Below are 56,058 nucleotides of genomic sequence, written 5' to 3'. Positions count from 1 at the left end.
GGTGCGCTGGTCGGCACTGACGGCGGCAAGCATGGTCTCCTGCACCGTGAGCGATTTGAAGATGCTGGCAACCTGGAAGGCGCGGCCGATACCGTGGCGCACGATCTCCGGTGGCGAGCGGCCGGCGAGATCGACGCCGTCGAGCAGCACCTGGCCGGAATCCGGCCTCAAGGCGCCGGTGATCAGGTTGAAGAAGGTGCTCTTGCCGGCGCCGTTCGGGCCGATTACCGCGGTCAGCGAGCCGTCCGGAAAGTCGAGCGAGACGTCGTTGGTCGCCTTCACGCCGCCGAACGATTTTGCGAGGTTGCAGATCTCGAGCATCGCTAGCGCCCCTCGCCTGCGTCGCGCCGCTGCGCAAACCATTCGGCGGCGAAATCCAGGAGACCTTTGCGCAGGCCCAGCGCGAAGAACAGGATGACGACGCCAAGCACGATGCCGTGATACTCGGTGAAACGTGTGACGGTATCGTTGAGCAGAAGCAGCAGCACGGTGCCGACCATCGGCCCGAGGAAGGTCGACACACCGCCGAGCATGTTGATGAAAATGCCCTCGCCCGAGATCGTCCAATAGGCGAATTCCGGATAGGCGCCGGACACGAACAGCGCCATCACCATGCCGCCCATCGACGCGAACAAAGCCGCCAGCACGAACACGGTGAGCTTGGCGCGCCAGACGTCGATGCCAAGGAAGCTCGCGCGCGCGGCGTTGTCGCGGATCATGCGCAACGTGTAGCCGAACGGTGATTGCGCGATCTGGCGCATCGCGAGCAGGCCAAGGATCAGCAGCGCGCAGCTCGCGACATAGAGATGGACGTGGTTGGCAAGGTCAATGCCGAGGAACGGCGGCCGCGGAATGCCGCCGCGCAGACCCTGGTCGCCGCCGGTGAAGGAGGCCCAGGACAATATGGTCGAGTGGATCAGCATCTGGAATGCGAGCGTCACGAAGGCGAAGTAAATCTCCTTCAGCCGCACGCAGATGGCGCCGATGATCGCGGAGACTATTGCGGTGATCGCCAGCGTCGCGACGAAGGCGACGGGAATCGGCACGCCGAGCTTCTGCATGATGAGGCCAAAACTGTAGGCGCCAAGCCCGAAGAACATGCCGTGGCCGAACGAAGTCAGGCCGGTATAGCCGACCAGCAGATTGAGCGACGTCGCAAACAGGCCGTAGGCCGAGCAGCGGATGACGAAATCGAGCAGCGCCTTGCTGCCGGTGAAGAGCGGCAGGCTCGCCAGCACGGCAAGGGCGATCAGCGCGATCAGGACGTCACGGTAGCGCCGCAGTACGGCACCGCTGCGCACCGGCGCCAGCGTTTCGGCGCGACCGGCCTCGAGCTCGGTCATGCCGCCTCCCTGCCGAACAGGCCGGTAGGTTTGGAGACCAGCACGATCACCATGAAAAGATACATCAGGCCTTCCGTAAACAGGGGAAAGCCGAGCGAGCCGAACGAGCGGATCAGCCCGAGCAGCAGCGCGCCGATCAGCGCGCCCAGGATCGAGCCCATGCCGCCGATCACGGTGACGATGAAGGACTCGATCAGCACGGAAAATCCCATGCCCGGCGTCAGCGACCGCACAGGAGCCGCCAGCGCGCCGGCAAGACCCGCCAGCATGCCGCCGAGCGCGAACACGCCGCCATAGATCAGGCCGGTGTTGATGCCGAGCGCCGAGACCATGCCGGGATTGTGCGCGGCCGCGCGGATCACCTTGCCGATGCGGCTGCGCGACAATCCGATGCCGAGCACGACGGCCGCAAGAAGCGCGACACCGATCAGCAACAGATAATAAGGCGGCACCACGCCACCGGCGATGAATAGCGGCATCACCTGGAACGCGGACGGCATGCCCATCGATTTGAACTCCGGTCCCCAGATGATGCGCACGACATCGTCGAAGATCAGCACGAAGGCATAGCAGACGAGCAGCTGCATCAGCACGTCGGCGCCGTAGACGCGGCTCATGAAGACGCGCTCGAAGATCAGGCCGAGGATCGCGGTGCCGGCCGCGCCCGCCAGCATGGCGAGCGCAAAACTGCCGGTGAGCTGATAGGCCGTCATCGCGAAGTAGGCGCCGAACATGTAGAAGGCGCCGTGGCTGAAATTGACGACCTTGAGCACACCGAAGATCAGGGTCAGCCCGACCGCGACGAGAAACAGAAGCATGCCGATGATGAGGCCGCTGGTGGTTTGCGTCACCAAGCAGGCGGAGCTGGCGAGGCAGCCGGCGAGCGCGTCGAGATCCACGAGAGCACTTTCATTGCGGCGCGCCTGACACGGCGCGGAAAACGAAAACGGCGGAGAGGGTCATCCCTCTCCGCCGCGGCGTCAGGTGTAGCCCTTGCTCTTCTTCCATTCGGCCTCCAACTCGAAGATGGTCTTCCAGTCGCCGGCCTTGACCTCCGGGACATAAGGCTCCTGCGGGATGGTGGTGCCCCAGCCGATGGCGTAGCCGACCAGGGTGTGGTCGTCGCCGCGCATTGTCACAGTGCCGTCGGCGCCGAACGGGCACCTGATGGTGAGGCCCTTCAGCACCTCCGCGATCTTCTTGCCGTCGGCGGAGTTCGCCTTTTTCGCGGCTTCACTGAGGAACATCACCGCGGTGGCGTTCTGCCACGACCAGTTGGTCGGATATTCGTTGTACTTGGCCTTGTAGGCATCCCCCCAGGCTGCGTTCTCCGGCGTGGCCGGGAACGTCTTGATGTAGCGATTACCGGAATGGATGCCCTTCGGCAGGTTCTTCACCACCGTGAGCGCTGTGTAGTCGGCCATGTTGACTGCGAACACCTCCATCTGGCTGAACATCGCGTAGATGTTGGCTTGGTCGATGTAGGAGGTGAGATCGCCGCCCCAGAGGCAGGAATACAGCGCCTGCGGCTTGGCCTGGAGGATCTTCGTCACCACTTCGGTGTAGTCGGGCTGGAACAGCTTTGGCCAGGACTCGCTGACGATTTCGACGTCGGGCGCAAAGCGCTTCAGATACAGCGTGAACTCTCCGGTGGTATCGCGGCCGTAGGCGTAGTCGGGCGAACACGTCGCCCACTTCTTCAGGCGCTTGGCTTTCGCGATCGAAGCGGCATAGCTGCCGCCGACGATGGAATCGTGGATGCCCTGGCGCACGCAGCGGAACGCATTCGGGATGTGCTGCTTGGGATCGGCCGTCAGCGAAGATGCTTCCGAGCAGGTGTGGACGCAGAGCACGCCGAGATCGCGCGCGACTTCATGCACCGCGAACGATCCGGAGGACGCCTCGCCGTCGAGCAGCAGTTCGCAGCCGTCGGTGTTGACGAGTTCGCGCGCGACGCGGGCGGCTTCCTGCGGCTGGCCCTTGGAGTCGCGGATCACCATCTCGATATGCCGGCCGGCGAGGCCGCCGGCGGCGTTGACCTTCTCGACCTCGAGCATCACCGCATTGCGCGAGGACGTGCCGAGCTGCGCGACACGGCCCGACAGGATCGTCGGCATGCCGATCTTGATGGTCTTGGCTTGCGCACGCGCCACCCAGGGCGCGGCAAACGTGATCGCGCCGGCGCCCATCAGCGCCAGCGTGGAACGGCGGCTGATGCCCGGCGTGCGGGTTCTCGTCATTTTCCCTCCCTCTTTCGGGTCGGCGTGTCCTGATCCCTGCCGGAGATCGTCTCGTCTCCGTGATCCCAAGGATTTCAGAGGGTGGGGGGTGACGTCAAGCCAAAGATGAATTACGAGTCAGAATTCATCAAGGGAGGAAGTGAGGTCGGTAACCGGCCCAAAACCCGGCAAATGATCAACCTTTCGAGCTTCATCGCCTTCCATGCCCGGCGCACGCCGGACCGGCCCGCGCTGAAATACCGCGGTGAGGAGATCGCTTACGCGATGTTCGACGCGCGCATCCGGCAGGTCGCCGGCTGGCTCGCCGCGCAGGGCATCGGTGCCGGCGATGTCGTCGCCGTGCTGATGAAGAACAGCGCGGCATTCCTGGAGCTCGTCTTCGCCACCAGCCATCTCGGCGCGGTGTTCCTGCCGATCAATTTTCGCTTGTCCCGCAACGAGGTCGACTACATCGCCAGCAATGCCGGCGCGCGCCTTCTGATCGCCGACGAGGAATTGGCTGCGAATGCAGCGGGCGCGAACATCGTCGTGCTGAACGAGACCGCGCAGCAGAGCGTCACCCATCTCGCAGGCAACACGACCGCTGCGCCGATGCATGTGCGCCAGCCCTCCGACCTGATGCGGCTGATGTACACATCTGGCACGACAGACCGCCCCAAGGGCGTGATGCTCACTTACGATAATTTCTACTGGAAGTCGGCCGACCAGACGATTGCGCTGGCCTTAAGCGCCGATACGCGTCTTCTCGTCATCGGTCCGCTCTATCACGTCGGCGCGCTCGACCTGCCAGGCATCGCAGTGCTCTGGCATGGCGGATTCATTCGCATCGAGCGCAATTTCGAACCGGAGGCGGCGCTTGCTTCTATCGCAGAAGACAAGCTCAACGCTGCCTGGTTCGCGCCCGTCATGACCACCGCGATGCTCACCTGCCCCACCCGCGACCGCTACGACGTCTCCAGCCTGCAATGGGCAATCGGCGGCGGCGAGAAGACGCCGGAGGCACGCATCCGCGCCTTCGCCGAATATTTCCGCAATGCGCGCTACATCGACGCCTATGGACTCACCGAGACCGTCGGCGGCGACACCTTCATGGAGAAAGGTCGCGAGATCGAGAAGATCGGCTCGACCGGTCGCGCCATTGCCCATGTCGAGATCGAAATCCGCGACGAGAACGGCAACAAGCTGCCGCCGAACGTCAATGGCGAGATCTGCCTGCGGGGTCCGAAGATCACGCGCGGCTATTGGAGGGATCCGGAGAAGACGGCGTCCGCCTTCTTCGGCGGCTGGTTCCGCAGCGGCGACGTCGGCTATCTCGACGACGAGGGCTTCCTCTACCTGACCGACCGCAAGAAGGACATGATCATCTCCGGTGGCGAGAACATCGCCTCCTCCGAGGTCGAGCGCATCATCTACGATTTGCCCGAAGTGCGCGAAGTCGCGGTGATCGGCCTGCGCGATGCGCGCTGGGGCGAGCGGCCGGTCGCGGTTGTCGTACTGACTGAGGGCGCGAGCCTCGACCTCGCTGCCCTCACCGAGCATTGCCGCGCGCGGCTGGCGAGTTTCAAGGTGCCGAAACAGCTGGTCATCCGCGGCAGCCTGCCGCGCAATCCGTCAGGCAAGATCCTCAAGCGCGTGCTGCGCGCCGAGTTGGAGACCTCCGAATGACGCAAGCGACTGCAAAGGTTACCAAGCTGAACCGAATCGAGCGCAACGCCTGGACCAAGCAGAAGATCTTTGAGGCTGCCACGAAAGTCGTCGGCAAGCATGGCTATGCCGAGGCCTCGGTCGCGCGCATCACCGAAGAAGCCGGTGTCGCGCAGGGTACCTTCTACAACCATTTCGATAACCGCCAGGAACTGCTCGACCAGCTCCTACCAAAAATCGGCCTCGACATGGTCGAGTTCATCCGCGTCCGCACCGGCAATGCGCACGCGGCGCGGCAGGAGATCGAGCGCTTTGCCGCCTTCTTCGACTTCATCCGCGAGGTGCCTGAATTCTTGCGCATCCTCAACGAGGCCGAGTTCTTCGCGCCCATCGGTTACCAGAAGCACCTCGACAACATCTCGACCGCTTATGTGCGCATTTTGCGCCGCGCACGGCTTGCCGGCGCGATCGAAGATTACAGCAACGAGGAGTTCGAGGCCATCGTTCACATGCTGATGGGCGCGCGCGGCTATCTCAGCCGCCGCTACTCCTATTTGGGAGGCGGCGTCACCGCTGTGCCCGATCACGTCTTCTCCGCCTATCGCAAGCTGATGACGCGCGGCCTCTTCAGGGCCTGCGGAGATCAGGACACGCCATGAACATCGAATCTCCGCACAAACCGCTCGACCTCGCCTCCGCAATCGCCGAGGGCGATATCCGCTGCCTTCTGATGGTGCTGGTGCACATGACCGGCGACGAAAAGTGGCTCGAACCGCCCTATCTGCCCAAACGCGACATCCGCCTCATTCCCGATCCCGAGGCCGGCGTGCGCCCGGAGATTCAGGACGAGATCCGCACCGCCGTGGTCAGGCTCTTCGCCAATGGCACGCCAAAACCCGTGATCACCGATCCGGGCGAGGAGCTGCTGCTGAGGATGATGCGCGCTTGCCTCGGCGAGAATGTCGCGCCGGAATATGCACCTTTGATGCGCGAGGAGATGGGTTTTGTCCCGCGCGAGGCGCGCTGGACGAAGCGCCCCTCCGACGAAAAGCTTGCCGACCAGCATGTGCTGATCGTCGGCGCCGGCGTCTGCGCCATCGCGCTCGGCGTGGCACTCGGCCATCTCGGCATCCCCTACACCATCGTCGAGAAGAATGCCGAGCTCGGCGGCACCTGGTGGATCAACCGCTATCCCGGCTGCGGCGTCGACACGCCGAACCACTCCTATTCCTACTCTTTCGGCTCGCGCAACGCATGGACGCGCTATTTCTGCCAGCGTGAGGAGCTACTCGGCTATCTGCAGAAGGTCGCGGACGAATACGGCATTCGCAAGCATCTGCGCGTCAACACCGAGCTGACCTCATCACGCTGGGATGAAGAAAGGCAACGCTGGATTTCGACGCTCAAGACCGAGAACGGCGCGGAGACTTTCGAATCCACCGCGCTGGTCTCGGCCATCGGCCAGCTCAACGATCCCTCGCGCGCCCGCTTCAAAGGCGAAGAAGAGTTCAAGGGCACGATCCTGCACTCGGCACTATGGTCCGACGAAATCAACATCGAGGGCAAGCATGTCGCCGTGATCGGCACCGGCGCGACCTCGATGCAGCTGGTGCCGTCGATCGCCACCCGTGTGGCCTCAGTCATCGTCTACCAGCGCAGCGCGCAATGGGCGCGGCCGGTGAAGGGCTATGCCGATCCGATCAGTGACGGCGCGCGCTGGCTGCTGGCGCACCTGCCGTTCTATGTGCAGTGGTACCGCTTCAACATGTTTTGGCGCTATGGCGATGGCCTCCTGCCCTTCCTGCGCAAGGACCCGGCCTGGCCGCATCCCGAACGCGCCGTCAACAAGGGCAATGACCGGCACCGCCAGGAGCTGACCGACTTCATCCTGTCCGAGCTGAAAGATCGACCCGACCTGATCGAAAAATGCGTGCCGACCTATCCGCCTTACGGCAAGCGCATTCTGCTCGACAACAACTGGTTCAAGACTTTGACGCGGGACAATGTCGAACTCGTCACCGACGCAATCGACCATTTCGACCGGGACGGCATCGTCACCGCCGACGGCACACACCGCCACGCCGACATCATCGTGGTCGCGACCGGCTTCAAGGTCACCGAGATGGCGGCGCGCCTCAACATCAGCGGCCGCGACGGCAAAGATTTGCGCGATGCCTGGGCCAACGACAATCCGACGGCATTTCTCGGCCTCACCGTGCCGGGCTTCCCGAATTTCTTCTGCATGCTCGGTCCCAATTCCGGTCCTGCCCACGGCGGCAGCGTCATCTTCCAGTCGGAGTGCCAGAGCCGCTACATCTCCGCCTGCCTCGCCGACATGATCGAGCGAGATATCGCGGCCATCGAGGTTCGCCAGGACGTGCTCGATGACTATCTCCGCAAGGTCGATGCCGAGCACGAGGCCATGATCTGGACCCATCCCGGCATGAGCACGTATTACCGGAATGCAAGCGGCCGCGTATTCTCCGCGATGCCGTGGCGGTTCGTAGACTACTGGCGCATGACCCACGATCCGGATCTGAGGCAATACAAGCTGACGAAAGCGTGACCCTCCTGCGGAGGCAGATTAGGCGTCAGCGCAACCACTTCCCACGTCGTCATTGCGAGCGTAGCGAAGCAATCCAGAATCGTTCCTCGGAGACACTCTGGCTTGCTTCGCTGCGCTCGCAATCAGAAAACCACTCAGGCCGCCAGCCCAGACTCCACCGGAGCGAATTCCAGCCCCAGACTCTCCGCCACCGCTTTGTTCGTAATCCGGCCGCGATGCACGTTGAGGCCGTTGCGCAAGTGCGGATTTTCCAACACCGCGGCAAAGCCCTTGTTCGCGAGCATCAGGCCGAACGGCAGCGTCGCATTGTTCAGCGCCTGGCTTGATGTCACCGGCACCGCGCCCGGCATGTTGGCGACGCAATAATGCACCACGCCGTCGACCTCATAGGTCGGCTCCACGTGCGTAGTCGGATGCGATGTCTCGAAACAGCCGCCCTGGTCGATCGCGACGTCGACCAGCACCGCGCCCGGCCGCATCGATGTCAGCATCGCGCGCGTGACGAGCTTCGGCGCGCTGGCACCCGGCACGAGCACCGCGCCGATCACGACGTCGGCAGCGAACACCTCCTCCTCGACCGACTCGATCGTCGAGAAGCGGGTGCGCACGCGTCCGGTAAAGAGATCGTCGAGTTGGCGCAGACGAGGAATCGAGCGATCGATCACCGTGACTTCCGCACCGAGCCCTGCGGCCATCCGTGCCGCCTGCGTTCCCACCACGCCGCCGCCGAGCACGACCACCCGCGCCGGCTGCACGCCGGGAACACCGCCGAGCAGCAGCCCGCGGCCGCCAGCCGAGCGCCTGAGCGCGGCGCCGGCGGCCTCGATGGCGAGGCGGCCGGCGACTTCGCTCATCGGCGCGAGCAGCGGGAGGTGACCGCTCGCGTCCGTGACGGTCTCATAGGCAATCGCGGTGCAGCCCGAGGCAAGCAGGCCCTTGGCCTGCTCCGGGTCGGGTGCAAGATGGAGATAGGTAAACAGGACCTGGCCTTCGCGGAGCTGGGCCCATTCGCTTTTCTGCGGCTCCTTCACCTTCACGATCATGTCGGACTTGGCGAAGACGTCACGGGCGCTTTCGGCGATCGTGGCGCCTGCCCGCCGATACACGTCGTCGGAGGCGCCGATGCCGCTGCCGGCGCCGGTCTCGACCGTCACCCGGTGGCCGGCCGCGACATATTCACGAACCGCGCCCGGAGTGAGCCCGACGCGATATTCCTGCACCTTGATCTCCTTGGGCACACCGACGCGCATCTTCAGCTCCTTCCCAACGCCTTGATTCCGTTCATCATCGTAGCGATGGCGGCGGTTTGGTTTCGTGCAAATATCCGCTAGGTTCATGCCTAGCGCGCCGGTTTCCGGCGCGAAAATGCCCTTTCACGCTGGAAACGAAACCTTGGCCCTCGACCGGAAAGACCTCGCCATCCTCGCCGAACTCACGACCAATGCGCGGGCCAGCCACACCGAGCTTGCCAACAAGGTCGGACTATCGAGCACTGCGCTGGCGCGGCGGCAGAAGGCCCTGGAGGACGAGGGTTACATCCAGGCCTACCAAGCGGCGCTCGATCTTGCGCAGTTCGGCCTCACGACAACGGTGCTGGTCCGGATCGCGCTGGAGAGCCAGAGCGACGATGCGCTCAAGGCATTCGAGGCGGAGGTGGTGAAGTGCCCCTCCGTCGTGCGCTGCTTCCTGATGTCGGGCACCGACGACTACATCCTGATCGTTCTCGCCCGCGACATCCAGGATTTCGAGCGCATCCACCGTACCGAGCTGTCGCGCCTGCCGCGCGTCGCCCGGGTGCAATCGAGCTTCGCGCTGCGCGAGATCGTCAATCGCGCCGTACCGACTGTGGTGTTCGGCGAGGCGAAGCGCTAATCTCGTCCGGGCGACGGGCTAACCGGCCGGGAACCAAGCACCTCGTCATCCGTTGGGCGCTATTGGCCAGCGGCGGCAACGCATCCTCGAGTCGGCATCCAAACTTGCTCAGCTCGGCCTCTCCGCAGGGAACAGAACATGGCCGATATCACGGATCAGATCCCCGAACGCATTCCGATCAACCTTATCGTCAATGGCGTCAGGCGCACACTCGAGGTCGTGCCGTGGACCACGCTTCTGGATGCCCTGCGTGACCGTCTGGAATTGACCGGCACCAAAAAAGGCTGCGATCACGGCCAATGCGGCGCCTGCACCGTGTTAATCGACGGAAGACGGGTCAATTCGTGCCTGACGCTCGCCGTCATGAAGGATGGCGCCGAAATCACGACGATCGAAGGCCTTGCCAAGGACGGCGCCCTGCATCCCCTGCAACAAGCCTTCATCGATCACGACGCATTCCAATGTGGCTATTGCACGCCGGGACAGATTTGCTCGGCGGCCGGCCTCCTGGCCGAAGGCCACGCCAGGGGCGCCGACGAGATCCGGGAAGTGATGAGCGGAAATCTCTGCCGCTGCGGCGCCTACCCTAACATCGTGGCTGCGATCGAGCAGGCAATGAGCCGATCATGAACAACTTCCAGTATTCCCGCGCAAGCGATGTCGCCGACGCCATTCGCCTGCTGGCCGCCGATCCGAACGCGAAGCTGATTGCCGGCGGCACCAATCTTATCGACCTGATGAAGGAGAATGTCGAACGGCCCTCCCGGTTGATCGACATTTCCCGCCTGCCGCTCCGCGACATCGAGGAGACCGCCGATGGCGGCCTGCGCATCGGCGCCTTGGTGCCAAATTCGGATCTCGCCTACCATCCGCTGATCGAGCAGCGCTATCCCCTGCTCGCCAGCGCCATCTTGGCCGGTGCCTCCGCGCAACTGCGCAACATGGCCTCGGTCGGCGGCAATCTGATGCAGCGAACGCGCTGCGCCTACTTCTATGACACGACGACGCCTTGCAACAAGCGCAGCCCGGGCACCGGCTGCTCGGCACTCGATGGCCTCAACCGCAACCACGCAATCCTCGGCACCAGCTCGTCCTGCATCGCGACCAATCCATCCGACATGAGCGTGGCGCTGGCCGCGCTCGGCGCGCTCGTGCACATCGCAGGCTCGGCCGGTGAGCGCACCCTCGCCCTGACCGATTTCCATCGGCTTCCGGACGACAAGCCTCATGCCGATACAAATCTCGGCAGCGGCGAGATCATCACCGCAATCGAGCTGCCGCCGCGCGGCTTTGCCAGGAACTACAGCTATCTGAAGATCCGCGACCGGCTGTCCTACGCCTTTGCCCTGGTCTCGGTCGCGGCCGCGCTCGAACTGGAGGGCAACGCAATCATCGAAGCGCGCCTGGCGCTCGGCGGCGTGGCCCACAAGCCTTGGCGAAGCCTCGAGGCCGAGGCGGCGTTGCGCGGCCAAGCGGCAACGCCGGATCATTTTGGGCGCGCCGCCGATCTGCTGCTGCAGGGAGCAACCGCTCGTTCGCATAATGGATTCAAGATCGAACTCGCGCGCCGAGCCGTCGTTCGCACGCTGATGCAGGCGACAAGCGCCACGCCGCAATCACAAGCTCACAAGAAGATCGCATGAGGGCCCGATGAACGCCTATGTCGGAACACCAACGTCGCGCGTCGACGGCCGGGCCAAGGTCACTGGCGCCGCCAAATATGCCGGCGAGTTCGCAGCAGACCGTCTCCTCCATGGCTTTGTCGTCGAGGCCACCATTCCGCGGGGACGCATCGTTCGCCTCGACAGCAGCGACGCACTGAAGGTGAAGGGCGTGGTCGACGTGCTCACCCACACGCATCGCCCGCCCCTCGCCGACAAGGACGAAGCCTGGAAGGACGAGGTGGCGCCGGAGAAGGGCTCGCCGTTCCGCCCACTCTATGACGACAGGATCAGGTTCAACGGCCAGCCGATCGCGCTGGTCGTGGCGGAGGACTGGGAAACCGCCAAATTCGCCGCAACTCGCATTCGCGTTGAATACGAGCAGGAGGCGTTTGCGACCGATCTCGAATCCGAACGCGGCACGGCTGCCAAAGTGGATCAGCCACACAAGCCGCGCGGCGACGCCGCAGCAGCGCTGACGCGGGCGGCCGTCCGTCACGAAGCGGACTATGTCATTCCGAGCGAGCATCACAACCCGATGGAGCTCTACGCGACAACGGCCGTCTGGGAGGGCAACGGCGGGCTTACAGTCTATGACAAGACCCAAGGCGTCCAGAACGTCCAGAAGTTTCTCTGCGGTGTCTTCAGAAAGAAGCCGGAAGACATCCGCGTGATCTCGCCCTATGTCGGCGGAGCGTTCGGCTCGGGCCTGCGGCCGCAGCACCAGGTGGTCCTGGCAACACTTGGTGCGCTCGCGCTGAAACGATCGGTCCGTGTCGTCCTGACACGACAGCAGATGTACAGCCTGGGCTATCGTCCCATGACCATCGAGCACGTTGCGCTCGGCGCAAAGCCCGACGGCACACTCGATGCCGTTACCCACGAAGCCATCGCCGTCACCTCGCGGTTTGAGGATTTCTCGCGCAACGATACCGGCTGGGGGGAGCAGCTCTACAAGAGTCCCAACAGCCGCCTCTCCCACAAGCTGGTCCACCTCGACCTCGCCACCCCCTGCGATATGCGCGCGCCGGGCGCGGCAACGGGCGTCTGCGCGCTCGAATGCGCCATGGACGAATTGGCCGTCGCGCTCAAGCTCGACCCGATCGAGCTGCGGCTGAAGTGCTACTCGGATCGCGACCAGAGCGGGGACCTCCCCTACACCAGCAAGCAGCTGCGCGAATGCTACGCCAGGGGCGCGGAAGCCTTCGGCTGGGCCCGGCGCAATCCCGCGCCGCGCTCCATGCGCGACGGCAAGGACCTGGTCGGCTGGGGCATGGCGACAGGCGTCTGGGAGGCGCTGCAGATGCCGGTCGCCGTTCGCATCGTTCTGACATCGAACGGCCACGCGGAGGTCTCATGCGCCGCGTCCGACATCGGCACCGGCACCTACACCATTGTGGCGCAGGTGGCGGCCGACGCTCTCGGGCTGCCGATCGAGAACATCAGCGTCAGGCTCGCCGATTCGACCTTGCCGCAAGCGCCCGTCGAGGGCGGCTCCTGGATGGCGGCGTCCAGTGCGCACGCCGTGTTGGGAGCGGCCGAAGACATTCGCCAGGAGCTCGCCCGGCTCGCCAAGGCGATGCCCGGCTCGCCGCTCGCTGACGTCGATGCCGCCACCGTCACTTTGGTCGACGGCATGATCGCCAGCAACGGCAGGAACGGCCCCGCCCTTTCGATTGCGGATGTGATGCGCCACAGCAAGCTCGAGCGGATCGAAAAGGAGAAGCTCAACCAGTTCGCGGAGGACAAGTCGCATGCCCGCAATACGCATTCCGCCGTCTTCGCCGAGGTAAAGGTCGACGAGGAGCTCGGCGTCATCCGCGTTACGCGGGTCGTGAGCGCGGTCGCGGCCGGGCGCATCCTGAACACCAAGACTGGCCGCAGCCAGATCATGGGCGGCGTGGTCTGGGGAATCGGGATGGCGCTGCATGAGGAGACGGTGATGGATCACCGCTTCGGTCGCATCATGAACGCGAACATCGCCGAGTACCACATTCCCGTGAATGCCGACATTCACGATATTGACGTCATTTTCGTCGACGAGCCCGACGACCGGATCAACAAGCTGGGTGTCAAGGGTCTCGGCGAAATCGGCATCGTCGGCGTGCCTGCGGCGATTGCGAACGCCGTCTATCATGCCACCGGCAAGCGCATTCGGCGCTTCCCGATCACGCTGGACAAGCTACTGGAGTGAGCGCCTCGCCGCACCTTTGTTCGACGCCAACGAGACCTGCTTCAACACGTTGTCGCTCGGCGCAGGAGCGACGGCGCCCCGCCTGTCACGGCTCCTCCCGGGCTTCACGACGGAAGATCGGCCGGTCTGACCTGGATGCGGTCGGCATGCAGTGACCAATGGTGCAAGGCTTGATCCTTGCAAAACCTCGCCTTGGCCCGCTCTCTGGCTTCGTCCTCGTCGGAGGCGTCGATCTCGAGCGTGCCCTGGCACACCTCGATCTGCCGGCCATACTGGCCAAGCACGTCCTTCATGAACTTGACGACATAAGTTGACATGAGACCTCCTGCCTGCCCCGGCGGCACTCTAATCCCATTTGCGCGGGATGCGGGAGAGAGATTTTGACGCGGATGAAGGCCGGGACGCGGTTTCTTCGCTCCGTCATTTCCGGGGCGGCTCGAAAGGCCGACCCCGGAAATGACGGGAAGAAAGGGTAGCTGTCCTATCCCGGCGTCACGCCGAACGCCTGCTTGAAACGCTCGGCATAATGCGGCCAGACCTCCGGATTGATGATGCGCGGCGGACGTTTCCCGTCGAGCGTCTCCAGCACCTGCTCGGCAGCGATGCGGCCCATGTTCTGGCGCGCCTCGATCGTCACGCCCGCCGTATGAGGGCTCGCCAGCACGTTGTCGAGCTGGAGCAGCGGATGCTCCGGCGGCGGCGGTTCCTTGGACCAGACGTCGAGGCCAGCGCCGGCGATGCGCTTGTCGCGCAACGCCTGGAGCAGCGCGTCCTCGTCGTGGATGAAGCCGCGCGCAGTGGTGATGAAATAGGCATGCGGCTGCATCAGCGCGAATTCGCGCACGCTGATCATGTTGCGGCTGCCCTTGTTGAGCGGACAGGAGATCGAGACGAAATCGGCGCGGCGCAGGAGCTCGTCGAGCTCGACCTTCTCCCCGCCCCGCTCAGCCATCACCTCGGCCGACAAATACGGGTCATAGGCCAGCACCTTCATGCCGAGCAGGCCCTTGCACAGCGCGGCAATCCGGCGGCCGACATTGCCGAGCCCGATGATGCCGACAGTCTTGCCCTCGACCTCGTTGCCGACGAGCTCGTTGCGGTTGACGTCGCGCTCGCGGCGCAGCCGGCGGTCCGACTGGATGATGCGCTTGGAGAGCGTCAACATCATCGCCAGCGCATGCTCGGCAACCGAATGGGCGTTGCCGCCGGACTGGTTGACGACCACGACGCCGGCGGCCGTGCAGGCCTCGACGTCGACTGGATCGAAGCCGGCGCCGTTGCTGGAGACGAGCAGCAAATTCGGCGCGCGCTTCAGGAAAGCCGCATCGACATGGAAATGCGGGGCGAGCTCGTCGCGGGCAGCGCCAACCTGGTAAACATGGGCAGCGCCGAGGAGCGGCGCATAGGCGTGTTCGGGGCTCCCGTTCTCGATGCGATCGAGCCGGACGTCAGGCCGTGCCTTGAGGATGTCGATATAGATCGGATTGGCCAAGTAATTGGAGTAGACGACACGCTTGCTGTTGACCGACATCAGGACCCTTCCGGCTCTCCAGGGATCAGCAAGGCCAGCGCAGCGCGCGCCCCTCCGTGCTTCCTCCCACTCTTTCGTTGCCCACATATGACATGGCGCTGCCAGCCACGGCAGGCCGTCTGGCGCAGATCACGGTGCCGGCTCGAACAGTTGACAATCCGGCCCGCTGCGTCAAGTTCAGCAGGGCGCCGCGACGGCCGAAGACCAATAAGCATACGACGCGGCTCAAGGGAGAACGCAATGGCGATTGCGGAGCAGCAGACCTCGCCGCAGGCGACGCAGGCGGCCGGTGAAAGAAGCTGGCACGGCATCATCCTGCACACCCTGAAGCGGAACGAGATCAGCCTCGTCCCTTACGTGCCGGATCGCGTGCTGACGCCGCTGATCAGGAACCTGCACGCCGATCCTTTCTTCACCACCTTTGCCACCGCCCGCGAGGAGGAAGCGGTCGGCATTGTCTCGGGCGCCTGGATGGGCGGCCGCCGCGGCGCGGTGTTGATGCAGACTTCGGGTTTTGCGACGCTCGCCAACGTGCTGGCCTCGCTCGCAGTGCCTTACCAGATCCCGCTGATCATGTTCGTGTCCGAGCGCGGCACGCTCGGCGAGTTCAATTACGGCCAGTCGCTGGTCTGCCGCACCATGCGCCCCGTGCTGGATTCGCTGGCGCTGGAGCATCACACCATCACCCGGCTCGATGAACTCGAATTCATCACGGACCGCTCGATCAAGCAGGCCGTCACCACGCAGGCGCCGGTGGCGCTGATCCTCAACCCGCTGCTCACCGGCGGCAAGGTGTTTGACAAGTGAGGCCGACCAAATGAGCTCAAATCTGAGTGCGCGCAACACCAAGGTGATGAACCGTTTCGACGTGACCTCGCGCCTGATCGCGAAGCTCAAGCACGAAGAAGCCGTGATCGGCGGCATCGGCAACACCAATTTCGATCTCTGGGCTGCCGGCCACCGCCCGCAGAACTTCTACATGCTGGGCAGCATGGGCCTTGCCTTCCCCATCGCGCTCGGGGTGGCGCTGGCGCAGCCCGACCGCCGCGTCTTCGCGCTTGAAGGCGACGGCTCGCTGCTGATGCAACTCGGCGCGCTCTCGACGATTGCGGCCCTGAAGCCGAAGAACCTTACGATGATCGTGATGGACAATGGCATCTACCAGATTACCGGCGCACAACCGACACCGGCCGCGCACGTCGCCGACATCGTCGCCATCGCCATCGGCTCCGGCCTCGCCAACAGCGCCTGGGCCGCGGACGAGGAGGATTTCCAGCGGCTGGTCGAGGACGCGATGACCGCTGCCGAGCCGAGCCTGATCGCCGTCCGGATCGACGACAAGCCCGGCGTCGGCACCACTCGCCGCGATCCCGTACAGATCCGGGAACGATTCATGCACGGCCTTGGCGTGCGCGAACCACTTTAACATTTCGTCATTAACTACACGTCGATCTGATAGCGGGACTATACGGCCGGTTGCAAATCTGTGCTAAGCGAGCCGCATGTCCATTTTGGTTCGTTCCTTTGCCTGGCTGCTGGCAGCCGCCGTCACATTCGCAACTCTCGGTCCACCGGGCCTGCGGCCCCATTCCGATTTCGGCCAGGACGGCGAACATGCGCTCGCCTTTGTCCTGGTGGGACTGGCCTTTGGTCTCGCCTATCGGCAGCGGCGCCTGCTGACCGCAACGGCCGCGATCGTGCTGATCGGCGTGCTCGAATTGATGCAATTTTGGGCACCCGGCCGCCATGCGCGGCTGGAGGATTTTCTGGTGGACGCGCTCACGGCCTGCCTCGGCTTTGCGCTCGCGGCCGCCGCCGATTGGGCCATGACCCGGCTTCGCACCAATTCGGTCCTGACGAGCGAAGGCCCCGCGGAGTGATGCTCCGCAGGGCCCGGTTTGTCAGCGGCTAGGTTGCGCAGATCAGTCGATGATCTTGACGACCCGGCGCGTGCGCGGCTCGACGATCACGCGGCGATCGTTCACGACCGCATAGCGATACTCCGTGTAGTTCGGCACCGGACGCAGCACCACGGTCGGCGGCAACGGCTCGCCAACCACGACGCGCTCCCGGATCACCACTGACTCATCGCGCGGAAGTCCGCCTAGAATCGCATTCGGAATTTCCAAACCGGCGCCAACGGCCGCACCGACGGTGCCGCCGACCATCGCGCCGACCGGGCCGCCGATGTCGCCGCCCGCGCGCGCGCCGTCCGCCGCGCCCTGGGCGGTCGTCGACTGAGCAAAGGCTGCACTCGACGCCAGCAGCGAGGCGGCAGCCAACGAAATCGCAAGACGGGTTTTCATGTCCTTATGTCTCCAGTGATTGTCATGCGCCTTCAACCGCGGGGCCGGAGCATTGTTCCGGTTCCGCGGCGGCGAAAGACGCTTCAAGGCTGGAAACTGTTACCTCGTAACACTTACGCTGGGGCGATTTCGTGCCCCGCCATCAGTTCCAGTGCACGTACGATCGCGGAATGATCCCAGCCCTTGCCGCCATGAGCGGTGCAAGATGAGAACAATTGCTGCGCCACAGCCGTGCTCGGCAGCGAGAGGCCGAGCGTACGCGCGCCTTCGAGCGCGAGGTTGAGATCCTTCTGGTGCAGCTCGATGCGGAAGCCCGGATCGAAATTGCGCTTCACCATGCGCTCGCCATGGACTTCGAGAATCCGCGAGGATGCAAAGCCGCCCATCAGCGCCTGCCGCACCAGCGCAGGGTCGGCGCCGGCCTTCGACGCAAACAACAGCGCCTCGCTCACCGCCTCAATCGTCAGCGCAACGATGATCTGGTTGGCGACTTTCGTCGTTTGCCCGTCGCCATTGGCCCCGACCCTGGTGACGTTCTTGCCCATCTTGTCGAACACCGGCTTCATGCTGTTGAAGGCGCGCTCGGGCCCGCCGACCATGATGGTGAGGCTCGCCGCCTTGGCGCCGACCTCGCCTCCGGACACTGGCGCGTCGAGATAATCGGCGCCGAGTGCCTCGATCTTCTTGGCAAACTCCTTCGTCGCGAGCGGCGAGATCGAGCTCATGTCGACCACGATCTTGCCCTTGGAGATGCCGCTCGCCACACCGTTCTTGCCGAACAACACGGCTTCCACATGCGGCGTATCCGGCACCATGATGATGACCGCGCCCGCCTCCTCCGCGACCTGCTTGCTGGACTTGCAGGCGACGCCGCCGGCGGCGATCAGATCGGGCGCGACCGGTGCGACGTCATGCAGGAGAACCCGATAGCCGGCCGCCAGGAGATGGCCGGCCATTGGCCGTCCCATGGTGCCAAGTCCGATGAACCCGATATTGGTCATGTCTCTAACTTTCTCTCAGTTGCATAAGCGGAATTCATCCGCGTGCTCGGCGCAACCTCTCCCGCTTGCGGGAGAGGTCGGCGCGGAGCGCCGGGTGAAGGGCTTTATCCCCTTGAGGATTTTCTCGGTGCACCTCAACAGTCCCAACGCGGAAACACCCTCTCCCCAACCCTCTCCCGCAAGCGGGAGAGGGAGCGCACTGTCATCGCTGCCGCATCTGGTCCCCGACGCTCACGTCTCAAACGTCTGCGCCGCGTGCCATGAGAGTCCTTCCAGCGTCGTGGTGCGCGGCTTGTATTCGCAGCCGATCCAGCCTCGATAGCCGATCGCGTCGAGGTGGCGGAACAGGAAGGGATAGTTGATCTCGCCGGTGCCGGGCTCATGGCGCCCGGGATTGTCGGCAAGCTGGATGTGCGCGATCTGGGGAAGGTATTCCTGCATGGTGCGGGCGAGATCGCCCTCCATGATCTGCATGTGATAGATGTCGTACTGGATGAACAGGTTGTTCGATCGTACCTCTGAGATCAGCTGCACCGCCTGCTCGGTCCCGTTGAGATGGAAGCCGGGAATGTCGAGCGTGTTGATCGGCTCGATCAGCAGCTTGATGTTCTCCCGCGCCAGCGTCGAGGCGGCAAAGCGCAGATTGCCCACCAGCGTCTCGTTGAGCTCGCGCCGGTCGGCATCGGCAGGCGCGATGCCGACGAGGCAGTTGAGCTGCTCGCAATCGAGCGCCTTGGCGTAGTCGATGGCCCGGAATACGCCGTCGCGAAATTCGGCGGTGCGATCGGGCAGGATCGCGATGCCGCGCTCACCCGCTGCCCAGTTGCCGGCCGGCAGGTTGTGCAGCACCTGCGTCAGGCCGTGGGCCTCGAGCTGCTCGCGCAGCTGCGCCTTATCGAAATCGTAGGGAAAGAGATATTCAACCCCGGAAAATCCCGCCGCCTTCGCAGCGGCGAAGCGGTCGAGGAACGGCATCTCGTTGAAGAGCATGGTGAGGTTGGCGGCGAATTTCGGCATGATGCTGTCCTCCCTATTCGGCCGGCTGAAGCACGCCGGGCCGCGCCGCGTCGACCTCGTCAAGTGGCAGGTCCAGCACCTCCTCGAACTCGACGATGTTGTCGATCTCCGTGCCCATGGCGATGTTCGTGACGCGTTCGAGGATGAACTCCACCACGACGGGCACGCGGTGCTTGGCCATCAATTCGCGCGCCGTCGCGAACGCCGCTTGCGTGTCCTTCGGGTCGGTGACGCGGATCGCCTTGCAGCCGAGACCTTCGGCGACGGCGACATGGTCGACGCCGTAGACGCCGATCTCGGGCGCGTTGATGTTCTCGAAGGAGAGCTGAACGTGATAGTCCATGTCGAAGCCGCGCTGGGCCTGCCGGATCAGGCCGAGATAGGAATTGTTCACGACGACGTGGATGTAGGGCAGATTGAACTGCGCCCCGACCGCAAGCTCCTCGATCAAGAACTGGAAGTCGTAGTCGCCTGACAGCGCGACGATCTCTCGCTCCGGACACGCTGCGCGCACGCCGAGTGCGGCGGGCAGCGTCCAGCCGAGCGGCCCGGCCTGCCCTGCATTGATCCAGTTGCGCGGCTTGTAGACGCCGAGGAATTGCGCGCCGGCGATCTGCGACAGGCCGATCACGGTGACATAAGTGGTATCGCGGCCGAACGCCTTGTTCATCTCTTCATAGACGCGTTGCGGCTTGATCGGCACGTTGTCGAAATGGCTCTTGCGCTGCATCGTTCTCTTGCGATCGCGGCAGGATGCGGGCCACGCCTGGCGCTCGCGGAGCCTGCCTGAACGGCGCCACTCCCTGGCGACGGTGACGAACAATTCGAGGGCGGCCTTCGCGTCCGAGACGATGCCGAGATCGGGATTGAACACGCGCCCGATCTGGGTCGGCTCGATGTCCACGTGAACGAATTTACGACCCTTGGTGTAGGTCTCGACCGAGCCGGTGTGACGATTGGCCCAGCGGTTGCCGATGCCGAGCACGAAATCCGACTCCAGCAGCGTCGCGTTGCCATAGCGGTGGCTGGTTTGAAGCCCGACCATCCCGGCCATCAGCACGTGATCGTCGGGAATCGCGCCCCACCCCATGAGCGTCGGCACGACAGGCACGTTCGCGATTTCGGCGAATTCGACCAGCAGATCCGAGGCATCGGCGTTGATGATGCCGCCGCCGGCGACGATCAACGGCCGCTCGGCGGCATTGAGCATCTCCAGCGCCTTCTCGACCTGCTTGCGCGACGCAGCCGGCTTGTAGACCGGCAGCGGCTCGTAGGTCTCGTCGTCGAACTCGATCTCGGCAAGCTGCACGTCGAGGGGCATGTCGATCAGCACCGGACCCGGCCTTCCCGAGCGCATCACGTGAAACGCCTGGCTGAACACGCGCGGCACCAGCGCCGGCTCGCGCACCGTCACCGCCCATTTGGTCACGGGCTTTGCGATCGACTCGATATCGACGGCCTGAAAGTCCTCCTTGTAGAGCCGCGCCCGGGGCGCCTGTCCGGTGATGCAGAGGATCGGAATGGAATCGGCGATCGCTGAATACAGCCCGGTGATCATGTCGGTGCCGGCCGGTCCCGAAGTGCCGATGCAGACGCCGATATTGCCCGCCTTGGCCCGCGTGTACCCTTCCGCCATGTGCGAAGCGCCCTCGACATGGCGCGCAAGGATGTGGCGGATCGAGCCGCGCTTCTTCAACGCCGAGTAAAGCGGATTGATCGCTGCCCCGGGAACCCCGAAGGCGGTGGAGATGCCTTCCTTCTCCAGAATTCGGACGGCTGCATCGACGGCTCGCATCTTCGCCATATCGGACCTCGCTTGGTTGCGTCAGCGAGCGAGATCATCCGGCGTGCAAGATGCGATCTCAACGAGATCGATTTTATTTTCCACGATGCGGCAGCCGCGGAAAAATAGCGGCAGGCTCAATCGGTTAGATCGAGATGCACGTGAAAGGAGATCACTCGAACAGCGGCGCCAGCTCCATCTGCGGCACGAGAACGATACCCTTGTCGGTGATACGAATTTCCGGAATGACCGATAGCGGAATCAAATTGAAGCCCATGTAGGGGATGGTGCAGCCGGCCTCCGCCCATTCTTTCTTGAGCTCCTTGACCTCTTCGGCCACCTCGGTGACGCGCTTGTCAGAGAGCAAGCCTGCGATCGGCAGCGGAACCAATGCCCTCACCTTGCCATCAGCCACCACACAGACGCCGCCCTGACGCTCCCTGATCGCCGATATCGCCACCTGCATGTCGCCCTCGTTGGTCCCGGCGACGATGATGTTGTGGCTGTCGTGGCCGACGCTGGAGGCCACCGCACCGCGCTTCAAGCCAAAATCCTTCAACAGGCCGTACGCGACGTTGCCCGCGGACTTGCCGTGGCGCTCGACCACCGTGACGAAGCACAGGCCGTAGCGAGCAAACAGCTCCGGCCAGTCATTGGCGGGCTCGACCCTGACCTTCTCGTGAATCAGCGTAATGCCCGGCAGCGCAGTCTTGATGGCATTGACGGTGCAAGCCTTTGCCGGCAGTTCCGGCGTCAGCTTGACCTTCTTGGGCAACTTCACGGTGGCATAAGCGGCCTTCGGATATTGATAGCGCTGTGACAGCGCCTGATCGAGCCTGGAGGTGATCTTGCCGTGCTCGACCACGAGCTCGCCGCCATACCAGGTGCATTGCGGCTTGAGATTGTCATCCATCAGCACGAGATCGGCGCGGCGGCCGCCGCCGAGCCCACCGATATCGCTCTCCATGCCGAAGCGGGTGGCACCATGCAGCGAGCCCATCGACCAAGCCTGCTCCGGCGACATCCCCGCCTTCACGGCTTCCCGTACCACCCAGTCGAGACCGAACAGCAGCAGATCGTCGGCATCCCGGTCGTCGGTGCACACGGCCGTGCGCTTGTGCGACGCCCCGAGCTCGGTGATGGTGCGGATCGCCTGCGGCAGCGAGTGCCAGGGCGTCGTCGGCGGACCACCGCGCAGGAACACCCACACGCCGGCGTCGAGCAGGTCGTCGGCGATGTCGCGGTCGATCGCCTCGTGCGTGTCGGTGACGCCGCTCGCCGCATAGGCCGCGACGAATTCGCGGCCATAGACATGGCCGGACACCGGGCGCCCGCGCTTCAACGCAGCGGCAAGGATCGCATGGCTGCGCTCGTCGCCCATCGTCACCGGGACAAAATCCATCTTCTCGCCGAGCGCCACCGCTTCGGGCCAGCGGTCGAACAGGGCCGCGATCTTGTCCGGTGTGAGGTCGCCGCCCGCGGTTTCCAGCTCCGCGGACGTTGCCGGCACGGTGCTCGGCACCGTCAGGAAGATCGAGAGCGGCGCCTCGCGCGCATCCTCGAGCATCGCCTCGATGCCGGCGACGTCCATGACGTTGCCGATCTCGTGGCTGTCGCAGAAGATCGTGGTGGTGCCGTTGAGCAGCGCGGCCTCCGCGTAGGCGCAGGCCGTCACCATCGAGGATTCGATATGGATGTGCGGATCGACGAGGCCTGGCGCGATGATGCCGCCGGCCGCGTCGTAGCTCGTGACGTCGCTCCACGCCTTCCTGGCTGTTCCGGCCGGCTTCACCGCCGCGATGCGGCCGCCGGTGATCCAGACCTCGCGGCTCGCGTGGACGCGCTCCGAATAGGTCGAGAGCACCCGCGCGCCGGTGATGACCAGATCCGGCGCGGCGCGTGCGGATGCGACGTCGGCGAGGCACCGCGTCATGCTGTGCAGCGGCGCGACGGCAAAACGAGTGAGCTTGGTCATGGGGGCTCTCGCGTGGGAATGGACAGCCCAGTGATGGTTGCCCCCGATGGCGGCAGGGGCAACTCAAATAATGCGGCATCCATGCTTACGCATTGGGCAGACGGGCCCCGCCTTCTAAGCTCCGCTAGTCCTCGTTCGCCTTGAAACGCCCGAGCCCCTTCAGCACGAAGGGCGCCAGCAGCGCGATCAGCGCGATGCCGAGCAGGGTCGCCGAGATCGGGCTCTGCAGCAGCGTCATGGGATCGCCGAGGCTGATCGCGAGCGCCCTGCGCAATTGGCTTTCGGCGATCGGGCCGAGGATCAGGCCGACGACCACGGGCGCGATCGGAAAATCGAACCGGCGCATCAGGAAGCCCAGCACGCCGAAGCCGGCCAGCATCGACAACTCGACCACCGACGGCTTTGCGGCGATGGTGCCCATGGTTGCGAACACGAGGATGCCGGCATAGAGCCAGGGCTGCGGGATCGCGAGCAGCCGCACCCACAGGCCGACCAGCGGCAGATTGAGCACCAGCAGCATCGCATTGGCGATGAAAAGACTGGCGATAAGGCCCCACACCAGGTCGGGCCGTTCGGCGAACAGCAGCGGTCCCGGGTTGAGGCCGTATTGCTGGAAACCTGCGAGCATCATCGCGGCCGTCGCCGAGGTCGGCAGCCCGAGCGTGAGCAGCGGCACCAGCGTGCCGGCGGCGGAGGCATTGTTGGCGGCTTCCGGTCCCGCGACGCCTTCGATCGCGCCCTTGCCGAACTCTTCCGGATGTTTCGTCAGCCGCTTCTCGGTCGAATAGGACAGGAAGGTCGGAATCTCCGCACCGCCCGCAGGCAACGCGCCGATCGGGAAGCCGAACATGGTGCCGCGGAGCCACGGCTTCCACGACCGCTTCCAGTCCTCTGTCGTCATCCACAACGAGCCATGCACCGGCTCGAGCTTCTCCTCGGTGTGGTGGCGGCGCGATGCGACGTAGAGCGCCTCGCCCACCGCGAACAGACCGACCGCAAGCGTCGTCACCTCGACGCCGTCGAGCAGCTCGGGGATGCCGAACGCAAGCCGCGCCTGGCCGGTCAGCTTGTCGATGCCGATAAGACCGAGCGTCAGGCCGATGAACAGGCTGGTCAGGCCGCGGATCGGGGAATCGCCGAAGGTCGCCGACACCGTGACAAAGGCGACGCACATCAGCGCGAAATAATCCTCCGGGCCAAAGCGCACGGCGAAATCGACCAGCCACGGCGCGAGGAATGCCAGACCGATCGTGGCGATGGTGCCGGCGACGAAGGAGCCGATTGCGGAGGTCGCAAGCGCCGGCCCGCCGCGGCCGGCCTTGGCCATCTTGTTGCCTTCGAGCGCGGTCGCCATCGAGGCGCTCTCGCCGGGCGTGTTGATGAGGATCGCGGTGGTCGAGCCGCCATACATGCCGCCGTAGTAAATGCCGGCGAACATGATCAGCGAGCCGCCGGGATCGAGCTTGTAGGTGACCGGCAAGAGCAGTGCGACCGTGAGCGCCGGGCCGATACCGGGCAGCACGCCAACGGCGGTGCCGAGGAACACGCCAATCAGCGCATAGAGCAGATTCATCGGCTGGATGGCGACTGCCATGCCATGCGCCAGCGCGGCAAAAGTGTCGATCACAGCAGTCGCTCCAGAGGGCCAGCCGGAAGGCTCAGCGTCAGCAGCCGATCAAATGCGAGATAGATGAGCGTCGACATCACGAGGGCGATAATGGAATCGGCAAGGATGGCACGGCGTCCGAACGCGGCTGACGTCGTGACGAACAGTGCCGACGTCGCCAGGATGAATCCGCCACCGAAGCCAATGATGGCGATCAGCAGCGCAAGGCCGACGAGGATCAGAACCACGGGGACAGGATCGGCACTTTCGCGCGCCGGCAGATTGCCACGTAGCGCGTCGATGAAATTGCCGATCGCCAGCAGCGCAAGCCCGGAGGCGACCACGACGGGCATCGCTTCGGGCCCCATCCCGTACATCCCGGTGGACGGCAGGCCGCGTGCGTCCCAGACCAGCACCGCGGCGAGACCTGCGAGCAGTGCGGCGATGACCAGACCGGCACGATCGACGCGCCGCCGCGAGTGGGCCGGATCGACTGAGGTCATGACTTGACCAGGCCGACCGATTTCAGCACGTCGGTGACGCGCGCCGTCTCCTTTTTCAGGAAGTCGGCGAACGCGTCGCCGCCGAGATAGGCATCCTCCCAGCCCTTCTGCTTGAGGATCTCCTTCCAGGCGTCCGATTTCACCATCTTCTCGACCGCATCGCTCAAAGTCTTGCGCTGCTCCGGCGTGATGCCGGGAGGTGCGACCACCGAACGCCAGTTGGCGATCACGAGGTCGATGCCCTGCTCCTTGAAGGTCGGGATGTCGCTGCCCGCGATGCGCTTCTCCGAGGTTACGCCGATCGCACGCAGCTTGCCGGACTTGATCTGCCCTTCATATTCACTCAGCCCCGAAATGCCCGCAGTGACCTTGCCGCCGAGAATCGCCGCCAGCGACTCGCCGCCCCCGGAGAATGGGATGTAATTGATCTTCTTCGCGTCGGCCCCGACGGCGCCGGCGAACAGCGCCGCCATCACGTGGTCGACGCCGCCGGCCGAGCCGCCGGCGAAGGTCACCTTGGCGATATCGGCCTTCACCGCGGCGGCGAGATCCTGCGCATTCTTGATCGGCGAATTGGCGGGCACCACGATCACCTGGATTTCCTCGGTGAGGCGCGCGATCGGCGTCACCTGCTCGAGCGTGACGGGCGACTTGTTCATGGCGAGGGCGCCCACCATGACGAAGCCGTTGACCATCATCTGGTTGCCGTCGCCCTTGGCCCCGTTGACGAACTGGGCGATGCCGACGCTACCGCCGGCGCCGGGAACGTTGGTGACCTGCACGCTGCGCGCGACGCCCGAGGCCACCAGCGCCTGCTGCATCGAGCGCGCAGTCTGGTCCCAGCCGCCGCCCGGCGCCGCCGGCGCCATCAGCTTGAGCTCGAGCTGCTGGGCAAAAGCCGGATTGGCTGCCGCGAGGATCAACGCGACGGCTGCGCCGATAACGCGCGCGGGAAATTGAAACATGGGGGCATCTCCAGGCTCATGCGGACGTTTGCCGCATTGTGTCGTTTGGTCGCATATCAGCCAAAACGGCCGATGCTGTCCAGTGACATCACCCCGGGGTCCTGGTTAGCGAGGCATCGGGATGACCCCGCCGAGCGCTGCCGTCAGTTCGGCGGCGACATCTCGCACGATTTGTCCGATTTCCGGCAACCTCTGGTCGGTCAGCCGGCTGGTCATGCCGGAGACCGAAATCGCCGCGAGCGGCTCGGCGCAGTCATTGTAGACGACCGCGGCGACACAGCGCAGACCCATGCAGGCCTCTTCATCGTCGAGCGCGTAGCCCTGCTTGCGGATCTTTTCGAGCTCTTTGAACAGGTCGCTCGGCCGCACGATTGACTTTTCGGTCAGGCGGGGCATGCCGTGGTGGCGGATGACGGCGCCGACGTCCTCGTCGGAATAGGTCGCGAGCACCGCCTTGCCGACACCGGAAGTCACCATGGGGACACGGCCTCCGACCTGGGTCAGCGATCGCATGATCTCGCGGCTCTCCATGCGGGTTAGGACGATGATGAACTCGTCGTCGACGACGGCGAGATTGGCGGTCTCGCGGGTGAGATCGCGCAGCTTGCGCAAGTAAGGGATCGCCTGCGTGGAGAAATTGCGCCGCCGCGCGAAGCTCGCGCCGACTGTGAAGCTGCGCACGCCGACATGCCATTTGGATTCGGCGCGGTCGAACTGCACGAAGCGTCGGCTTTCCAGCGTCGCCAGCAGGCGGTGCACGGTGGAGGCCGACAGGCCGGTGCGGACGGCGAGATCGCTGAGGCGATAGCCTTCATCGTCCTCGGCGAGGGTCTCAAGGATCGATAGTGCGCGGTCGACGGACTGCACGCCGCCGTCGCGCACCTCGTGGTCGGCCTCTGCGGTCGACCTGGGCTCGAGCGATTTGCGCCGGATCACGTTCTTGCTCATCGCGACCTGCCGCTCATGCGTCCCACATTCCGGGATGGTGCGCCGGGACTGCGCGCAGCGCGGGCCTGGCGTACCAGACCCGGAACCTCGAGATCCCGGGTCTGACCCTCCGGGCCGCGCTTGCGCGGTCCCGTCGCGTCGCCCCGGGATGACAGATAACGCTTAGAGCAGCCCTGCCCCGCGCGCCCATTTGTACTTGGCGCCCAGCACCTCGACCGGCAGCTCGGTCGAATAGGCGTAGGCCGGGATGCCGTTCTGGTAGAGATATTCGGCGGCTTCCTCGACCTCGACGTCGCCGGCGAGCGAGGCGACCATCGGCTTCACGAAACCCTTGGCCTCCATCTCCTTCTTCACCTCGACCATGTTGCGGGCGAACACCATCGGCGGGGTGACGATGGTGTGCCAGTAGCCGAGGATCAGCGCATGGATGCGCTCATCCGACAGGCCGAGCTTGACCGTGTTGACGTAGGTGATCGGCGGCTCGCCGCCGGTGATATCCACAGGGTTTCCGGCCGCGCCGAACGGCGGGATGAACTTGCGGAACGCCGCATCGAGGTCCGGCGGCATCGACATCAGCGACAGTCCGTTGTCGACGCAGGAGTCCGACAGCAGCACGCCCGAGCCGCCGGCACCGGTGATGATCAGTACGTTCTCGCCCTTCGGCGTCGGCAGCACGGGTACGCCGCGGGCGAATTCGAGCAACTGGCGCAGGGACCGCGCGCGGATCACGCCGGATTGCTTGAACACGTCCTCGTAGATCCGGTCGTTACCGGCGAGCGCGCCGGTGTGCGAGGACGCCGCCTTCGCGCCTGCCGAGGTGCGGCCGGCCTTGAGCACGACGACCGGCTTCTTCTTGGAGACGCGTTTTGCCGCTTCCGCGAAGGCGCGGCCGTCCTTGAGGTCTTCGCAGTGCTGCGCGATCAAATTGGTGTTCGGATCCTGCTCGAAGAAGGCGAGCAGATCGTCCTCGTCGATGTCCGACTTGTTGCCGAGGCCGACGATCGCCGACACGCCCATCTTGGCCGAGCGAGAGAAGCCGATGATGGCCATGCCGATGCCGCCCGACTGCGACGACAGCGCCGCGTGACCCTTGACGTCATAAGCCGTGCAGAAGGTCGCGCAGAGATTGGCCGGGGTATAGTAGAAGCCGTAGATGTTCGGCCCCATCAGGCGAATGTCGTACTTCTTGCCGACCTCGACGATCTCGGCCTGGAGCTCGGGCGCGCCGGCCTCCGCAAAGCCCGACGGGATCAGCACCGCGCCCGGGATTTTCTTCTCTCCGCATTCGGTCAGCGCCGCCGCCACGAACTTCGCGGGGATCGCGAACACCGCGACGTCGATCACGCCGGGCACGTCCTTGACGCTCTTATAGGCTTTGTAGCCCAGGATCTCGGCAGCCTTGGGATGGATCGGATAGATCTCACCCTTGTAGCCGCCGTTGATGAGATTCTTCATCACGGAGTTGCCGATCTTGCCGTCTTCGGCGGAGGCGCCGACCACCGCGACCGCCTTCGGCTGCATGATGCGGTTCATCGCCGCGACGATCTCTTCGGTCGGGCGCGGCTTCGGCTTGGGAACGTAGGCGAAGTCGACGACGATACGGACGTCGGCGGCGGTTGCGCCCTTCGCCGTCGCGAACACCGGGTTGAGGTCGAGCTCGACGATCTCAGGGAAGTCGGTGACGAGCTGCGAGACCTTGACGATGACGTCGGCGAGCGCCGTGCGGTTCACCGGCTCGCCGCCGCGCACGCCCTTTAGGATCTCATGCGCCTGGATGCCGTCGAGCATCGAGAGCGCGTCTTCCTTGGTCGCAGGTGCGAGGCGGAAGGTGATGTCCTTCAAGACTTCGACCAGCACGCCGCCGAGGCCGAAGGCGACCAGCTTGCCGAACGAACCGTCGGTGATCGAGCCGACGATGACTTCGGTGCCGCCGGCCAGCATCTGCTGCACCTGGATGCCCTCGATCTTGGCATCGGACTTGTATTTCTTGGCGTTGGAAAGAATGGTCTCGTAGGCCTTTTCGGCTTCCTCGGCCGTCTTGAGGCCGACGATGACGCCGCCGGCTTCGGTCTTGTGGAGAATGTCCGGCGAGACGATCTTCATCACGACGGGGAAGCCCATTGCGGACGCCATCTTGCCGGCTTCGCCCGCCGACTTGGCCACGTCCTCCTTCGGCACCGGAATGCCGTAGGCGTCACAGACCAGCTTGCCTTCCGGCGCCGTCAGGCTGGTGCGGTTGTCCGCCTTGACCTGGTCAAGCACCTTGCGGACGGCATCTTTGGAATTGGACATGTGGCTTCTCCCTTGACCTTAGTTCGTTCTTTGCAAAGCGCGCGCGTGGTTAGCGGCTGCCGGTGATGCGTGCCATTCGCCGCGCTCTGTTCCAGGGCGGAACGGAGTGGCATAAGCCCAAGACTACTCCGCCGGCTTGGATCAAAAATGGCTGGCGATGGCATTTGGTATGCCAGAAGCCAACTTGTCAAGCCAGTGCACCCCTTAGAACGCCGCAAAAAATCGCCGGCTTGACATTCTGGCATGTGGTATGCCAAAAACTTTCCCGTTAATATTCCTGTAAAAGACGACTCCCACCTGGAGGAGATTCGTCGTGTCACTACGGAAACCAACCAAGGCGTTGCCGAATATGGCCGAGGCAGACATCGCAATCGTTCGCATTGCCCCGGAGAGCAGCTTCAAGAACAAGGCGTATGACGCCTTGAAGGAAGCCATCCTCAAGATGGACATCTACTCGACGCCCGAGCCGGTGATGCTCGACGAGCGCGCGCTGTCCGAACGGCTGGGCGTCAGCCGCACGCCGATCCGCGAAGCGATCGCGATGCTCGAGCAGGACGGATTCGTGAAGACGGTGCCGCGCCGCGGCATCATGGTGGTGCGCAGGACCAAGACCGAGATCGTCGACATGATCCGCGCCTGGGCAGCGCTGGAAAGCATGGCCGCCCGCCTCATCACCACCACCGCGCGCAAGAAGGACATCACGGCGCTGCGCGACTTCTTCAAGGACTTTGGCAAGGACCGCCTGCCCGAGGATCATGTCGAGGAATATTCGCGCGCCAACATCGCCTTCCACCAGGCGCTGATCTCGCTGTCGGAATCACCCGTGCTGGTCGATCTCACCAACGACCTGCTGCTGCACGTGCGCGGCTATCGCCAGTTGACCATCGGACGCAAGGACCGCACCGCGACGTCGCTGCCCGAGCATCTCGGCATCATCGAAGCGCTGGAAGCGCGCGACACCGAGCTCGCCGAGAAGCGCGCCCGCGACCACACCCTTGGCCTTGCCGCTTACGTCGAAGCGCACGGCCAGGAACTATTCACGTAGCTCTTTACCTAGCAAACGTTCACCAGAAGGGCGAAGCACTCGCCCCACTACGAGAGATCAGGGAGACAAGGCCCATGCTGAACACCGCGACCAAGTCCGAAGCACCGGGCACCGAGCAGGAACTGACGGATGGCTTCCATCTCGTCATCGACGCGCTCAAGCTGAACGGCATCAACACCATCTATAATGTGCCGGGTATCCCGATCACGGATTTGGGCCGCATGGCGCAGGCCGCCGGTATTCGCGTGATCTCCTTCCGTCACGAGCAGAACGCCGGCTACGCCGCAGGCATCGCCGGCTATCTTACCAAGAAGCCCGGCGTGTGCCTCACGGTCTCCGCGCCCGGCTTCCTCAACGGTCTCACTGCGCTCGCGCATGCCACCACCAATTGCTATCCGATGATCCTGATCTCGGGCTCCTCCGAGCGCGAGATCGTCGACCTCCAGCAGGGCGACTACGAGGAAATGGACCAGCTCGCGATCGCAAAGCCGCTGTGCAAGGCGGCCTACCGCGTGCTGCACGCCCAGGACATCGGCATCGGCTTTGCCCGCGCCATCCGCGCCGCAGTCTCCGGCCGTCCCGGCGGTGTCTATCTCGATCTGCCGGCAAAGCTGTTCGGCCAGGTGATGAACGCCGATGCCGGCCAGAAGTCGCTGGTCAAGGTGATTGACGCTGCACCCGCACAGATCCCCTCGCCCGCTTCGGTGAAGCGCGCGCTCGATGTGCTCAAGAGCGCCAAGCGCCCGCTCATCATCCTCGGCAAGGGCGCGGCCTACGCGCAGGCCGATGAGGAGATCAAGAGCTTCGTCGAGAAGAGCGGCGTGCCGTTCCTGCCGATGAGCATGGCCAAGGGCCTCCTCCCCGACACGCATCCGCAATGCGCCGGCGCCGCCCGTTCGACGGTGCTGAAAGAGTCCGACGTCGTCATGCTGATCGGCGCGCGGCTGAACTGGCTGCTGTCGCACGGCAAGGGCAAGAGCTGGGGCGAAGCGCCGAAGAAGTTCATCCAGGTCGACATCGAGCCGAAGGAGATGGATTCCAACGTCGAGATCGTCGCGCCCGTGGTCGGCGACATCGGCTCGGTCGTCTCCGCCTTCAACCAGGCGATGGGCTCAAGCTGGACCGCCCCGCCCGCCGAATGGACCAAGGCGATTACGTCCAAGCGCGAGGAGAACGTCGCCAAGATGGCGCCGAAGCTCATGAACAACAAGTCGCCGATGGATTATCACGGCGCACTCGGCGTGCTGAAGAACGTGATCAAGGAGCACCCCGAGGCGATCCTCGTCAATGAAGGCGCCAACACGCTCGACCTCGCGCGCGGCGTCATCGACATGTATCGCCCGCGCAAGCGTCTCGACGTCGGCACCTGGGGCGTGATGGGCATCGGCATGGGCCAGGCGATCGCGGCCGCACTCGAGACCGGTCACCCCGTACTCGCAGTGGAAGGCGACAGCGCGTTCGGCTTCTCCGGCATGGAGGTCGAGACCATCTGCCGCTACAATCTTCCGATCTGCGTCGTCATCTTCAACAATGACGGCATCTATCGCGGCACCGACGTCAACGGCGCCAACTCCGATCCCGCGACGACGGTGTTCGTCAAGGGCGCTCGCTACGACAAGATGATGGAAGCTTTCGGCGGCGTCGGCGTGAATGCCACCTCGCCCGACGAGCTCAAGCGCGCAGTCAATGAGGCGATGGAGTCCGGCAAGCCGACGCTCATCAACGCGGTGATCGATCCGGCCGCGGGGTCGGAGAGCGGCCGCATCGGCAACCTCAATCCGCAGAGTGTTCTGCAGAAGAAGAAGTAACTCCGGGTCATTCCCCGCGCAGGCGGGGAATCCAGTATTCGCCGGACCATCCATTGTGGCGAGCACTGAGCCCAACCGAAACGATCGCGAATACTGGATGCCCGCCTTCGCGGGCATGACGGAAACAGAGTGGTAACAGGAGCAACACGATGACCAAAGCGCTCGAGGGCGTTCGCATTCTCGACTTCACCCACGTCCAGTCCGGACCGACCTGCACGCAGCTGCTCGCCTGGTTCGGCGCCGACGTGATCAAGGTGGAGCGTCCGGGCGTGGGTGATATCACCCGCGGCCAGCTACAGGACATCCCGAACGTGGACAGCCTGTATTTCACCATGCTCAATCACAACAAGCGCTCGATCACGCTCGACACCAAGAACCCCAAGGGCAAGGAAGTCCTGACCGAGCTGATCAAGAAGTGCGACGTGCTGGTGGAAAACTTCGGCCCCGGCGTGCTCGATCGCATGGGCTTCCCCTGGGAGAAGATCCAGCAGATCAACCCCAAGATGATCGTCGCCTCGATCAAGGGCTTTGGCCCTGGCCCGTACGAAGACTGCAAGGTCTATGAGAACGTCGCGCAGTGCACCGGGGGCGCCGCCTCCACCACCGGCTTCCGCGACGGCCTGCCGCTCGTCACCGGCGCACAGATCGGCGATTCCGGCACCGGCCTGCATCTGGCGCTCGGCATCGTCACCGCGCTCTATCAGCGCACCCACACCGGCAAGGGCCAGCGCGTCACCGCAGCGATGCAGGACGGCGTGCTCAACCTCTGCCGCGTCAAGCTGCGCGATCAGCAGCGCCTCGCCCACGGCCCGCTCAAGGAATACAGCCAGTTCGGCGAAGGCATTCCGTTCGGCGACGCCGTGCCGCGCGCCGGCAACGATTCCGGCGGCGGCCAGCCCGGCCGCATCCTGAAGTGCAAGGGCTGGGAGACCGATCCCAACGCCTACATCTACTTCATCACGCAAGCCCCGGTCTGGGAGAAGATCTGCGACGTGATCGGCGAGCCGACCTGGAAGACCGATCCGAACTACGCCAAGCCGGCTGCCCGCCTACCGCGCCTCAACGAGATCTTCGCCCGCATCGAGCAGTGGACGATGACCAAGACCAAGTTCGAGGCGATGGAAATCCTCAACAAGGACGACATTCCCTGCGGCCCGATCCTGTCGATGAAGGAAATCGCCGAGGATCAGTCGCTGCGCGCGACCGGCACCGTGGTCGAGGTCGATCACCCCACCCGCGGCAAATACATCTCGGTCGGCAACCCGATCAAGCTGTCGGATAGCCCGGCGGAAGTGACCCGCTCGCCCTTGCTCGGCGAGCACACCGACGAGATCCTGCGCTCGGTGCTCGGCTTCAGCGACCACCAGGTCGCCGATATCCACAAGTCCGGCGCACTCGATCCGCCGCAGAAGCAGGCCGCGGAGTAAGCGGAAAGCAGTTCGCCGCGAGACAAAGGGCCGCCCGTCGAGGCGGCCCTTTTTGCATGAGAATGCCTGCCGTCACGGGGCATCAACGTAAAAAGTCGAAAAACAACCCCATGCACAGTAGCTAACTCCTTGGTCGAAAAGGGATTGCTGATTTTGCGAAACTTTCTTTGACCCGTCGGGCAAAACAGGAGTATTATGCCATGGTCCAAAGCTACGGAGGCAAGCTCGGCTAAGAGCTTGCACCCTTCACCCGCCCTTCGCCCTCGTCTGAAACCAAACTGCGAGTGTCCAGGACGACTTCGCCGAGCAGTTGCAGCGTCTTGGCTTTGAATCCGCGGAATGTTCGGCCAAACCAACGTTGAATTCAGATTGGTCATCGAGGAACCGATACGGTGACCCACGGTTATTATCCTGACCGGTGCGCTCTCAGAAGTGCGGGCGCGCCTCCTTCACGGCGAGTGACTGAGCGCCTCGCAAGAGATCTGTTCAACGCTGAAGACTTGGCCGCCTTTCTCGTCCGGAGGGTGTCTATCCTTGTCAGCGTGGGCGCCGGAGGCGTGGCATTCAGCTATCGTCCGGACCACGCTCGTTGATCAAATCGAGGTCGAAATGTTGAAAGATCAATCCTCTGATCGCGCCAAGCGCGAAGCCAACAAGGCGTTCAAGCCTGTCAAAGCCCAAAAGCCGATGAATGACTATGCGAAGGACCAGCAATCCTTCAACGAGAATCGCGAGCGATTGAAAGCGGAGCGATTGGCCCGCGAGGCCAAGCCCAAGAGCCACTCCGAATAGCAGCGTTGTGGACCAGTTCCGGATCGCACTGGGCGAGCTGCATCGAAATGGACGCCCGACGCCGGCCTAGAGCAAGATCCGGACCCGAAGCGCCGCGTTAGCGCGAGTGTGAAGCGGCTTTCCGAAAAGATCACGGTCAAACAATGACCTAGGCACGATGGCGTTTCATCCCGATCTCATCGCACTTTAGAGCATCGAGAGCACGACGACCCCGTCCTCGAGCTCCCCCGAAGCGAGCCGCGTTCGCGCGATGCGCTCGAATTCCGTCCGGTATTTCTGAAGATAGCTGAAGGCCTGCTTCTGCGTCTGAAATGTGGTGGCCAGTCGGCACATCTGCCGGCCCGCGCCGAGCGCGAGAAAGAAAGTGATGGTGCCACCGCCGTCCGATTTAATTCTAGGCACGACCCGCATCCTTTGCATGTGACCGGCCCTCCGGATGCCGTCGGCAGTATGGAGCCGACTATCGCCGCAGCTTCTTGTTGCGCTTGGCCGTTACAGGCGCCGGCAACGATGCTTGAAGGGTTGCGTCGGCGACTTCCTTGGCTTCGCGCAGCTCTCGAAGCCGCGCCATGTTCTTGCGAACGTCCACGGCCTGCTTTTCGGCGTCCGCCATGGCGCGCGCGCCTTCTTCAGCGGCCAAACGCTGGCGATTGGAGCGTGCGACGGCTTCAGGCGACGGTTCAGCCGATCTCTTGGCGCTCATTGTTCACCTGCTCGACAACGGACAAAACCCGCTCAATCGGGGGATCGAGCGGGTAGCGTGGCCGTTTCAGTACATCCGTGAAACGGCGCCAGGGCCTTTATGCCAGCGAGAGATTTTCTGCGCTGACCTTGCCCCGCATCTTGTCGGTCTTGAGCTCGAAGTTGACCTTTTGGCCCTCAGCGAGACCCGCAAGACCAGCCCGCTCGACCGCGCTGATGTGAACGAACACATCATTGCCGCCGTCGTTAGGCTGAATGAATCCAAAGCCCTTTTGGCCGTTGAACCACTTCACAGTACCTGTCGTCATGTTCTTCTCCAAAGCGCACACGCGCACATTCCGCGTGAACGTCACGCAGAAAGAATTCATTTCGTCGATGTCTCTGGAAAAGGAGCCCGCAGGCGCATTCAACAAGGCACAGCGGCTGAACGAACAGCCTCAACATATACCTCATCATCATCAATTGCAAGGCTTGGCGGAATTTAATGCGCGCATGAGATCGGCGGACGTTTTCGGCTTTGAAGATTGACGCCGTACGGTGTCCGCGGCGAAGTGAGCTACGCCATTCGCAAGCGTCGATCTGACGCTAGCAGGCTCAATTGGCCGAGAGTGTCAACGGATGGCCGCTATCGAACGCCCACCGCGCGCTGCCGGCAAGCTGTTCACCGAAGAACTTCACCACGTCTGCCTCTCCCGCGGCCTGCGCTGGCGAACCGAGACAAACGAGAACGACGGTGACAGCCCAAAGCGTGCGCAAAGGAAGCCCTAGGGTGCGTACTCATAAAATCTGCTGCTAAGAGTAGGCGCGCGTGATGTCCGCTGTCCTCCAACAGCGGCACGAAAGCGGACGTTGTCGGACTTCCGAGAATGGCAACTCCGGACTCATGCGCTGCAGAAGAGTACCGACATTTGATCGCCTTGTGGACATTGGAAGTTATTCGGGCAACCCCGCTTTGCGAAAGCCCTCAATCATCAGCTTCGCGGTTTTTGATAGCTGGCTCCTGTCGATCCACGCCGAAATCGTGAAACCAGGATCGATCTCAAGCATGCGAGCCACCGCCTCACGGGCCTCGGCGTCGCGTCCGAGATAGGCGAAAGCGGATATGAGGCAGCGATATGGTCCTGGATAGTAGGGGTTGAGACGTAAGGCTTTCTTCGCTGCAATGATGACCTCGTCAAAGCGACGAAGCTCGATAAGGGCAAACCCTATCCCGGTCAGCGCTATGAATGCTTGCGGGTCTACCGGGCTCATTCGCATGGAGTGTTCAAAGCTCCGGATCGCTTCCTCTGGCTGCCCCGCAATCTTATAGACCCAGCCTCTGCGGTGCCATGCGTAGTATGAATTCGGGTTGAGCTTGACCGCCCGGTCGGACATCTCGATCTCGCTCTCGCAATCGCCGACAAGGAGCGCCGAAATCAAGGCAACACCCGCTAACGTGTCGGGATCACCATCGTCGAGGCTCAATGCCAGGCGCATGAGCCGAACGGCTTCCATGCGTTCGAATTGAGGATCGATGGCATAATTCCTGACCACGTTCTCCGAATGACAGGCACCTGCCAGAGCGGCGGCACCAGCAAATCCGGGATCAAGTTCCAAGGCGCGCTTGACCAGTCGGAGCCCCTCGGCCAACCCTTCGCGGGTCGATGGGACCGTTTGCTGTATGGCCCGGAGATAGAGATCATACGCGGTGAGGTCTTCCGGTCGTCGCCGCGATGCCAGTGCAAGTTCGGCTTGAAACAACTTTGGCCGAATGGCTGAGACGACGGCGAGCGTGATGTCGTCCTGCAGCGCGAAAATGTCCGTCATGTCGCGCTCGAACCTGTCCGCCCAGATGTGGGTACCTGTAGCTGCTTCAATCAACCGGCCCGTTATGCGAACTTTCCCCGAGGCCTTGCGAACCTCACCCTCCAGGACATAACGCACGCCAAGCCGGCGCCCGACGTCCTTAATGTCGACCGCCTTACCCTTGAAGGTGAAACTTGAATTGCGCGCGATCACGAACAACCCTTTGAACCGCGAAAGCGCGGTCGTGATCTCACCAACCATCCCGTCAGCGAAGTACTCTTGCTCGGGATCGCCAGACATGTTCGCGAACGGCAGCACGGCAATGGAGGGCCTGTCGGGTACTGCAGGAGCACTCACGGGCGAATCGACCGGATCTGGGCTCGCAACATCTTGCACCTCCCGCACCTGTCCCACGAAACGGAATCCCTTGCGCGGAAGCGTCCTGATGAGGCGCTGCTCCTCGCCAGTATCGCCGATGGCAGCGCGGGCAGCATTGAGGCGGGTCGTCAGCGCGGCATCGGACACAACGCGGCCGTGCCAGATGGCGCCGATGAGATCGTCCTTGCTGACGACGCGCTCCCGGTTCCGGATCAGGTATTCGAGCAAATCGAACACCTGTGGTGTAATGGAAACGACAGTTGCTCCGCGATGCAACTCGCGCCAGTCAGTGTCGAATACGTACTCTGCAAAGAGATAGCGCAAAATGCGAATCCCGTTGGATGAAGGCTCCCATGACGGGGTAGCGTTCTGGCCTCACCGGAAATCGCGAGAATAAGCCGCCGGTACGGAAAATGTAAGCTGCCGGTTAAGCGTCCGCGCCAATCCCGCGGCACTCTCCGGTCGGTGCAAAAACACCGTCCTGGAGACGCCGCAATGACCCGACGCATGGCACTACATGGCTGGAATGGACATCCGAATCGACCCGGCATGTCACCGGCTTCATCTGGAAATATTGGGCTGCCGTTCAGGAGCGCCGCAAGGGCCAAAAACTGCGCGCCACCTTGTCCAACTTGAGCGACACGGAGCTGATGGATATCGGCACCACGCGCGGCGAGATCGACTACGTCGCCTCGCACCAAGGTATTGACCCTCGAGGCATCCGATCCGGTGAATGGCTGCGATATCTGCCAACCGGGACGGCCAGATTGGGCCTACCGACTTCCGATAGGAGTCACGTGCGCCGTATTGCTGCGCCTGAAGTCCTTTCTGATCTTCCTCAGACACCACATTGGAACTGGTCGCGGTAAGGTCCAGAAGGGGCCATTTCCGGATGTAAGCACCGCAACAACAAAGAGACGAAGCCTCTTGCTTTAACGAAACTGCGCAACGGATCCCACTGGTGGACCAGACCATCGATCTTGGATCATGCGCGGGGTTCACTAGACGGTGAACGAGGTATCACGTCATGCTGCCCGGAATGAAACAGCGGACACGAGGATGTCCATCGATGTAGTGCTTCCAGACCATGGTCCGTCCGGCAAGATTTGGTTGCTTGATGACAGCGCCGTCTGGCACGAGCACCCATTCGTCGTCGATGCGAACGCGATATTGTCCGTGATCGGACTTCCAGTTCGGTTCGGAGACCACGTAGGCGTCGGAGTCCTCACAGCACTTCCCGAATTCGCTTTGCAGACTCTCGAACCAGGGCTTCAACGGGGAATTCGCATAGCGGCCGTCATCTCGCGCAAATGTCGCGGTCGACACCAGCAGCATGAGGCAAATTTGAGCTGCCAAGCGCTTCATCGCTCTGATCGCCAGCATTTCGTCACCTCGGCCATCTCGGAAAATCAGTTTCGATTCAGCGCAGCTGGCGTAATGGGCAAGGAGCGCAGGAATACGAAGCGGGAGGTCACTGGTATTTCCGCGTCGGCGCGACCATCCTGGCCGATGAGAATGAGACCAGCTCCCCCATTTGCGACGGTCAGGATGACCTCTTCACCAGTCCACGTCCGGATCGGGTTCATCCCGATGACGAGAAACTCACCTACGGGCTGGTCCAGATATTGAAGCCTGAGCTGCGGAGCGATTTCGGCCGGTGCAAGCTCGAAGCCCAGTTGCTGCGCGAGTTCGTAGATTTGCCGCAATGGCACCGTCTCACCTCTGAAGCCCAGATCGGCCGCGGTCACTGTCAGAAGTGTTACCGCCCTTCTGGTACCGCTGAGCGTAAACGCAGGTCGGGCAAGAGCCTCCGCAGCCGAGTTACCGACGCCGCAACCAATCGCACTCAGCGCGGTCAGGAGAGAAAACGTATCCGGGAACGTCCCGATACTGATTGTTTTCCATTCGGCAACATCCGAAACGGACGTTACTGGACCCATGCGTGTCGGGGCAACGGGCGCCGCCTTGAGCACTAACTGCCTCTGCAACACATCGCGCGCCGAGCACTGAGCGTGAGCGCGGTTCGCAGAGGCGAGAGCGCATACGACGCAGATCAAGAGCCTCGCTGCAGTGGCAGCCCAAGTCAGTGCAGCCGTCCGCTTCATGGCATCCTCCCTCGTGACGCGAAATTCGCAAGCAGTTCATACTGTTGCCGCGCACGAGGATGCGCCAAGGTCATGAGAAGCGCTTTACAGGCGCCTTCCATTCTTCTTACCGTCTGCTTACATATCAGCTCCGCTGGGGTGCGATCGTACCGCAGGAGGATGCAATTGCTTTACTCCTTTTCGGATTTCACGCTGGATACGGAGCGACGCGAGCTGCGGCAAGGAGCCGAGATAATCTCTGTCGCGCCACAGGTATTCGATCTTCTGAACTATTTGATCCGGAACAGGGAACGCGTTGTCAGTAAGGACGAGCTCATCGCCGGCGTTTGGAATGGTCGCATCGTCTCGGATGCCGCTCTGACGACGCGCATCAATGGTGCGAGGTGTGCAATCGGCGACACTGGCGAGAAACAGGACCTCATCAAGACGCTCCCGCGCAAAGGTTTCCGTTTCGTGGGTGCAGTGCAGGAAGCCGGGAGCTCCGCAATAGAGACGGTTGGCTCAGTCGAGCGAACCGGCGACACGCCGCCGCGCCTATCCATCGTCGTGCTACCCTTCACGAACCTTAGCGCTGATCGTGAGCAGGACTATTTCGTGGATGGTGTAACCGAGAGTTTGACCACAGACTTGTCGCGCATCGCCGCTTCATTTGTAATCGCACGGAACAGCGCCGTCTCATACAAGGGTAGAGCAGTCGATGTACGGCAAGTCGGCCGCGAATTGAACGTTCGTTACGTGCTCGAAGGTTCAGTGCAACGCAGCGGCAAGCGGCTTCGCATGAACGTGCAGTTGATTGATGCTATCAGCGGCCAGCATCTTTGGGCCGAGCGCTTCGAGAAGGCTGTCGTTGACCTGTTCGACATGCAGGACGAAATCGTATCCAGGCTTGCCAATACGTTGGGTAGCCGGCTCATCGAGGCTGAGGCGCAACGAGCCGAACGTACGCTGAGTCCCGATGCAATGGACTTATACTTCCAGGGCCGGGCCTGGCTGATGACGGGGTTTAGCCTTGAATGCTTAACGCGAGCGCGGAGCTTCTTCGAACGCTCTCTAGCGTGCGACCCCGGCAACGTCGAAGCAATGATTGGCCTGGCAAATGTTGATACGGCAGTTGGAGCCAGCTTTACGACGGATGATGGGCCTGCGCGGTTTGAAGTGGCCGAGGCGATGGTGAATAAGGCATTGTCGATCAGGCCGAACCACACTTCAGCCCACTTGGCTCAGGGTCGGGTCCAGATCTTTACGAACCGGGCCGCCCAAGCCATCCGTGAATTCGAGCATGCGTTGGCGCTGGATTCGAACAGGGCCAACGCTCATGCTGCCCTTGGTTTTGCCAAATTCTATATGGGGCGCGCTGCCGAGACCGAAGGCCACATATTCGAGGCTTTACGTCTCTCCCCTCGCGACGTTGAGGCCTACCAATGGGCGTGTTTTGTAGGCGTGGCCAAGCTACAGCTGGGTTCGGACGTCGAAGCGGTCAGTTGGCTACGACGAAGCACTGAGGCGAACCGCAACTTTCCTCTCGCTCATTTGGCGCTCGCCGCTGCGTTAGGCCTGACCGGCGCCCTCGATGAGGCGCGAACTGCTGCAAGAACGGGACTTGCGCTCAACTCAGGTTTCACCATCCGTCGCTTCCGCACTGCTCAACCAAGCGACAATCCGACTTTTCTTGCTGGGCTGGAGCGCGCGTGTGAAGGCTTCCGCCTCGCTGGCGTGCCGGAAGGGTGATGGACGTTTCCGGTCAAAAACCGACTTTAGCGCGTTCCTGCGCTACGTCGGCTTCGGGTCATGAACGACAAAAAGTGAGCATAATAGGTCCGCTTTCGGGTGCATAGCGACCAGTTGAGCCTGCCAGCCGAGCCATGATTCAAGCCATCCATCGGAAGGGGTCGAATCATGCGCTACGAACTCACGGACTATGAGTGGTTTGCCATTAAGCCGATGCTGCCGAATAAGTCGCGCGGCGTGCCACGAGTGAATGACCGTCGTGTCCTCAATGGCATCTTCTGGGTCTTGCGATCCGGGGCACCGTGGCGCGACCTGCCGGAAAGCTTCGGTCCGTACACGACCTGCTACAATCGGTTCGTTCGCTGGCGACGGGCGCGCGCGTGGTCCAAGCTCATTGAGCGTACTGGCTGGTGCCCATGATGCTGCCGTGCAGCGATCTGGGGCTTTGCCGCGCTTGCTTCGGACCTTGCCGGCAGCCTTCCAAGCCTAATCGGCATCGGCGCAATGGCTGCATTCATGTTTTGGGCGGGCCGCCGGTCCTTCGCAACGGCACGCGCAGCTTGAATTCTACGACGGGCGAAGTGAGTGGCGGTCGGCCCGTTGGCCTCGTGGACGCCGCACGCAGCCCATCGGGCTCCTCCCAGCGAGTCCTTCGAATTGCGGTTCGCGCTCCCTCGTAGACTATAGGGAGACCGCTGAAACCAAGAAGCCCTCGCTAGTTTGGAGGGCTTTCAACTCTATCACTTCCGCGCGCCGCTCTTCTTTGTGGACTGGCCACCTGGAGTGCTGGTGCCTGAACTGTCGGTCGTGCTGGAAGACGTGCCCGTCGTCATCCCACCCTTCGATTTAGCCGTTTTCTTGGTGGTATCGCTTGTTCCGGCCACTCCGGCCTGCGCGCCCTGCTGGCTCTGACTCGGTTGCGCCAGTGCTGCGGTTCCCATCATCGAGGCGATCATCGTACTCACTAAGAGCTTCTTTATCATTGATCTATCTCCCGTCCTGATCGCGAACAACAAGCCGGCGCGCTCCGCGTTCCTCCGGCGCGGCGGTTCTAGGCCCGAACCGATTCCTCATCGCGGATGGGGCCCATTTTGAGAGTTCATCTAACTCGCATCGCATCAATTTAAGTCAACTGGCTGCGTTGGTCGCAAAGAAGCGTTTTCTGTTCCTGAAGACCGTCTTGACCGGATTTAGCTGCCCTTAATGTCTGGCGCTTCAACCTGCCACAAACGGGAGCACGAGCATGCGTCTGTTGGTATTCGGTTTGATCGCCGTCGGCATCGCCGGTTTTGCTGCCTACGACCAGTACGACAAGAAGGCGAATTTTCAACGCGTCGATGCGCGCGTCAGCGCCGTGACCGATCAGTGCTACCTGGAGAAGGTCGAGCGCGGCATTCTCTCCAAGACGACGTCGACCTCCGATCTGCTTCGCTGTGACCAGGCCGAAATCCTGACGCGCGAACACCCGAAATGGCAGGGCTACGAAATCAAGCACAAGATCGAGGTCAAGTTCGCCTATGTGTCTCCGGTCGACGGGACCACGCATTTTTCGAGCCTGAGGATGTCCGGCTTCCCCAACGGTCAGCCTTTGAGCATGGGGGACGTCCTTCCGGTTCTGGCATCGAAGACCAAGGCGGACAAGACACGCCAAGCCTGATTGGCCGGGCCGGCGCGCGGACCATCGCAGGCACCGACGCCTAACAAAAATCTGCAAAGCCGTGTCGGATCGGCAGCCTCCCCGTCGTCCTCGTGACATGAATGGGCCATAGACGCCAAACTCGGGCCCATTAATTCACTGAGGATAACAATCATGCCCAGCACTGTCCGTCTGCACCGCGTCTTGGCCACCAGCCCGGAGAAAGTCTATCGCGCCTTCCTGGAGGCCGACGCGATGGCGAAATGGCTTCCGCCGAACGGCTTCACCTGTACCGTGCATCATTTCGAGCCCAAGGTCGGGGGCACGTTCAAGATGTCGTTCCGGAATTTCACGACGGGCAACAGCCATTCGTTTGGCGGCGAATATATCGAGCTCGTCCCGGGCGAACGCCTCCGCTACACCGACAGGTTCGACGATCCTAACCTGCCGGGTGAGATCCAGGTCACCGTGATCCTGAAGAAGGTCTCGGTCGGCACCGAAGTCGACATCACGCAGGCCGGCATCCCCGACGTCATCCCGCCGGAGGCCTGTTATCTCGGCTGGCAGGAATCGCTGCGCAACCTGGCACGGCTCGTCGAGCCCGAGATCAACCAATAGCCGGTCCGCGTTTGACGCAGCGGGGCGATCTGTTCGACCAAATCCGCAGATTTCCCCGCATCGTCATTGCGAGCCAACGGGTCCGCGCGAAAGCGCGGCCCGACGACAGGCTCCGCGAAGCAATCCAGAATCGTTCTGCCGAGGGACTCTGGATTGCTTCGCTGCGCTCGCAATGACGTAGAATGAACTCTCCGAGAGAACAACTCAGATCGAGTCTGCAGATATCTACGGAGCCCAATTGAGCTGCGGCTGCCTGCGAGGCAGATCCGATCGATTGCGAATTACGCGCCCGCCCTCGATTCAAGGCCGCCGCCGGCGGTCCATCTGTCGGGGTTGGGGCTGTGTCCGATCAGCGCGAGACCATACGCGATCGACTCGAACTGGTCGCCCGACATCAGCCGTTCGTTACCGAAACGCTCGGCGAACAGCTTTCGGACAGCCGGCACGAAGGACGTGCCGCCGGTCAAAAATACCTTCTCCACCTCGCGCCCGGTAATGCCTGCCTCGCCCAGCACCTTGTCGACGGTGGCCCCTAACCGGGCGATATCGTCGGCAATCCAAGATTCGAAATTTTTCCGTGTGATGGCCGCGCCGATGTCGACCCCGCCGCCTCCAAAACGGAAGTCCACCTCGTCCTGCGCCGACAGCGCCACCTTGGCGTCGGACACCGCGCGGTACAGCGAAAAGCCGAGGTCGAGATCGACGATGATGATGAAATCCTCGAGCAGAGCCGGCTTCAGCGCGGTGCGCGCAAGCTCGCGCAGCTCGCGCAAATCGCCGTTGCTCTTCATCATCGCGAGCTGGTGCCAGCGAGCGAGGTTGGTGTAGTGGCCGCTGGGGACCGGCAGCACCTTGTCGAACGAGCGGAAGCTGGAACCTTTGCCGAGCCGCGGCGAGACGACATGGTCGACAATGCGATAGTCGAACGTGTCGCCCGCAATGCCGATGCCGGCGTGTCCCAGCGGCTCGGCGCGAAGGCTGCCGCCTTTGCGCGAGAAACGCATCACGGAAAAGTCGCTGGTGCCGCCGCCGAAATCCGCAACCAGCACGGTGGCATCCCGCTCCAGCCGGCGGGCGAAGGAGAACGCCGCGCCCACGGGCTCATAGACGTAGCGCGCGTGGCCGGCACCTAAGCGCTCGAACGCGGCGCGATAGCGCTGCATCGCCAGCGCCTCGTCGGGATTGCCGCCGGCAAAGCGGACGGGGCGGCCGACCGTGATGTTTGCGGCCTCGAAGCCGAACCGGTCCCCGCCGTGGCGCGCCAGCGTCCGCAGGAACGCCGCCAAAATATCCTCGAACTTGTAACGCTGGCGGAACACCTGGGTGGTGTTGAAGCTGGAGCTCGCCGCAAACGTCTTGAACGACTGGAGGAAGCGATAGACGTGGCGCCCTTCGAGAAACTGCTCGATCGCCCATGGACCGCCCTCGGCCTGGGCGCCGGCTCCCGGCCGATCCTCCCAGAAGCACAGCGCCGATACGTAGACGCTGTGGCGCTGTCCGCCATGGTCGAAGCGGATGGCCTCGACCCGGCGGTCGTCCGCCGCGAGCGCGACGACCGTATTGCTGGTTCCAAAATCGATGCCGATCGAGACGGCGGGCGAGGCGCTCGACATGAACCACTCTGACGGATGATTGGATAAGGGGGCGGACCTCTAACGGCTTTGCATGGCCGTGCCAAGACCCACCGTTGCAGTGCGGCCGGAACTTGGCGTCCCATCGCTGCAAGATCACGCGCGATCCGGGATGATTTAGCCAGCTTTTCGCACCTTCGGCACTGGAACGACCCATCTGCTCCGCCGCACCAGCAATTTTATTTCCGAAACGGCTCCGTTAATTCAGCATTTATGTTGCAATGCGAAAGGTTGCGTACTGCTATGCAACCAAGACCATAGACAGTGGTATTTGGTATACATAGATTGCCCTCAAATGAGACAGCAAGGCTGACTGTTCTCAAGAAAGGGATTTCCGATGTCCAAGACTGCTTCCGTTGCTCTGGCTCCCTCCTCCTCGCTGTTCGCCCGCCTGATGGCCGCAATCGACAGCCTCCTGATGGCGAGCGCCAAGATTTCGAATCACAACGGCGACCTGCCCCGTTTCGGCCTGTAAGAAGGCCCTGCCCGCCTGCCGAACGGCGGGATGGCAGACTTCGCAGACCCTACGTTTGATCAAATGGCCTCGCATGTCGGGGCCATTTTTTCGTTTTGCGCGCGCCCTGGCTCGCGACCACAACTGCGACGATTGGTCCGCCGGTGGGACCCGCCGATCAGATTGTTTGTCTACTGGCATCTCGCATACCATCGCCCGAACGATTGAGTAATCAAAGGCCTAAGAGGGGAAACAGTCACCGCAGGGCGGGGCGGCCGAGGGGCACACCTGCCGCGAGCGTTGGCGGAGCCTTAGCCGAAAGGAGCGGATGCCGCGCGTTGTCCCTACTCATAGAGTTTCTACCGGACTGCCATGGGAGATCGACCGCAAGGGTGACCCCAGGCATCTGAATCGAGATGGGCTGACGCAAGCCGACAAAGATCGGCTGCGTTGAGGATTCGACAGGGAGAGAAACAAGATGAGGCCATTCGTTCTGAATGTCGCTTTGGCGGCAATCGCGATGTCGTGCGCCAACAGCACCGCAAGCCGTGCTGCCTGGGAGCCAGTCCGTCCGGTCGAATTCATCGTGCCCGCGGGCACCGGCGGCGGCGCCGATCAGATGGCACGCACCATCCAGGGCATCGTCACCAAGCACAGTCTGATGAAGCAGCCGCTCGTCGTCATCAACAAGGCCGGCGGCGCGGGTGGCGAGGGCTTCCTCGATGTGAAGACGTCGTCGGGCAATCCGCACAAGATCATCATCACGCTGTCGAACCTGTTCACGACGCCGCTGGCAACGGGGATTCCGTTCAACTGGAAGGATTTGACCCCGGTGGCGATGTTGGCGCTCGACGAATTCGTGCTGTGGGTGAATGCCGAGAAACCGTACAACACCGTCAAGGACTACGTCGACGCCGTGAAGAAAGCCCCGAGCGGCTCATTCAAGATGGGCGGCACCGGCTCCAAGCAGGAAGACCAGATCATCACCGTCGGCATCGAGAAGGCAATCGACGCAAAATTCACCTACATCCCCTACAAGGGCGGCGGCGAAGTCGCCGTTCAGCTCGTCGGCAATCACGTCGATTCGACGGTCAACAATCCGATCGAGGCGGTCGCGCAATGGCGCGGCGGCAAGCTCCGTCCGCTCTGCGTCTTCGACGCTCAGCCGATGGCCTATGACGAGCCGATCGCCGACGGCAAGGCCTGGAAGGATATTCCGACCTGCAAGTCGCAGGGCCTGGCGATGGAATATCTCATGCTGCGCGGCATCTTCATGTCGCCCAAGGCCACGAAGGATCAGATCGAATACTACGTCGAGCTGTTCAAGAAGGTCCGCGCCACGCCGGAATGGCAGGATTTCATGAAGAGCGGCGCCTTCAACACGACGTTCCTGACCGGAGCCGAATACGCGAAGTGGGTCGAGGCCGAGGAGAAGCGCCACGAAGGCTTGATGAAGGAAGCCGGCTTCCTCGCATCGGGGAACTGACCCGCGACATCGACGGCTGAGGACGCTGGGTCGTCCTCCATCTGCCGCGACCGCGCAAGACTGCGTCCGCCTGGAGGTCCCATGACTGAACGATCCGGATCCGAATCCGGCCCCGCACACAAGACGCTGGAAATCGGCATGGCGCTGTTGATCGGCGTCTTCGGGCTGGTCGTGATCTTCGGCAGCCTGAAGGCCGGCATCAACTGGGGCGCGGAGGGCCCGCGTGCCGGCTTCTTCCCCTTCTATGTCGGCGCCGCCATCGTCGGCGCAAGCGCCATCAATCTCTGGAGCGCGCAGCGCCACGACGACGGCCGGCTGTTTGCAGAATGGGGACAGCTTCGCCAGGTCATGAGCGTCGTCGTGCCCACGGCGATCTATGTCGGCTCGATGCCGTTCATCGGCCTCTACGTCGCCTCGATGATCTTCATCGCCTGGTTCATGCGCTGGCTCGGCGGTTATCGCTGGCTCACGACCATCGCGGTGGCGATCGGCATGCCGGTCGTGACCTATCTCGTTTTCGAGCGCTGGTTCCTGGTCCCGCTTCCCAAGGGCCCGCTCGAGGAATGGCTTGGTTTGTAAGAGCTGCGCCGTCACGCAATCATTGCTGCAGGACGTATCGATATGGAAGAGTTGGCCAACCTGTTTCACGGCTTCGCGGTCGCCCTGCAGCCCTACAATATGATGCTGATGATCATCGGCATCACGCTCGGAGTCATCATCGGCGTGCTGCCGGGGCTCGGCGGCGCCAATGGCGTTGCGATCCTCCTTCCCCTGACCTTCAGCATGCCGCCGACGTCGGCGATCATCATGCTGTCCTGTATCTATTGGGGCGCATTGTTCGGCGGCGCCATCACCTCGATCCTGTTCAACATACCCGGCGAGCCCTGGTCGGTGGCGACCACCTTCGACGGTTATCCGATGGCGCAACAGGGCAAACCCGGTGAGGCCCTGACCGCCGCCTTCACCTCCTCCTTCGTGGGCGCGCTGTTTGCGGTCATCATGATCACGCTGGTCGCGCCCCTCGTCGCGGGCTTCGCGCTGCGATTCGGTCCGGCGGAGAAGTTCGCGGTGTACTTCCTCGCCTTCTGCAGCTTCGTTGGCCTCAGCAAGGAGCCGCCGTTCAAGACCATCGCGGCGATGATGATGGGCTTTGCGCTCGCGGCGGTCGGCCTCGATTCGATCACGGGCCAGTTGCGGCTGACCTTCGGCGTCACCGAACTGCTCAACGGATTCGACTTCCTGATCGCCGTGATCGGCCTGTTCGGTATCGGCGAGATCCTGCTGACCATGGAGGAAGGACTGGCTTTCCGAGGCGGCAACGCCACCATCAATCTTCGGGTCGTGCTTCAGACCTGGCGGGAATTACCCGCCTATTGGATGACCTCGCTGCGCTCCTGCCTGATCGGGTGCTGGATGGGCGTCACGCCCGCCGGCGCAACGCCGGCCTCCTTCATGAGCTACGGCATCGCCAAGCGCCTGGCGCGACGCGGCAACAATTTCGGCAAGGGCGAGATCGAGGGCGTGATCGCGCCCGAGACGGCCGCCCATGCCGCGGGCACCTCGGCGCTGCTGCCGATGCTCTCGCTCGGCGTGCCGGGCTCCCCGACCGCCGCCGTCCTGCTCGGCGGATTGTTGATCTGGGGCCTGCAGCCCGGCCCCATGCTGTTCGTCGAGCAGAAGGAATTCGTCTGGGGCCTGATCGCCTCGATGTATCTCGGCAATCTCGCCGGCCTCATCGTCGTGCTCACCTGCGTGCCGATCTTCGCCGCGATCCTCCGCGTGCCCTTCGGCATCATCGCGCCGCTCATCCTGGTGCTCTGCGCGATCGGCGCCTATTCGGTGCACAACAGCACCTTCGACGTGATGCTGATGCTGGTGTTCGGCGTGCTGGGCTACCTCCTGAAGAAGTGCAACTACCCGCTCGCACCGCTGGTGCTCGCCATCGTGCTCGGCGACAAGGCAGAGGAAGCCTTCCGCCAATCGCTGTTGGGATCGCAAGGATCGCTCGGCGTGTTCTTCTCCAACGGCCTCGTCAGCACCATCATGGCGCTCGGTCTGGTCGCCCTGTTCTGGTCCGCGATCCAGGAAGGCTACAGCCGGCTGCGGACGTCGATGGTGTGACGCGCGATCTCCGCGCGCGGCCGTGCGAAGCCCTCCAGACCTTCTGGGATAAGCAATTCCACCATTTGCAGTCACCGACCCACCGGACGGCGCTGTGTGCGAACAGCGCACAAGTGGTCGTGTGCCGAGGGCACGGGCTTTTTCACAGCGTGCTTGCGGCTCGCCGCGTTGCAGAAATCGGCCGTTGAATCAATGGTTTGAATGGCACAACCGCTAGGCCCCCCGGCACGCCGGCAGCAATTCAGCCTTTACAATCCCGCAGCCAAGGCGCATGTGAGCAAGCCCGCGATATTTCGCCGCACCCTCAGTCCCTAGCTTGAATCTTGGCATAATGAATACCAGGATGCGAGCCAGCGCATGCATAAAAAATGATCGGCGCGTTCGGGAGGGTTTTAATGACGGACATGGTGCAGTCAGCAGCGGCCCCTAGTGTCACACGTGTAAGCGATGCTTTTCGCTGGGCGCAATTGGCCATCGGCGTAGGCGCGATGGTGATGATCGCCAACTATCAATACGGCTGGACGTTCTTCGTCCCCGACATCCAGAAGACGTTCGGCTGGGATCGCGCCTCGATCCAATGGGCGTTCACCCTCTTCGTTTTGTTCGAGACCTGGCTCGTGCCGGTCGAGGGATGGTTCGTCGACAAATACGGTCCGCGCATCGTCGTGCTGGTCGGCGGCGTGCTCTGTGCCATCGGCTGGGCAATCAACGCGCAGGCCACCACGCTCAACGGCTACTATCTCGGCATGATCATCGCGGGCATCGGCGCCGGCGGCGTCTACGGCACCTGCGTCGGCAACGCGCTGAAGTGGTTTCCGGACAAGCGTGGTCTTGCTGCGGGTATCACGGCCGCAGGCTTCGGTGCAGGCTCTGCGCTGACCGTCGCGCCGATCCAGGCCATGATCAAGGACAGTGGATTTCAGACCACCTTCCTCTATTTCGGCCTCGGGCAAGGCATCATCATCTGCATCCTCGCCTTCTTCCTGCTGGCGCCGAAAGCGGGCCAGGTGCCGAACGTGGTGGCGAACGCCAATCTGCTCCAGACCCGCCGCAACTATCAACCGACCGAGGTGCTGCGTCAGCCGCTGTTCTGGCTGATGTACTTCATGTTCGTGATCGTCGGCGCTGGCGGGTTGATGGTGACGGCGAACCTGAAGCCGATCGCAGCCGACTGGAAGGTCGACAACGTGCCGGTCACGCTGATGGCGGTGACGATGACGGCGGTGACGTTCGCGGCGACGATCGACCGCGTGCTCAACGGCCTGACGCGTCCGTTCTTCGGCTGGATCTCCGACATGATCGGCCGCGAGAACACGATGTTCATCGCCTTCGGCATGGAAGGGTTCGGCATCTGGATGCTCTACCTCTGGGGCCACGATCCGATCTGGTTCGTGCTGCTCTCGGGCTTCGTGTTCTTCGCCTGGGGTGAGATCTACTCGCTGTTCCCCTCGACCTGCACCGACACGTTCGGCGCCAAGTTCGCGACCACCAATGCCGGCCTGCTCTACACCGCGAAGGGCACCGCCGCGCTGCTGGTGCCGATCGCCAACTACATGCAGCAATCGTCGGGCACCTGGGACAGCGTGTTCATCATTGCGGCCGGCGCCAACATTCTGGCTTCATTGCTGGCAATCGCGGTGCTGAAACCCTGGCGCAAGGTCGTGGTCGCGAAATCGACCGTCTGACCCGCTCCGCTACAATTCACTCAGCAGGACGCCCGGCCTCACGGCCGGGCGTTTTCGTTTGGTGCGAAGGCCCCCGCGATGCCCCCCAGAAATCACGATGGAACCTCGCGCATTCTTCAATGTGGCGCCAAGTTAGGGCTTGCAATCTGGAATATCGTATACCAATGTTCGGCCCGCGCCTGCGACGATAAGCCACAATATTTGCGACATCAGGTCATCTTGCGATCCTGCGTCGCAGCCAATCAGGCGCCTTGGGAGGTTCTTGATGATTTCCAGCCCGGATGGCGCCGTCACGGCCGCGCCACTTCGCACCGGTTTCCGTTGGCTCCAGCTCGTGATGGGCATCGTCTGCATGGCGATGATCGCCAATCTGCAATACGGCTGGACGTTGTTCGTCGATCCGATCGATGCGGCCCACCATTGGGGGCGCGCCGCGATCCAGCTCGCGTTCACCATCTTCGTCGTCACCGAGACCTGGCTGGTGCCAGTCGAAGCCTGGTTCGTCGACAAATACGGTCCACGCATTGTCGTCATGTTCGGCGGCGCGATGATCGCGCTCTCGTGGATCCTCAACTCCTACGCCGATAGCCTTACCCTGCTCTATGCCGCCGCGATCATCGGCGGCATGGGCGCGGGCGCGGTGTACGGCACCTGTGTCGGCAACGCACTGAAATGGTTTCCCGACCGCCGCGGGCTCGCAGCCGGCGCGACCGCCGCCGGCTTCGGCGCCGGCGCCGCGCTTACCGTCGTGCCAATCGCGAGCATGATCGTCTCGAGCGGTTATCAGCACGCCTTCCTCACCTTCGGCATCGGCCAGGGTCTGATCGTGTTCGTGCTCGCCTTCTTCATCCAACCGCCGCGGATCTCGATTCCGCCAAAGAAGAAGCAGCTCAATCTGCCGCAGACCAAGATCGACTTCACCCCGCCGCAGGTGCTGCGGACCCCTGTTTTCTGGGTGATGTATCTCGTCTTCGTGATGGTCGCCTCCGGCGGCCTGATGACCGCGGCGCAGATCGCCCCGATCGCGCACGACTTCAAGATCGCCGACACGCCGGTCACGCTCGCCGGCTTCCAGATGGCGGCCTTGACTTTCGCGATTTCGCTCGACCGCATCTTCGACGGTTTCGGACGTCCCTTCTTCGGCTGGGTCTCCGATACGATCGGCCGTGAGCCCACCATGTTCATCGCCTTCGGCACCGCTGCTTTGATGCTGCTGGCGCTGTCGGCCTATGGCCATGTGCCCGTCGTGTTCGTGCTCGCCACCGCGGTCTATTTCGGCGTGTTCGGCGAGATCTACTCGCTGTTCCCTGCGACCTGCGGCGACACCTTCGGCGCGAAATTCGCGACCACCAACAACGGCATGCTGTACACCGCCAAGGGCACGGCATCCCTGCTCGTCCCGCTCGCGAGCGTGATCTCGACTGCCTATGGCTGGAAGGCCGTGTTCGTGGTGGCAGTGGCGCTGAATGCGACGGCGGCGCTGATGGCGCTGTTCGTGATCAAGCCGCTGCGTCGCTCCTTCATCCTCGGCAAGGAAGCCGAGAGCATTGAGGCCGCGACCGGCAATGCCAAGACCGAGACGGCATAAGCCACCATACGGCTTAGAGGCTGGAAAAGGGCGCAGCGATGCGCCCCTTTCTTTTTGGCGCCCTACAAACGTCAGCACTACTGCCGCAAGATTTTTCGGATCAGCCAAATCCAGCGCTTGACGATTGGCATTATGTATACCACACTTCACCTGGTCATTCACCCAGGGAGGTTGCAATGCTGGTCGGAGACATTCTGCGCAAGAAGACGCCGCGCGTTGTCACGGTGCGAATGAACGAAACGGTGGGTATCGCCGCCAAGCTGATGCGCGCCAACAATATCAGCGCACTGGTTGTGAAGGACGTGGTCCGCTCGGAAGGCAATACTGCGGTCGGCATGTTCACTGAGCGCGACGTGGTGCGCGCAGTCGCCGATCACGGCGCCAATGCTATCAACGTCAAGGTCTCGCAGCTGGTCTCGGTGCAGCAGCTCGTGTCCTGCACCTCCTCGGACACGATCGAGCACGTCCGCCATTTGATGAACCGGAATCACATCCGCCATCTGCCCGTCATCGACGACTACAGCCTCGTCTCGGTCATCAGCATGCGCGACATCGCCGCTGCCGTGGACGAGGCCACCAACTCTACGCCGCAAGCAGCCTAGAGCCCTCCACACACCCCCTGCGACTGCCGGCCCCGGCTCGGACCCTTCCGAGCCGGACCGGATCTTTCGTGCCAAATTCCGGCTTTCTGCTCCTCGCGAGGACTTCATGAAAATCTGCATCTACGGCGCCGGCGCGATCGGCGGTTATCTCGGGGTTCAGCTCGCGCGCGCGGGCGCCGACGTCAGCCTGGTCGCACGCGGCGCACACCTTGCCGCGATGCGCGAGCGCGGCCTGACGCTGCTCGCGGGCGAGGAGCAGCACACCGTGCATCCGCGCTGCACCGACGATCCCGCCGAGCTCGGCGTGCAGGACTACATCATCATCACGCTGAAGGCGCATTCGATCACCGGTGTGATCGAAAAGATGCAGCCGCTGCTCGGGCCTCACACCCGCATCGTCACCGCCGTCAACGGCATCCCTTACTGGTATTTCTACAAGCACGGCGGCCAATACGAGAACTCGACGCTAGAGAGCATCGATCCCGGCGGCCGGCAGTGGCGCGAGATCGGCGCCGAGCGCGCCATCGGCTGCATCGTCTATCCCGCCACCGAGATCGAGGCGCCCGGCGTGATCCGCCACATCTACGGCAACAATTTCCCGCTCGGCGAGCCCTCCGGCGAGATCACGCCGGACGTGCAGCGCCTCTCCGATCTCTTCGTCGCGGCCGGGCTGAAGGCGCCGGTGCTCGACCGCATCCGCGACGAGATCTGGCTCAAACTGTGGGGCAATGTCTGCTTCAATCCGATCAGCGCCCTGACCCATGCAACGCTCGACGTGATCTGCACCGATCCGGCGACGCGTGCATTGTCGCGCGCGATCATGGTGGAGACGCAAGCCATCGCCGAGACGTTCGGCGTCACGTTCCGCGTCGACGTCGAGCGCCGCATCGAGGGCGCCCGCAAGGTCGGCGCGCACAAGACCTCGATGCTCCAGGATCTGGAGCGCGGCCGCCCGATGGAGATCGACCCGCTCGTCACCGTGGTGCAGGAGATGGGCCGCCTCACCGGGGTTGCCACGCCCGTGCTCGATTCGGTGCTGGCGATGGTGACCCAGCGCGCGCGCATCGCCGGCCTCTATGACGGCGTCTCGGCACCATCAGATCCGCGCGCACTGGCGGTGGCGTGATGGTGGGCGAGATGAAACGCTGGCTGCGCTTCCGCCATGGCGGCACGACCGGCTTCGGCACGCTGACGCCATCAGGCATCAGCGTGCATGAGGGCGAGATGTTCGGCCGCAACGCCAGCACCGGCAAGATGCTGGCGCTGTCGGATGTGGAGCTGCTCGCGCCCTGCGCGCCCAGCAAGATCGTCGCGCTCTGGAATAATTTCCATGCGCTCGCGGCCAAGCTCAACCAGCCCGAGCCGCCGGAGCCGCTGTATCTCCTGAAAGCCACCACCAGCATCACGACGCCTGGCGCCGTGATCCGCCGCCCGTCTTACTACGACGGCAAGACCACCTATGAGGGCGAGCTCGGCATCGTGATCGGCAGGATATGCGCCCGCGTCTCCCCTGGCGAAGCGGACAGCTTCATCTTCGGCTACACCTGCGTCAACGACATCACCGCCAACGACATCCTGACCAGCGATTCCACTTTCCCGCAATGGGCTCGCGCCAAGGGCATCGACGATTACGGCCCGTTCGGGCCCGTCATCGCCACCGGCCTTGATCCGGCCAAGCTCACGGTCCGCACTATCCTCAACGGCGCGGAGCGGCAGAACTATCCGATCTCCGACATGATCTTCAGCGCTCAGCAACTGGTGAGCAGGATCTCCCACGACATGACCCTGCTGCCCGGCGACCTCATTGCCGTCGGCACTTCGGTCGGCGTCGGCGTGATGAAGGAGCCGGTGAACACCGTGACTGTCGCGATCGACGGCATCGGCGAGCTAACGAACGAGTTTCGGCTGTAGCTGCCGGCGCGGCGCCGCAGCCCGGATGAGCGCAGCGACAGCCCAATCCTCGGCCGTCACACACCCCGAAAACATCCGTACACATCACATCTGCGTACGCCCGACATATGCCGTCAACATGTCCCGCGCGTGCCGCAACTTGGACGCATTCGGCCGCCCTTCTGTGAGGCGTGTCTGGGGGCACGGCGCCGCCGTGTTTGGACTAACCTTCTAGGGGTATGACTGTGAAGAAGATTGTATTTGCTCTCGGTGCCACGCTTGCTCTGGTCACGGCTGCGAACGCTGCGGATCTGCCGCGCCGCCAGCCCGTGCCGGCCTATCCGGCTGAGCAGGCTCCGATCGGCAAGATGCCGATCGGCAAGAGCCCGGTTGGAAAGGCCCCGATCGGCAAGGCGCCCGGCCCGGTCGCAGCGCGCTACTGACACGCAACACGAAGCTGCGTAAGCGGGCGAGAGTCGAGGGGCACAGCGTGACGTACAAATCTGGTCGATCGGGATCCTGCATCCTCGCGGGCTTCGCGCTCGCGGCCATGATCGCATGCACGATGCCCTCGGCCTCGGCCCATGAAGCGAACAAGCGCGTTGCCGATGCGAACGCGCTTGCTACGACCGACACCACATCGCGACCGGCCCCGCAAGCGACGCGGCGTCCCGTCGCGCGTGCGGAGAAAGGTCCGTACTACGTCGACTTCCGGGCGAGAACCGCCGCGAGCTGGGGCCACGCCTTCGTCTGGTACGGCAAGACCAGCGAACGCGCGGTCGAGGTCGCGGGCCTCACACCCGCCGGCGACACGCTTGCTTACGTGCTCGGCCACATCACCTTTGTGCCCTCCGAGACCGGCGCCAGCTACGGCGATCTCGATCCGGAATATCTGACCGCGAGCTATCGCGTGTACCTGAACGAGGCTGACGCCAAGCGCGTATTCGCCTACATCAAGAAATTGCAGGCGAGTTCGCCCGTGTGGAACGCCGAGACCACTAACTGCACCGGCTTCATCGGCGACATCGCCGAGTTCATGGGATTGCAAGTCCCCAACCGCTGGCAGCGCCCGGAAAACTTCGTCAACCGCCTCAAAGAAATGAACGGCGGCCGCCAGATGGTGCGGCTGT

54 protein-coding genes and 1 pseudogene (2 of these 55 running past the window's edge) are annotated in these 56,058 nt (G+C 63.1%); 30 read left to right on the top strand and 25 right to left on the bottom strand.

All coding sequences use genetic code 11. The features are described 5' to 3' along the window. From IVB01_RS08580 to IVB01_RS08565, 4 genes are all read right to left on the bottom strand, one after another. Nucleotides 1-321 carry the start of an ABC transporter ATP-binding protein gene (locus IVB01_RS08580; protein ID WP_247278235.1) on the bottom strand. 435 nt of this gene lie to the left of the window's left edge, so only the first 321 of its 756 coding nucleotides appear in the window; its start codon is at nucleotides 319-321; its stop codon lies beyond the left edge, outside the window. Between the two features lie 2 nt (nucleotides 322-323). Then, nucleotides 324-1,343, bottom strand: a complete 1,020-nt coding sequence (locus IVB01_RS08575; protein ID WP_247278236.1) for a branched-chain amino acid ABC transporter permease — start codon at nucleotides 1,341-1,343, stop codon at nucleotides 324-326. Beyond that, nucleotides 1,340-2,242: a branched-chain amino acid ABC transporter permease gene (locus IVB01_RS08570; protein ID WP_247278237.1), complete on the bottom strand. Its 903-nt coding sequence runs from the start codon at nucleotides 2,240-2,242 to the stop codon at nucleotides 1,340-1,342. The genes IVB01_RS08575 and IVB01_RS08570 overlap by 4 nt, the downstream gene beginning before the upstream one ends. An 81-nt stretch (nucleotides 2,243-2,323) precedes the next feature. Continuing rightward, the gene (locus tag IVB01_RS08565; RefSeq protein ID WP_247278238.1) at nucleotides 2,324-3,583 is read right to left on the bottom strand and encodes an ABC transporter substrate-binding protein; all 1,260 of its coding nucleotides are present in this window, start codon (nucleotides 3,581-3,583) and stop codon (nucleotides 2,324-2,326) included. 171 nt (nucleotides 3,584-3,754) lie between these two features. Between IVB01_RS08565 and IVB01_RS08560 the strand changes: the two genes are divergently transcribed. The 3 genes from IVB01_RS08560 to IVB01_RS08550 are packed head-to-tail and all read left to right on the top strand — an operon-like array spanning nucleotide 3,755 to nucleotide 7,793. After that, nucleotides 3,755-5,248, top strand: a complete 1,494-nt coding sequence (locus IVB01_RS08560) for an AMP-binding protein (RefSeq protein ID WP_247278239.1) — start codon at nucleotides 3,755-3,757, stop codon at nucleotides 5,246-5,248. Continuing rightward, complete coding sequence (locus IVB01_RS08555; RefSeq protein WP_247278240.1) at nucleotides 5,245-5,886, top strand: TetR/AcrR family transcriptional regulator; 642 nt, start codon at nucleotides 5,245-5,247, stop codon at nucleotides 5,884-5,886. Before IVB01_RS08560 ends, IVB01_RS08555 begins: the two co-directional genes overlap by 4 nt. After that, nucleotides 5,883-7,793: an NAD(P)-binding domain-containing protein gene (locus IVB01_RS08550; RefSeq protein WP_247278241.1), complete on the top strand. Its 1,911-nt coding sequence runs from the start codon at nucleotides 5,883-5,885 to the stop codon at nucleotides 7,791-7,793. The genes IVB01_RS08555 and IVB01_RS08550 overlap by 4 nt, the downstream gene beginning before the upstream one ends. 134 nt (nucleotides 7,794-7,927) lie before the next feature. Here IVB01_RS08550 and ald read toward each other — a convergent pair whose 3' ends face one another. Next, on the bottom strand, nucleotides 7,928-9,043 hold the full coding sequence (gene ald, locus IVB01_RS08545; RefSeq protein ID WP_247278242.1) for an alanine dehydrogenase: 1,116 nt from the start codon (nucleotides 9,041-9,043) through the stop codon (nucleotides 7,928-7,930). 142 nt (nucleotides 9,044-9,185) lie between these two features. Here ald and IVB01_RS08540 point away from each other — a divergent pair, with 142 nt between their 5' ends. From IVB01_RS08540 to IVB01_RS08525, 4 genes are all read left to right on the top strand, one after another. Continuing rightward, nucleotides 9,186-9,665 carry an Lrp/AsnC family transcriptional regulator gene (locus IVB01_RS08540; RefSeq protein WP_201759988.1) on the top strand — a complete coding sequence of 160 codons (480 nt, stop codon included), beginning with the start codon at nucleotides 9,186-9,188 and terminating at the stop codon, nucleotides 9,663-9,665. A 138-nt stretch (nucleotides 9,666-9,803) separates the two neighbouring features. Continuing rightward, a complete protein-coding gene (locus IVB01_RS08535; protein ID WP_247278243.1) occupies nucleotides 9,804-10,295 on the top strand; it encodes a (2Fe-2S)-binding protein in 492 nt (163 codons plus the stop codon). Further along, nucleotides 10,292-11,308, top strand: coding sequence for a xanthine dehydrogenase family protein subunit M (locus IVB01_RS08530; protein WP_247494412.1), 1,017 nt, complete (start codon nucleotides 10,292-10,294; stop codon nucleotides 11,306-11,308). The genes IVB01_RS08535 and IVB01_RS08530 overlap by 4 nt, the downstream gene beginning before the upstream one ends. A 7-nt stretch (nucleotides 11,309-11,315) precedes the next feature. Further along, on the top strand, nucleotides 11,316-13,520 hold the full coding sequence (locus tag IVB01_RS08525; protein ID WP_247278245.1) for a xanthine dehydrogenase family protein molybdopterin-binding subunit: 2,205 nt from the start codon (nucleotides 11,316-11,318) through the stop codon (nucleotides 13,518-13,520). 104 nt (nucleotides 13,521-13,624) lie between these two features. Here the strand turns inward: IVB01_RS08525 and IVB01_RS08520 are convergent, their stop codons facing one another. Continuing rightward, nucleotides 13,625-13,837: a hypothetical protein gene (locus IVB01_RS08520; protein ID WP_247278246.1), complete on the bottom strand. Its 213-nt coding sequence runs from the start codon at nucleotides 13,835-13,837 to the stop codon at nucleotides 13,625-13,627. Nucleotides 13,838-14,001: 164 nt separating this feature from the next. Continuing rightward, on the bottom strand, nucleotides 14,002-15,051 hold the full coding sequence (locus tag IVB01_RS08515; protein WP_247278247.1) for a hydroxyacid dehydrogenase: 1,050 nt from the start codon (nucleotides 15,049-15,051) through the stop codon (nucleotides 14,002-14,004). Nucleotides 15,052-15,291: 240 nt separating this feature from the next. On the opposite strand from IVB01_RS08515, the gene IVB01_RS08510 reads away from it, so the two are divergent. The 3 genes from IVB01_RS08510 (at nucleotide 15,292) to IVB01_RS08500 (ending at nucleotide 16,931) form a co-directional block, all read left to right on the top strand. Next, complete coding sequence (locus tag IVB01_RS08510; protein WP_247278248.1) at nucleotides 15,292-15,858, top strand: thiamine pyrophosphate-binding protein; 567 nt, start codon at nucleotides 15,292-15,294, stop codon at nucleotides 15,856-15,858. Nucleotides 15,859-15,868: 10 nt separating this feature from the next. After that, nucleotides 15,869-16,477, top strand: coding sequence for a thiamine pyrophosphate-dependent enzyme (locus IVB01_RS08505; RefSeq protein WP_247278249.1), 609 nt, complete (start codon nucleotides 15,869-15,871; stop codon nucleotides 16,475-16,477). 76 nt (nucleotides 16,478-16,553) lie between these two features. Next, complete coding sequence (locus IVB01_RS08500) at nucleotides 16,554-16,931, top strand: VanZ family protein (RefSeq protein WP_247278250.1); 378 nt, start codon at nucleotides 16,554-16,556, stop codon at nucleotides 16,929-16,931. A 42-nt stretch (nucleotides 16,932-16,973) separates the two neighbouring features. Here IVB01_RS08500 and IVB01_RS08495 read toward each other — a convergent pair whose 3' ends face one another. The 10 genes from IVB01_RS08495 to IVB01_RS08450 all read right to left on the bottom strand — a co-directional run bounded on the left by IVB01_RS08495 (nucleotide 16,974) and on the right by IVB01_RS08450 (nucleotide 29,447). After that, nucleotides 16,974-17,357, bottom strand: coding sequence for a DUF1236 domain-containing protein (locus tag IVB01_RS08495; RefSeq protein ID WP_247278251.1), 384 nt, complete (start codon nucleotides 17,355-17,357; stop codon nucleotides 16,974-16,976). Between the two features lie 113 nt (nucleotides 17,358-17,470). After that, entirely contained in the window at nucleotides 17,471-18,358 is an 888-nt protein-coding gene (locus IVB01_RS08490; RefSeq protein ID WP_247278252.1) for a 2-hydroxy-3-oxopropionate reductase, read from the bottom strand. A gap of 231 nt (nucleotides 18,359-18,589) precedes the next feature. Then, nucleotides 18,590-19,375: a hydroxypyruvate isomerase gene (gene hyi / locus IVB01_RS08485; protein ID WP_247278253.1), complete on the bottom strand. Its 786-nt coding sequence runs from the start codon at nucleotides 19,373-19,375 to the stop codon at nucleotides 18,590-18,592. Nucleotides 19,376-19,388: 13 nt separating this feature from the next. Beyond that, nucleotides 19,389-21,179, bottom strand: coding sequence for a glyoxylate carboligase (gcl, locus tag IVB01_RS08480; RefSeq protein ID WP_247278254.1), 1,791 nt, complete (start codon nucleotides 21,177-21,179; stop codon nucleotides 19,389-19,391). Between the two features lie 151 nt (nucleotides 21,180-21,330). Further along, nucleotides 21,331-23,133: an adenine deaminase C-terminal domain-containing protein gene (locus tag IVB01_RS08475; RefSeq protein WP_247278255.1), complete on the bottom strand. Its 1,803-nt coding sequence runs from the start codon at nucleotides 23,131-23,133 to the stop codon at nucleotides 21,331-21,333. 124 nt (nucleotides 23,134-23,257) lie between these two features. Continuing rightward, a complete protein-coding gene (locus IVB01_RS08470; protein WP_247278274.1) occupies nucleotides 23,258-24,727 on the bottom strand; it encodes a tripartite tricarboxylate transporter permease in 1,470 nt (489 codons plus the stop codon). 29 nt (nucleotides 24,728-24,756) lie between these two features. Further along, on the bottom strand, nucleotides 24,757-25,242 hold the full coding sequence (locus IVB01_RS08465) for a tripartite tricarboxylate transporter TctB family protein (RefSeq protein WP_247278256.1): 486 nt from the start codon (nucleotides 25,240-25,242) through the stop codon (nucleotides 24,757-24,759). Next, a complete protein-coding gene (locus IVB01_RS08460; RefSeq protein WP_247278257.1) occupies nucleotides 25,239-26,207 on the bottom strand; it encodes a tripartite tricarboxylate transporter substrate binding protein in 969 nt (322 codons plus the stop codon). The genes IVB01_RS08465 and IVB01_RS08460 overlap by 4 nt, the downstream gene beginning before the upstream one ends. 105 nt (nucleotides 26,208-26,312) lie before the next feature. Continuing rightward, on the bottom strand, nucleotides 26,313-27,155 hold the full coding sequence (locus tag IVB01_RS08455) for an IclR family transcriptional regulator (protein WP_247278258.1): 843 nt from the start codon (nucleotides 27,153-27,155) through the stop codon (nucleotides 26,313-26,315). 162 nt (nucleotides 27,156-27,317) lie between these two features. Continuing rightward, complete coding sequence (locus IVB01_RS08450; protein ID WP_247415418.1) at nucleotides 27,318-29,447, bottom strand: acetate--CoA ligase family protein; 2,130 nt, start codon at nucleotides 29,445-29,447, stop codon at nucleotides 27,318-27,320. A gap of 349 nt (nucleotides 29,448-29,796) precedes the next feature. On the opposite strand from IVB01_RS08450, the gene IVB01_RS08445 reads away from it, so the two are divergent. The 4 genes from IVB01_RS08445 (at nucleotide 29,797) to IVB01_RS08430 (ending at nucleotide 34,519) form a co-directional block, all read left to right on the top strand. Then, nucleotides 29,797-30,492, top strand: coding sequence for a GntR family transcriptional regulator (locus IVB01_RS08445; protein ID WP_247278275.1), 696 nt, complete (start codon nucleotides 29,797-29,799; stop codon nucleotides 30,490-30,492). Between the two features lie 74 nt (nucleotides 30,493-30,566). Beyond that, nucleotides 30,567-32,300, top strand: a complete 1,734-nt coding sequence (gene oxc / locus IVB01_RS08440; RefSeq protein WP_247278260.1) for an oxalyl-CoA decarboxylase — start codon at nucleotides 30,567-30,569, stop codon at nucleotides 32,298-32,300. Between the two features lie 149 nt (nucleotides 32,301-32,449). Then, complete coding sequence (gene frc, locus IVB01_RS08435) at nucleotides 32,450-33,727, top strand: formyl-CoA transferase (RefSeq protein WP_247278261.1); 1,278 nt, start codon at nucleotides 32,450-32,452, stop codon at nucleotides 33,725-33,727. Nucleotides 33,728-34,336: 609 nt separating this feature from the next. Then, entirely contained in the window at nucleotides 34,337-34,519 is a 183-nt protein-coding gene (locus tag IVB01_RS08430) for a hypothetical protein (protein ID WP_247278276.1), read from the top strand. A 186-nt stretch (nucleotides 34,520-34,705) separates the two neighbouring features. Here the strand turns inward: IVB01_RS08430 and IVB01_RS08425 are convergent, their stop codons facing one another. From IVB01_RS08425 to IVB01_RS08415, 3 genes are all read right to left on the bottom strand, one after another. Beyond that, complete coding sequence (locus tag IVB01_RS08425) at nucleotides 34,706-34,930, bottom strand: hypothetical protein (RefSeq protein ID WP_247278277.1); 225 nt, start codon at nucleotides 34,928-34,930, stop codon at nucleotides 34,706-34,708. Nucleotides 34,931-34,979: 49 nt separating this feature from the next. Beyond that, nucleotides 34,980-35,222 carry a transcriptional regulator gene (locus tag IVB01_RS08420; protein WP_247278262.1) on the bottom strand — a complete coding sequence of 81 codons (243 nt, stop codon included), beginning with the start codon at nucleotides 35,220-35,222 and terminating at the stop codon, nucleotides 34,980-34,982. 97 nt (nucleotides 35,223-35,319) lie between these two features. After that, nucleotides 35,320-35,529: a cold-shock protein gene (locus tag IVB01_RS08415; RefSeq protein WP_007593324.1), complete on the bottom strand. Its 210-nt coding sequence runs from the start codon at nucleotides 35,527-35,529 to the stop codon at nucleotides 35,320-35,322. Here IVB01_RS08415 and IVB01_RS08410 point away from each other — a divergent pair. Further along, entirely contained in the window at nucleotides 35,528-35,749 is a 222-nt protein-coding gene (locus tag IVB01_RS08410; RefSeq protein WP_247278263.1) for a hypothetical protein, read from the top strand. The genes IVB01_RS08415 and IVB01_RS08410 overlap by 2 nt on opposite strands. Before the next feature lie 405 nt (nucleotides 35,750-36,154). Here IVB01_RS08410 and IVB01_RS08405 read toward each other — a convergent pair whose 3' ends face one another. The 3 genes from IVB01_RS08405 to IVB01_RS08390 form a co-directional block, all read right to left on the bottom strand. Continuing rightward, nucleotides 36,155-37,708, bottom strand: coding sequence for a winged helix-turn-helix domain-containing tetratricopeptide repeat protein (locus IVB01_RS08405; RefSeq protein WP_247278264.1), 1,554 nt, complete (start codon nucleotides 37,706-37,708; stop codon nucleotides 36,155-36,157). A gap of 696 nt (nucleotides 37,709-38,404) precedes the next feature. Beyond that, nucleotides 38,405-38,767, bottom strand: coding sequence for a hypothetical protein (locus IVB01_RS08395; protein ID WP_247278266.1), 363 nt, complete (start codon nucleotides 38,765-38,767; stop codon nucleotides 38,405-38,407). A gap of 26 nt (nucleotides 38,768-38,793) precedes the next feature. After that, entirely contained in the window at nucleotides 38,794-39,489 is a 696-nt protein-coding gene (locus IVB01_RS08390; protein ID WP_247278267.1) for a hypothetical protein, read from the bottom strand. Between the two features lie 159 nt (nucleotides 39,490-39,648). Between IVB01_RS08390 and IVB01_RS08385 the strand changes: the two genes are divergently transcribed. Beyond that, nucleotides 39,649-41,217 (top strand): winged helix-turn-helix domain-containing protein, encoded by a 1,569-nt coding sequence (locus tag IVB01_RS08385; RefSeq protein WP_247278268.1) that lies wholly within the window; start codon nucleotides 39,649-39,651, stop codon nucleotides 41,215-41,217. A gap of 168 nt (nucleotides 41,218-41,385) precedes the next feature. Further along, a pseudogene (locus tag IVB01_RS08380) lies at nucleotides 41,386-41,616 on the top strand (transposase); the annotation flags it as partial. 341 nt (nucleotides 41,617-41,957) lie between these two features. Here IVB01_RS08380 and IVB01_RS08375 read toward each other — a convergent pair. Then, a complete protein-coding gene (locus IVB01_RS08375) occupies nucleotides 41,958-42,200 on the bottom strand; it encodes a hypothetical protein (RefSeq protein ID WP_247275826.1) in 243 nt (80 codons plus the stop codon). A gap of 260 nt (nucleotides 42,201-42,460) precedes the next feature. Here IVB01_RS08375 and IVB01_RS08370 point away from each other — a divergent pair, with 260 nt between their 5' ends. Together IVB01_RS08370 and IVB01_RS08365 are read left to right on the top strand one after the other, a co-directional pair. Further along, on the top strand, nucleotides 42,461-42,874 hold the full coding sequence (locus IVB01_RS08370) for a hypothetical protein (RefSeq protein WP_247275827.1): 414 nt from the start codon (nucleotides 42,461-42,463) through the stop codon (nucleotides 42,872-42,874). A gap of 153 nt (nucleotides 42,875-43,027) precedes the next feature. Then, a complete protein-coding gene (locus tag IVB01_RS08365; RefSeq protein WP_247275828.1) occupies nucleotides 43,028-43,471 on the top strand; it encodes an SRPBCC family protein in 444 nt (147 codons plus the stop codon). A 281-nt stretch (nucleotides 43,472-43,752) separates the two neighbouring features. On the opposite strand, the gene IVB01_RS08360 is transcribed toward IVB01_RS08365, so the two are convergent. Beyond that, nucleotides 43,753-45,084: an Hsp70 family protein gene (locus IVB01_RS08360; RefSeq protein ID WP_247275829.1), complete on the bottom strand. Its 1,332-nt coding sequence runs from the start codon at nucleotides 45,082-45,084 to the stop codon at nucleotides 43,753-43,755. Nucleotides 45,085-45,439: 355 nt separating this feature from the next. Between IVB01_RS08360 and IVB01_RS08355 the strand changes: the two genes are divergently transcribed. From IVB01_RS08355 to IVB01_RS08305, 11 genes are all read left to right on the top strand, one after another. Continuing rightward, nucleotides 45,440-45,577, top strand: coding sequence for a hypothetical protein (locus IVB01_RS08355; RefSeq protein WP_247275830.1), 138 nt, complete (start codon nucleotides 45,440-45,442; stop codon nucleotides 45,575-45,577). Nucleotides 45,578-46,076: 499 nt separating this feature from the next. After that, complete coding sequence (locus IVB01_RS08350) at nucleotides 46,077-47,042, top strand: tripartite tricarboxylate transporter substrate-binding protein (protein WP_247275888.1); 966 nt, start codon at nucleotides 46,077-46,079, stop codon at nucleotides 47,040-47,042. 81 nt (nucleotides 47,043-47,123) lie between these two features. Continuing rightward, on the top strand, nucleotides 47,124-47,621 hold the full coding sequence (locus IVB01_RS08345; protein ID WP_247275831.1) for a tripartite tricarboxylate transporter TctB family protein: 498 nt from the start codon (nucleotides 47,124-47,126) through the stop codon (nucleotides 47,619-47,621). Nucleotides 47,622-47,663: 42 nt separating this feature from the next. Next, nucleotides 47,664-49,163 carry a tripartite tricarboxylate transporter permease gene (locus IVB01_RS08340; protein ID WP_247275832.1) on the top strand — a complete coding sequence of 500 codons (1,500 nt, stop codon included), beginning with the start codon at nucleotides 47,664-47,666 and terminating at the stop codon, nucleotides 49,161-49,163. 395 nt (nucleotides 49,164-49,558) lie between these two features. After that, nucleotides 49,559-50,848: an oxalate/formate MFS antiporter gene (oxlT, locus tag IVB01_RS08335; protein WP_247275833.1), complete on the top strand. Its 1,290-nt coding sequence runs from the start codon at nucleotides 49,559-49,561 to the stop codon at nucleotides 50,846-50,848. A gap of 265 nt (nucleotides 50,849-51,113) precedes the next feature. Further along, on the top strand, nucleotides 51,114-52,436 hold the full coding sequence (gene oxlT, locus IVB01_RS08330; protein ID WP_247275834.1) for an oxalate/formate MFS antiporter: 1,323 nt from the start codon (nucleotides 51,114-51,116) through the stop codon (nucleotides 52,434-52,436). Between the two features lie 176 nt (nucleotides 52,437-52,612). Beyond that, nucleotides 52,613-53,038, top strand: a complete 426-nt coding sequence (locus IVB01_RS08325) for a CBS domain-containing protein (RefSeq protein ID WP_247275835.1) — start codon at nucleotides 52,613-52,615, stop codon at nucleotides 53,036-53,038. 106 nt (nucleotides 53,039-53,144) lie between these two features. Further along, nucleotides 53,145-54,164, top strand: a complete 1,020-nt coding sequence (locus tag IVB01_RS08320) for a 2-dehydropantoate 2-reductase (protein WP_247275836.1) — start codon at nucleotides 53,145-53,147, stop codon at nucleotides 54,162-54,164. Nucleotides 54,165-54,175: 11 nt separating this feature from the next. After that, nucleotides 54,176-54,949 carry a fumarylacetoacetate hydrolase family protein gene (locus IVB01_RS08315; protein ID WP_247275837.1) on the top strand — a complete coding sequence of 258 codons (774 nt, stop codon included), beginning with the start codon at nucleotides 54,176-54,178 and terminating at the stop codon, nucleotides 54,947-54,949. 218 nt (nucleotides 54,950-55,167) lie between these two features. After that, complete coding sequence (locus tag IVB01_RS08310; protein WP_124161485.1) at nucleotides 55,168-55,371, top strand: hypothetical protein; 204 nt, start codon at nucleotides 55,168-55,170, stop codon at nucleotides 55,369-55,371. A gap of 47 nt (nucleotides 55,372-55,418) precedes the next feature. After that, nucleotides 55,419-56,058 carry the 5' portion of a hypothetical protein gene (locus IVB01_RS08305; protein WP_247275838.1) on the top strand. 11 nt of this gene lie beyond the right edge of the window, so 640 of the gene's 651 nt are visible here — the first part of the coding sequence; its start codon is at nucleotides 55,419-55,421; its stop codon lies off the right edge, out of view.

The sequence above is a fragment of the Bradyrhizobium sp. 164 genome (genome assembly GCF_023073715.1).
Classification (GTDB): domain Bacteria; phylum Pseudomonadota; class Alphaproteobacteria; order Rhizobiales; family Xanthobacteraceae; genus Bradyrhizobium.
The sequence above is the reverse complement of the archived record's forward strand: the minus strand, read 5'-3'. Positions and strand labels throughout refer to the sequence as shown.

Bases quoted from the DNA above. Each gene is read 5' to 3' on its own strand.
- IVB01_RS08345 (WP_247275831.1), top strand. From the start codon at position 47,124: ATGACTGAACGATCCGGATCCGAATCCGGCCCCGCACACAAGACGCTG.
- ald (WP_247278242.1), bottom strand. From the start codon at position 9,043: ATGCGCGTCGGTGTGCCCAAGGAGATCAAGGTGCAGGAATATCGCGTC.
- IVB01_RS08420 (WP_247278262.1), bottom strand. From the start codon at position 35,222: ATGAGCGCCAAGAGATCGGCTGAACCGTCGCCTGAAGCCGTCGCACGC.
- IVB01_RS08490 (WP_247278252.1), bottom strand. From the start codon at position 18,358: ATGACCAATATCGGGTTCATCGGACTTGGCACCATGGGACGGCCAATG.
- IVB01_RS08525 (WP_247278245.1), top strand. From the start codon at position 11,316: ATGAACGCCTATGTCGGAACACCAACGTCGCGCGTCGACGGCCGGGCC.
- oxc (WP_247278260.1), top strand. From the start codon at position 30,567: ATGCTGAACACCGCGACCAAGTCCGAAGCACCGGGCACCGAGCAGGAA.
- IVB01_RS08510 (WP_247278248.1), top strand. From the start codon at position 15,292: ATGGCGATTGCGGAGCAGCAGACCTCGCCGCAGGCGACGCAGGCGGCC.
- IVB01_RS08495 (WP_247278251.1), bottom strand. From the start codon at position 17,357: ATGAAAACCCGTCTTGCGATTTCGTTGGCTGCCGCCTCGCTGCTGGCG.
- IVB01_RS08530 (WP_247494412.1), top strand. From the start codon at position 10,292: ATGAACAACTTCCAGTATTCCCGCGCAAGCGATGTCGCCGACGCCATT.
- IVB01_RS08515 (WP_247278247.1), bottom strand. From the start codon at position 15,051: ATGTCGGTCAACAGCAAGCGTGTCGTCTACTCCAATTACTTGGCCAAT.
- IVB01_RS08355 (WP_247275830.1), top strand. From the start codon at position 45,440: ATGTCCAAGACTGCTTCCGTTGCTCTGGCTCCCTCCTCCTCGCTGTTC.
- oxlT (WP_247275834.1), top strand. From the start codon at position 51,114: ATGATTTCCAGCCCGGATGGCGCCGTCACGGCCGCGCCACTTCGCACC.
- oxlT (WP_247275833.1), top strand. From the start codon at position 49,559: ATGACGGACATGGTGCAGTCAGCAGCGGCCCCTAGTGTCACACGTGTA.
- IVB01_RS08445 (WP_247278275.1), top strand. From the start codon at position 29,797: ATGGCCGAGGCAGACATCGCAATCGTTCGCATTGCCCCGGAGAGCAGC.
- IVB01_RS08315 (WP_247275837.1), top strand. From the start codon at position 54,176: ATGAAACGCTGGCTGCGCTTCCGCCATGGCGGCACGACCGGCTTCGGC.
- IVB01_RS08555 (WP_247278240.1), top strand. From the start codon at position 5,245: ATGACGCAAGCGACTGCAAAGGTTACCAAGCTGAACCGAATCGAGCGC.
- IVB01_RS08575 (WP_247278236.1), bottom strand. From the start codon at position 1,343: ATGACCGAGCTCGAGGCCGGTCGCGCCGAAACGCTGGCGCCGGTGCGC.
- IVB01_RS08340 (WP_247275832.1), top strand. From the start codon at position 47,664: ATGGAAGAGTTGGCCAACCTGTTTCACGGCTTCGCGGTCGCCCTGCAG.
- IVB01_RS08560 (WP_247278239.1), top strand. From the start codon at position 3,755: ATGATCAACCTTTCGAGCTTCATCGCCTTCCATGCCCGGCGCACGCCG.
- IVB01_RS08505 (WP_247278249.1), top strand. From the start codon at position 15,869: ATGAGCTCAAATCTGAGTGCGCGCAACACCAAGGTGATGAACCGTTTC.
- IVB01_RS08455 (WP_247278258.1), bottom strand. From the start codon at position 27,155: ATGAGCAAGAACGTGATCCGGCGCAAATCGCTCGAGCCCAGGTCGACC.
- IVB01_RS08385 (WP_247278268.1), top strand. From the start codon at position 39,649: ATGCAATTGCTTTACTCCTTTTCGGATTTCACGCTGGATACGGAGCGA.
- IVB01_RS08360 (WP_247275829.1), bottom strand. From the start codon at position 45,084: ATGTCGAGCGCCTCGCCCGCCGTCTCGATCGGCATCGATTTTGGAACC.
- IVB01_RS08370 (WP_247275827.1), top strand. From the start codon at position 42,461: ATGCGTCTGTTGGTATTCGGTTTGATCGCCGTCGGCATCGCCGGTTTT.
- IVB01_RS08450 (WP_247415418.1), bottom strand. From the start codon at position 29,447: ATGTCCAATTCCAAAGATGCCGTCCGCAAGGTGCTTGACCAGGTCAAG.
- IVB01_RS08415 (WP_007593324.1), bottom strand. From the start codon at position 35,529: ATGACGACAGGTACTGTGAAGTGGTTCAACGGCCAAAAGGGCTTTGGA.
- IVB01_RS08500 (WP_247278250.1), top strand. From the start codon at position 16,554: ATGTCCATTTTGGTTCGTTCCTTTGCCTGGCTGCTGGCAGCCGCCGTC.
- IVB01_RS08475 (WP_247278255.1), bottom strand. From the start codon at position 23,133: ATGACCAAGCTCACTCGTTTTGCCGTCGCGCCGCTGCACAGCATGACG.
- IVB01_RS08350 (WP_247275888.1), top strand. From the start codon at position 46,077: ATGTCGTGCGCCAACAGCACCGCAAGCCGTGCTGCCTGGGAGCCAGTC.
- IVB01_RS08535 (WP_247278243.1), top strand. From the start codon at position 9,804: ATGGCCGATATCACGGATCAGATCCCCGAACGCATTCCGATCAACCTT.
- IVB01_RS08550 (WP_247278241.1), top strand. From the start codon at position 5,883: ATGAACATCGAATCTCCGCACAAACCGCTCGACCTCGCCTCCGCAATC.
- hyi (WP_247278253.1), bottom strand. From the start codon at position 19,375: ATGCCGAAATTCGCCGCCAACCTCACCATGCTCTTCAACGAGATGCCG.
- IVB01_RS08365 (WP_247275828.1), top strand. From the start codon at position 43,028: ATGCCCAGCACTGTCCGTCTGCACCGCGTCTTGGCCACCAGCCCGGAG.
- IVB01_RS08390 (WP_247278267.1), bottom strand. From the start codon at position 39,489: ATGAAGCGGACGGCTGCACTGACTTGGGCTGCCACTGCAGCGAGGCTC.
- IVB01_RS08425 (WP_247278277.1), bottom strand. From the start codon at position 34,930: ATGCGGGTCGTGCCTAGAATTAAATCGGACGGCGGTGGCACCATCACT.
- IVB01_RS08395 (WP_247278266.1), bottom strand. From the start codon at position 38,767: ATGCTGGCGATCAGAGCGATGAAGCGCTTGGCAGCTCAAATTTGCCTC.
- IVB01_RS08520 (WP_247278246.1), bottom strand. From the start codon at position 13,837: ATGTCAACTTATGTCGTCAAGTTCATGAAGGACGTGCTTGGCCAGTAT.
- gcl (WP_247278254.1), bottom strand. From the start codon at position 21,179: ATGGCGAAGATGCGAGCCGTCGATGCAGCCGTCCGAATTCTGGAGAAG.
- IVB01_RS08565 (WP_247278238.1), bottom strand. From the start codon at position 3,583: ATGACGAGAACCCGCACGCCGGGCATCAGCCGCCGTTCCACGCTGGCG.
- frc (WP_247278261.1), top strand. From the start codon at position 32,450: ATGACCAAAGCGCTCGAGGGCGTTCGCATTCTCGACTTCACCCACGTC.
- IVB01_RS08465 (WP_247278256.1), bottom strand. From the start codon at position 25,242: ATGACCTCAGTCGATCCGGCCCACTCGCGGCGGCGCGTCGATCGTGCC.
- IVB01_RS08430 (WP_247278276.1), top strand. From the start codon at position 34,337: ATGTTGAAAGATCAATCCTCTGATCGCGCCAAGCGCGAAGCCAACAAG.
- IVB01_RS08310 (WP_124161485.1), top strand. From the start codon at position 55,168: ATGACTGTGAAGAAGATTGTATTTGCTCTCGGTGCCACGCTTGCTCTG.
- IVB01_RS08320 (WP_247275836.1), top strand. From the start codon at position 53,145: ATGAAAATCTGCATCTACGGCGCCGGCGCGATCGGCGGTTATCTCGGG.
- IVB01_RS08325 (WP_247275835.1), top strand. From the start codon at position 52,613: ATGCTGGTCGGAGACATTCTGCGCAAGAAGACGCCGCGCGTTGTCACG.
- IVB01_RS08410 (WP_247278263.1), top strand. From the start codon at position 35,528: ATGTTCTTCTCCAAAGCGCACACGCGCACATTCCGCGTGAACGTCACG.
- IVB01_RS08460 (WP_247278257.1), bottom strand. From the start codon at position 26,207: ATGTTTCAATTTCCCGCGCGCGTTATCGGCGCAGCCGTCGCGTTGATC.
- IVB01_RS08375 (WP_247275826.1), bottom strand. From the start codon at position 42,200: ATGATAAAGAAGCTCTTAGTGAGTACGATGATCGCCTCGATGATGGGA.
- IVB01_RS08470 (WP_247278274.1), bottom strand. From the start codon at position 24,727: ATGGCAGTCGCCATCCAGCCGATGAATCTGCTCTATGCGCTGATTGGC.